At 50.7% G+C, this 57,671-nt stretch carries 56 protein-coding genes (1 of these 56 cut by a window edge); 19 read left to right on the top strand and 37 right to left on the bottom strand.

Annotation, left to right across the window (positions count from 1 at the left end; genetic code table 11):
- Positions 1-413 carry the beginning of an autotransporter outer membrane beta-barrel domain-containing protein gene (locus IV433_RS04905; protein WP_195813262.1) on the bottom strand. It extends 2,245 nt beyond the left edge of the window, so the window shows 413 of its 2,658 coding nt (coding positions 1-413); its start codon is at positions 411-413; its stop codon lies off the left edge, out of view.
- Positions 414-1,045: 632 nt separating this feature from the next.
- Between IV433_RS04905 and hutW the strand changes: the two genes are divergently transcribed.
- The 3 genes from hutW to IV433_RS04890 are packed head-to-tail and all read left to right on the top strand — an operon-like array spanning position 1,046 to position 3,490.
- Positions 1,046-2,371 carry a heme anaerobic degradation radical SAM methyltransferase ChuW/HutW gene (gene hutW, locus IV433_RS04900; protein WP_195813261.1) on the top strand — a complete coding sequence of 442 codons (1,326 nt, stop codon included), beginning with the start codon at positions 1,046-1,048 and terminating at the stop codon, positions 2,369-2,371.
- Positions 2,349-2,870 (top strand): heme utilization cystosolic carrier protein HutX, encoded by a 522-nt coding sequence (gene hutX, locus IV433_RS04895; RefSeq protein WP_370530240.1) that lies wholly within the window; start codon positions 2,349-2,351, stop codon positions 2,868-2,870. Before hutW ends, hutX begins: the two co-directional genes overlap by 23 nt.
- Positions 2,867-3,490 carry an NAD(P)-binding oxidoreductase gene (locus IV433_RS04890; RefSeq protein ID WP_195813259.1) on the top strand — a complete coding sequence of 208 codons (624 nt, stop codon included), beginning with the start codon at positions 2,867-2,869 and terminating at the stop codon, positions 3,488-3,490. The genes hutX and IV433_RS04890 overlap by 4 nt, the downstream gene beginning before the upstream one ends.
- A 32-nt stretch (positions 3,491-3,522) precedes the next feature.
- Here the strand turns inward: IV433_RS04890 and IV433_RS04885 are convergent, their stop codons facing one another.
- Positions 3,523-4,734: a HEAT repeat domain-containing protein gene (locus IV433_RS04885; RefSeq protein ID WP_195813258.1), complete on the bottom strand. Its 1,212-nt coding sequence runs from the start codon at positions 4,732-4,734 to the stop codon at positions 3,523-3,525.
- 279 nt (positions 4,735-5,013) lie between these two features.
- Between IV433_RS04885 and IV433_RS04880 the strand changes: the two genes are divergently transcribed.
- Positions 5,014-5,235, top strand: coding sequence for a YdgH/BhsA/McbA-like domain containing protein (locus IV433_RS04880; RefSeq protein ID WP_195813257.1), 222 nt, complete (start codon positions 5,014-5,016; stop codon positions 5,233-5,235).
- 78 nt (positions 5,236-5,313) lie between these two features.
- On the opposite strand, the gene IV433_RS04875 is transcribed toward IV433_RS04880, so the two are convergent.
- From IV433_RS04875 to IV433_RS04845, 7 genes are all read right to left on the bottom strand, one after another.
- Positions 5,314-5,634 (bottom strand): DMT family transporter, encoded by a 321-nt coding sequence (locus IV433_RS04875; RefSeq protein WP_195813256.1) that lies wholly within the window; start codon positions 5,632-5,634, stop codon positions 5,314-5,316.
- A 117-nt stretch (positions 5,635-5,751) separates the two neighbouring features.
- Complete coding sequence (locus IV433_RS04870) at positions 5,752-6,609, bottom strand: LysR family transcriptional regulator (protein WP_229893215.1); 858 nt, start codon at positions 6,607-6,609, stop codon at positions 5,752-5,754.
- Positions 6,610-6,689: 80 nt separating this feature from the next.
- Positions 6,690-7,403 (bottom strand): DUF554 domain-containing protein, encoded by a 714-nt coding sequence (locus IV433_RS04865; protein ID WP_195813254.1) that lies wholly within the window; start codon positions 7,401-7,403, stop codon positions 6,690-6,692.
- Between the two features lie 56 nt (positions 7,404-7,459).
- Positions 7,460-8,026 (bottom strand): UbiX family flavin prenyltransferase, encoded by a 567-nt coding sequence (locus IV433_RS04860; protein WP_152326589.1) that lies wholly within the window; start codon positions 8,024-8,026, stop codon positions 7,460-7,462.
- A 32-nt stretch (positions 8,027-8,058) separates the two neighbouring features.
- Positions 8,059-9,555: a UbiD family decarboxylase gene (locus IV433_RS04855; RefSeq protein WP_195813253.1), complete on the bottom strand. Its 1,497-nt coding sequence runs from the start codon at positions 9,553-9,555 to the stop codon at positions 8,059-8,061.
- A gap of 232 nt (positions 9,556-9,787) precedes the next feature.
- Positions 9,788-11,254 (bottom strand): sensor histidine kinase, encoded by a 1,467-nt coding sequence (locus IV433_RS04850; RefSeq protein ID WP_195813252.1) that lies wholly within the window; start codon positions 11,252-11,254, stop codon positions 9,788-9,790.
- A gap of 3 nt (positions 11,255-11,257) precedes the next feature.
- Positions 11,258-11,980, bottom strand: coding sequence for a response regulator transcription factor (locus IV433_RS04845; protein WP_195813251.1), 723 nt, complete (start codon positions 11,978-11,980; stop codon positions 11,258-11,260).
- 154 nt (positions 11,981-12,134) lie between these two features.
- On the opposite strand from IV433_RS04845, the gene IV433_RS04840 reads away from it, so the two are divergent.
- The 4 genes from IV433_RS04840 (at position 12,135) to IV433_RS04825 (ending at position 14,738) form a co-directional block, all read left to right on the top strand.
- The gene (locus IV433_RS04840) at positions 12,135-12,761 is read left to right on the top strand and encodes a cytochrome b/b6 domain-containing protein (RefSeq protein ID WP_195813250.1); all 627 of its coding nucleotides are present in this window, start codon (positions 12,135-12,137) and stop codon (positions 12,759-12,761) included.
- Positions 12,762-12,770: 9 nt separating this feature from the next.
- Positions 12,771-13,574: a molybdopterin-dependent oxidoreductase gene (locus IV433_RS04835; RefSeq protein ID WP_195813249.1), complete on the top strand. Its 804-nt coding sequence runs from the start codon at positions 12,771-12,773 to the stop codon at positions 13,572-13,574.
- A 49-nt stretch (positions 13,575-13,623) separates the two neighbouring features.
- Positions 13,624-13,905 (top strand): pentapeptide MXKDX repeat protein, encoded by a 282-nt coding sequence (locus IV433_RS04830; protein WP_195813248.1) that lies wholly within the window; start codon positions 13,624-13,626, stop codon positions 13,903-13,905.
- 242 nt (positions 13,906-14,147) lie between these two features.
- Positions 14,148-14,738, top strand: a complete 591-nt coding sequence (locus tag IV433_RS04825) for a LuxR family transcriptional regulator (RefSeq protein ID WP_195813247.1) — start codon at positions 14,148-14,150, stop codon at positions 14,736-14,738.
- A 44-nt stretch (positions 14,739-14,782) separates the two neighbouring features.
- Here IV433_RS04825 and IV433_RS04820 read toward each other — a convergent pair whose 3' ends face one another.
- The 4 genes from IV433_RS04820 to IV433_RS04805 all read right to left on the bottom strand — a co-directional run bounded on the left by IV433_RS04820 (position 14,783) and on the right by IV433_RS04805 (position 20,171).
- The gene (locus IV433_RS04820) at positions 14,783-15,946 is read right to left on the bottom strand and encodes a CfaE/CblD family pilus tip adhesin (protein ID WP_195813246.1); all 1,164 of its coding nucleotides are present in this window, start codon (positions 15,944-15,946) and stop codon (positions 14,783-14,785) included.
- A gap of 15 nt (positions 15,947-15,961) precedes the next feature.
- Positions 15,962-18,694: a TcfC E-set like domain-containing protein gene (locus IV433_RS04815; RefSeq protein ID WP_195813245.1), complete on the bottom strand. Its 2,733-nt coding sequence runs from the start codon at positions 18,692-18,694 to the stop codon at positions 15,962-15,964.
- A gap of 75 nt (positions 18,695-18,769) precedes the next feature.
- A complete protein-coding gene (locus IV433_RS04810) occupies positions 18,770-19,270 on the bottom strand; it encodes a CS1 type fimbrial major subunit (protein WP_195813244.1) in 501 nt (166 codons plus the stop codon).
- Between the two features lie 88 nt (positions 19,271-19,358).
- Complete coding sequence (locus IV433_RS04805; RefSeq protein WP_195813243.1) at positions 19,359-20,171, bottom strand: fimbrial protein; 813 nt, start codon at positions 20,169-20,171, stop codon at positions 19,359-19,361.
- 499 nt (positions 20,172-20,670) lie between these two features.
- Here IV433_RS04805 and IV433_RS04800 point away from each other — a divergent pair, with 499 nt between their 5' ends.
- The 3 genes from IV433_RS04800 (at position 20,671) to IV433_RS04790 (ending at position 24,434) form a co-directional block, all read left to right on the top strand.
- Positions 20,671-21,531: a hypothetical protein gene (locus IV433_RS04800; protein ID WP_195813242.1), complete on the top strand. Its 861-nt coding sequence runs from the start codon at positions 20,671-20,673 to the stop codon at positions 21,529-21,531.
- 216 nt (positions 21,532-21,747) lie between these two features.
- Positions 21,748-22,998 (top strand): MFS transporter, encoded by a 1,251-nt coding sequence (locus tag IV433_RS04795; protein WP_195813241.1) that lies wholly within the window; start codon positions 21,748-21,750, stop codon positions 22,996-22,998.
- Positions 22,995-24,434, top strand: a complete 1,440-nt coding sequence (locus tag IV433_RS04790) for a glycoside hydrolase family 32 protein (protein ID WP_195813240.1) — start codon at positions 22,995-22,997, stop codon at positions 24,432-24,434. The genes IV433_RS04795 and IV433_RS04790 overlap by 4 nt, the downstream gene beginning before the upstream one ends.
- A gap of 29 nt (positions 24,435-24,463) precedes the next feature.
- Here IV433_RS04790 and IV433_RS04785 read toward each other — a convergent pair whose 3' ends face one another.
- Positions 24,464-25,459, bottom strand: a complete 996-nt coding sequence (locus tag IV433_RS04785; RefSeq protein WP_195813519.1) for a LacI family DNA-binding transcriptional regulator — start codon at positions 25,457-25,459, stop codon at positions 24,464-24,466.
- 210 nt (positions 25,460-25,669) lie between these two features.
- Between IV433_RS04785 and IV433_RS04780 the strand changes: the two genes are divergently transcribed.
- Both IV433_RS04780 and IV433_RS04775 read left to right on the top strand, forming a co-directional pair.
- Positions 25,670-26,323: a DUF421 domain-containing protein gene (locus IV433_RS04780; RefSeq protein WP_195813239.1), complete on the top strand. Its 654-nt coding sequence runs from the start codon at positions 25,670-25,672 to the stop codon at positions 26,321-26,323.
- A gap of 282 nt (positions 26,324-26,605) precedes the next feature.
- Positions 26,606-27,463 carry a DUF2971 domain-containing protein gene (locus IV433_RS04775; RefSeq protein WP_195813238.1) on the top strand — a complete coding sequence of 286 codons (858 nt, stop codon included), beginning with the start codon at positions 26,606-26,608 and terminating at the stop codon, positions 27,461-27,463.
- Between the two features lie 299 nt (positions 27,464-27,762).
- Here the strand turns inward: IV433_RS04775 and IV433_RS04770 are convergent, their stop codons facing one another.
- Positions 27,763-28,869 carry an ABC transporter substrate-binding protein gene (locus tag IV433_RS04770; RefSeq protein ID WP_195813237.1) on the bottom strand — a complete coding sequence of 369 codons (1,107 nt, stop codon included), beginning with the start codon at positions 28,867-28,869 and terminating at the stop codon, positions 27,763-27,765.
- A 230-nt stretch (positions 28,870-29,099) separates the two neighbouring features.
- Between IV433_RS04770 and IV433_RS04765 the strand changes: the two genes are divergently transcribed.
- Both IV433_RS04765 and IV433_RS04760 read left to right on the top strand, forming a co-directional pair.
- Positions 29,100-29,594 (top strand): DUF523 domain-containing protein, encoded by a 495-nt coding sequence (locus tag IV433_RS04765; RefSeq protein WP_195813236.1) that lies wholly within the window; start codon positions 29,100-29,102, stop codon positions 29,592-29,594.
- Positions 29,595-29,797: 203 nt separating this feature from the next.
- Complete coding sequence (locus IV433_RS04760) at positions 29,798-30,280, top strand: glutathione peroxidase (RefSeq protein ID WP_195813235.1); 483 nt, start codon at positions 29,798-29,800, stop codon at positions 30,278-30,280.
- 140 nt (positions 30,281-30,420) lie between these two features.
- Here IV433_RS04760 and IV433_RS04755 read toward each other — a convergent pair whose 3' ends face one another.
- The gene (locus IV433_RS04755; protein WP_195813234.1) at positions 30,421-30,798 is read right to left on the bottom strand and encodes a hypothetical protein; all 378 of its coding nucleotides are present in this window, start codon (positions 30,796-30,798) and stop codon (positions 30,421-30,423) included.
- A 38-nt stretch (positions 30,799-30,836) separates the two neighbouring features.
- Complete coding sequence (gene ampR, locus IV433_RS04750) at positions 30,837-31,730, bottom strand: LysR family transcriptional regulator AmpR (RefSeq protein ID WP_195813233.1); 894 nt, start codon at positions 31,728-31,730, stop codon at positions 30,837-30,839.
- A 164-nt stretch (positions 31,731-31,894) separates the two neighbouring features.
- Between ampR and ampC the strand changes: the two genes are divergently transcribed.
- A complete protein-coding gene (gene ampC / locus IV433_RS04745; protein ID WP_195813232.1) occupies positions 31,895-32,980 on the top strand; it encodes a class C beta-lactamase in 1,086 nt (361 codons plus the stop codon).
- 103 nt (positions 32,981-33,083) lie between these two features.
- Here ampC and IV433_RS04740 read toward each other — a convergent pair whose 3' ends face one another.
- The 19 genes from IV433_RS04740 to IV433_RS04650 form a co-directional block, all read right to left on the bottom strand.
- On the bottom strand, positions 33,084-34,088 hold the full coding sequence (locus IV433_RS04740; protein WP_195813231.1) for a hypothetical protein: 1,005 nt from the start codon (positions 34,086-34,088) through the stop codon (positions 33,084-33,086).
- Positions 34,085-35,026, bottom strand: a complete 942-nt coding sequence (locus tag IV433_RS04735; RefSeq protein ID WP_195813230.1) for an ACP S-malonyltransferase — start codon at positions 35,024-35,026, stop codon at positions 34,085-34,087. The genes IV433_RS04740 and IV433_RS04735 overlap by 4 nt, the downstream gene beginning before the upstream one ends.
- A 21-nt stretch (positions 35,027-35,047) precedes the next feature.
- The gene (locus IV433_RS04730; protein WP_229893214.1) at positions 35,048-36,409 is read right to left on the bottom strand and encodes a hypothetical protein; all 1,362 of its coding nucleotides are present in this window, start codon (positions 36,407-36,409) and stop codon (positions 35,048-35,050) included.
- Complete coding sequence (locus IV433_RS04725) at positions 36,406-37,185, bottom strand: outer membrane lipoprotein-sorting protein (RefSeq protein ID WP_195813229.1); 780 nt, start codon at positions 37,183-37,185, stop codon at positions 36,406-36,408. The genes IV433_RS04730 and IV433_RS04725 overlap by 4 nt, the downstream gene beginning before the upstream one ends.
- A 10-nt stretch (positions 37,186-37,195) precedes the next feature.
- Complete coding sequence (locus IV433_RS04720; RefSeq protein WP_195813228.1) at positions 37,196-38,509, bottom strand: ABC transporter permease; 1,314 nt, start codon at positions 38,507-38,509, stop codon at positions 37,196-37,198.
- A complete protein-coding gene (locus tag IV433_RS04715; RefSeq protein WP_229893213.1) occupies positions 38,510-39,163 on the bottom strand; it encodes a hypothetical protein in 654 nt (217 codons plus the stop codon).
- Positions 39,147-39,854, bottom strand: coding sequence for an ABC transporter ATP-binding protein (locus IV433_RS04710; protein WP_195813227.1), 708 nt, complete (start codon positions 39,852-39,854; stop codon positions 39,147-39,149). The genes IV433_RS04715 and IV433_RS04710 overlap by 17 nt, the downstream gene beginning before the upstream one ends.
- Positions 39,855-39,866: 12 nt before the next feature.
- Positions 39,867-40,853: an ATP-binding protein gene (locus IV433_RS04705; protein ID WP_195813226.1), complete on the bottom strand. Its 987-nt coding sequence runs from the start codon at positions 40,851-40,853 to the stop codon at positions 39,867-39,869.
- A gap of 18 nt (positions 40,854-40,871) precedes the next feature.
- The gene (locus IV433_RS04700; RefSeq protein ID WP_195813516.1) at positions 40,872-42,089 is read right to left on the bottom strand and encodes a beta-ketoacyl synthase N-terminal-like domain-containing protein; all 1,218 of its coding nucleotides are present in this window, start codon (positions 42,087-42,089) and stop codon (positions 40,872-40,874) included.
- Positions 42,090-42,093: 4 nt separating this feature from the next.
- The gene (locus IV433_RS04695; protein ID WP_195813225.1) at positions 42,094-44,643 is read right to left on the bottom strand and encodes a beta-ketoacyl-[acyl-carrier-protein] synthase family protein; all 2,550 of its coding nucleotides are present in this window, start codon (positions 44,641-44,643) and stop codon (positions 42,094-42,096) included.
- Positions 44,644-44,714: 71 nt separating this feature from the next.
- Entirely contained in the window at positions 44,715-45,875 is a 1,161-nt protein-coding gene (locus IV433_RS04690) for an aminomethyltransferase family protein (protein ID WP_195813224.1), read from the bottom strand.
- Between the two features lie 27 nt (positions 45,876-45,902).
- Entirely contained in the window at positions 45,903-46,187 is a 285-nt protein-coding gene (locus tag IV433_RS04685) for a phosphopantetheine-binding protein (RefSeq protein ID WP_195813223.1), read from the bottom strand.
- 15 nt (positions 46,188-46,202) lie between these two features.
- Complete coding sequence (locus tag IV433_RS04680; protein WP_195813515.1) at positions 46,203-46,757, bottom strand: hotdog family protein; 555 nt, start codon at positions 46,755-46,757, stop codon at positions 46,203-46,205.
- Positions 46,758-46,760: 3 nt separating this feature from the next.
- The gene (locus IV433_RS04675; RefSeq protein WP_195813222.1) at positions 46,761-47,516 is read right to left on the bottom strand and encodes an SDR family oxidoreductase; all 756 of its coding nucleotides are present in this window, start codon (positions 47,514-47,516) and stop codon (positions 46,761-46,763) included.
- A gap of 9 nt (positions 47,517-47,525) precedes the next feature.
- Entirely contained in the window at positions 47,526-47,906 is a 381-nt protein-coding gene (gene acpS, locus IV433_RS04670; RefSeq protein WP_195813221.1) for a holo-ACP synthase, read from the bottom strand.
- Positions 47,907-47,920: 14 nt separating this feature from the next.
- Complete coding sequence (locus IV433_RS04665) at positions 47,921-49,579, bottom strand: ShlB/FhaC/HecB family hemolysin secretion/activation protein (RefSeq protein ID WP_195813220.1); 1,659 nt, start codon at positions 49,577-49,579, stop codon at positions 47,921-47,923.
- A gap of 55 nt (positions 49,580-49,634) precedes the next feature.
- Positions 49,635-52,079, bottom strand: coding sequence for a two-partner secretion domain-containing protein (locus tag IV433_RS04660; RefSeq protein WP_229893211.1), 2,445 nt, complete (start codon positions 52,077-52,079; stop codon positions 49,635-49,637).
- Between the two features lie 774 nt (positions 52,080-52,853).
- The gene (locus IV433_RS04655) at positions 52,854-53,405 is read right to left on the bottom strand and encodes a tyrosine-type DNA invertase (RefSeq protein ID WP_195813219.1); all 552 of its coding nucleotides are present in this window, start codon (positions 53,403-53,405) and stop codon (positions 52,854-52,856) included.
- Between the two features lie 501 nt (positions 53,406-53,906).
- Complete coding sequence (locus IV433_RS04650) at positions 53,907-54,296, bottom strand: hypothetical protein (RefSeq protein ID WP_195813218.1); 390 nt, start codon at positions 54,294-54,296, stop codon at positions 53,907-53,909.
- 159 nt (positions 54,297-54,455) lie between these two features.
- Between IV433_RS04650 and IV433_RS04645 the strand changes: the two genes are divergently transcribed.
- From IV433_RS04645 to IV433_RS04635, 3 genes are all read left to right on the top strand, one after another.
- Positions 54,456-54,710 carry a ParD-like family protein gene (locus tag IV433_RS04645; RefSeq protein ID WP_104925134.1) on the top strand — a complete coding sequence of 85 codons (255 nt, stop codon included), beginning with the start codon at positions 54,456-54,458 and terminating at the stop codon, positions 54,708-54,710.
- Positions 54,703-55,503, top strand: coding sequence for a type I methionyl aminopeptidase (gene map, locus IV433_RS04640; RefSeq protein ID WP_195813217.1), 801 nt, complete (start codon positions 54,703-54,705; stop codon positions 55,501-55,503). Before IV433_RS04645 ends, map begins: the two co-directional genes overlap by 8 nt.
- Before the next feature lie 104 nt (positions 55,504-55,607).
- Positions 55,608-56,960 (top strand): glycoside hydrolase family 10 protein, encoded by a 1,353-nt coding sequence (locus IV433_RS04635; RefSeq protein ID WP_195813216.1) that lies wholly within the window; start codon positions 55,608-55,610, stop codon positions 56,958-56,960.
- A 63-nt stretch (positions 56,961-57,023) separates the two neighbouring features.
- Here IV433_RS04635 and IV433_RS04630 read toward each other — a convergent pair whose 3' ends face one another.
- Complete coding sequence (locus IV433_RS04630) at positions 57,024-57,569, bottom strand: PadR family transcriptional regulator (protein ID WP_195813215.1); 546 nt, start codon at positions 57,567-57,569, stop codon at positions 57,024-57,026.
- Positions 57,570-57,671: the final 102 nt, after the last annotated feature.

Genomic DNA, 57,671 nt, shown 5'->3' with positions numbered 1-57,671 from the left:
TAGGTGTCATCAATCGTCGAATTATCAACGGTTAATGACAGTACACCCGCGTTTGTCAGGGTATCTGCGGCGCAGTTTGTGGTCATGCACTGAGAAGTGATCATGCCGCGAACGGTGCTGTTGGTGATGTTCAGTACATTTTCGCTGGCATTGGCGTTCAGATAATAAGTCGAGAGCACACCACGAACGATAGCATTGTTAATCCCCGGCGAGATATTCCCCTGCGTCGTGAGGTCTTGCCCGTTATTGAACCCAACGTAGCCCTGATAATACGGCGTGTTATCGGTCGTATTAAAATAGAATGTTTCATAGCTTGTGTTAGAAATATCCGAAGCGGATGCCTGAGCCATTAATGCCAATGAGCATGCGGCGGCTAACTTTGAAACAGACAAACCCTTTTTATGATGATTCATTTGTAATCCTTTAATTTGAATAATTGAGTAGAAACCTTAGCGACATGAAAAACCCGCTAACGGCTTATTCCCCACCACGACTTCAAAATCAATTATTCACAATAAAATACAAAGGTTCAATCTTGACTGGCAAAGTATACGGATACGGACTTTATTTATTTTAAATAATAAAACTCATTAAAATCAACACGATAAATTCAAATAAAAGGAATAAGCCATCTATTTTTAGGGTTATTTTATTCGCCATAAAAAATAATCCCATAACATTAATCACACATCATACATTTCATCACGCGAAATAAAAACCACTGGCAATTTAATTTAAGATTATTTTTTAATACGTTTTGAAAACTCTGATCATCCGGATGATAGATACAGTGTGAAAATAGCTATTTCCATAACTGGTCATTATTAAATTATCTGAAAAATACACGGCTCAGGCTCGCCTGGTCACGTTGGCGTCACCCGCAGGACAGGGACAATCTCAGGCGGCCACCTGATTTTCTTAGCAAAATCCTCACAATTCTTAATTTGATACAGATCATCAAAGGCGCGGGTTGGGTTTGATCGAATGATAATCATTATCGTTTAATGGGCGATAATGACTGTTTCTTCAGGAGAAGAAGACCCTTATGAGCTTAGACCTCACGCGCTTTTATGCCGCCGATCAGGGCCTGCCGTTCCCGGATCGCTGGGCGGTTATGCCCTGGCGGCCGCAGCAACCCGTTCCTCCGCAGGAGGTTCCCGCACAATGGCAGGCGCTTTGTCAGAAAACGCTGCCTGCGAATAAACGTCTGGTCTATTTGCATATCCCTTTTTGCGCGACGCACTGCAAATTTTGCGGGTTCTACCAGAACAAGCTGGAAGCGGAGGCCACCGAACAATACTGCGATTACCTGATCCGCGAAATCGAGCAGGAAGCCAGCTCACCGCTGCATCAGTCTGCGCCAATCCACGCCGTCTATTTTGGTGGCGGTACACCGACCGCGCTCAGCGCCCGGCAGTTACACCGGATTATTGTGACCCTGCGCCGCAGTTTGCCGCTGGCACCGGATTGCGAAATCACGGTGGAAGGCCGCATCCTGAATTTTGATGACGAACGCATTGATACCTGTCTGGACGCGGGCGCTAACCGTTTTTCTGTCGGCATTCAGACGTTCGACACGCGTATCCGTCAGCGTATGGGTCGCCGCGCCAGCCGCGACGAAGCCATTAATTTTCTGCGCAAGCTGGGCGAACGTGACCGCGCGGCGGTGGTTTGTGACCTGATGTTTGGCCTGCCGGAACAGACCCGCGCGTCGTGGCTGGAAGATTTACAGATTGTCCGCGATCTGCCGCTGGACGGTGTCGATCTCTACGCGCTGAATCTGTTGCCAACCACGCCCTTGGGCAAAGCCGTTGAGAACAACCGGGTGACCCTGCCGGATGTCAGCATGCGTCGCGATTTCTATCTGGAAGGCGAAGCGTTTCTGGCGCGTGACGGCTGGCACCAGATCAGCAACAGTCACTGGGCGCGCACCACACGCGAGCGCAACCTCTATAACCTGCTGATCAAAAAAGGCGCGGACTGTCTGGCCTTCGGCAGCGGCGCGGGCGGCAACCTTGACGGCCAGTCATACATGACGATGCGCAGCCTGGACGCTTATTATCAGCTGCTCGACGCCGGACAAAAACCGATCATGATGATGACCGCCGCGACCACCGGTGAACATCGCTGGCGGCTGGATTTACAGGGCGGCATCGAAGCCGGACGTTATGATCTGAGCCGCATCGTCGAAGATCCGTTCCCGATAGAACCGTTGCTGCAACAGTGGCAACAGTGCGGCCTGATGCACAGCGACGGCCCGCGTTTTAACCTCACTCCCGCCGGACGTTTCTGGGCCAGCAATATGCTGCAGGCCCTGCAAATTCTGGTTCCTCAACTGACCTTACGGAATGACAGCCATGCACACGGATAACCTGCAAAAACTGACCGACTTTCTCTCCACTCAGCCTGACGGCACTGTTGAAGATATTGCCTGCGAATATGGCGTGACGCCGCTGACGGTGATCCGGCATTTACCCGAAAGCCACCTGTTTTCCGGCAGCCAGTTCGACGCGGTGTGGGACAACATCACGGAATGGGGCGACGTCACGACGCTGGTGAATAATGAAGATCTGATCCTCGAATTCCATGGCGCATTGCCCACCGGCACGCATCGCCACGGATATTTCAACCTGCGCGGTAAACAGGGAATGAGCGGGCATATCCGCGCAACAAATTGCCAGCAAATCGCGCTGGTAGAACGGCTATTTATGGGAATGAGCACAGCAAGTGTCTGGTTTTTAAACGCTTCCGGTTATGCGATGCTCAAGGTTTTCGTCGGGCGTGACAGCCATCGCCAGCTTCTGAGTGATCAGCTGAATGCATTTCGCGCCCTTCCTGCCCTTCTGGCCGAGAGAGAGAAACACCCTTGAATACTTTGCTGATTTTTGGCGCTGGCAGCGGCGTCGGGGCTGAACTAGTCGCCCTTTCCGCACAGGAGCGCCCGGTTGTGGCGCTTATCCGTAACCCTGAACAGGCAGAAACGTTGCGCGCGGCGGGCGTCACCGTAATTACCGGCGACGCGCTGAACCCGGAAGATGTCTTGCATGCCTGCCAGATGGCCGGGGCGGAGGCGCAGATCGTGTCCACGCTGGGCGGAAAACTCTCCGATTACACCGCTAACCGGCTGATTGTGGATACCGCTGAAAAAACCGGGATCCGCCAGATGTTGCTGGTGACGTCGATTGGCTGCGGCAACAGCTGGCCGACCTTATCCGACCGCGCAAAACAGGCGTTCGGGCAGGCGGTCCGTGAGAAATCACTGGCGGAAAGCTGGCTGCAAACCAGCACGCTGGCGTGGTGCATTCTGCGTCCGGGTGGCCTGATGAACGGCGAAGCCACCGGCAAAGCGCACCTTATCGAAACCGAAGCGCATGGCCGCGTCCGCCGCGCCGACGTTGCCCTGCACATCCGCCAGCTACTGGCCACCGGCGCAGGCTGGGGCGAGGTGTACGCGCTGTGTGATGCCTCGCTGGAAGGCGAAAGGTTTTAAAAAAAATGCCCCGGAAACGGGGCATCTGTTATTTATTGCGCCAGCATCTGACGCAGTAATGCCGCATCCGCGTTATCCGCATTCATCAGCAAAAATTGCAATCTGTCCGACCGGTTAAGCCGGGCAGCCAACGAAAAATACAGACGCTGATGTTTTACTGAGGGCGCAACCAGCTGATTTTGCTGAATATCGCTCAACCGGATATACAGTTTCAGTTTTACAAAGTTGCGGAAGGCAAATATCGCCACCGGATATGCCGGATGCGCCATCGCCTCAAGCAACACTTCGCGGGCATTTTCCTGCAAACGGTGGACCGTGATTTGCAACGCCGTTTTACAGAGCGCCTTATTGCTGCTTTTAAGGCAATCCGCCGCCAGCGCCAGGACATTTTCGTATTTCTGCTCGTCCAGCCCTGAGAGAGCGATGCGCCGCCGGGGTAATTTCTGGTTTTCATCGCTGAAGATTGAAAGATAGTGCGCAAGTACCGGTTGCCCGCGCGCAATCAGTAATTTCGCAGCACGTTTGCGTACCACTTCATTTCTGTCGCACAGCAACTCAAGCAACAACGAAACCGGCACGTCTCTCGCCTTATCAGTAACGTGAGTCAGCGCCGCCTGTTTGACCGGCGCGTAGCGATCCTTTAACAACGTAAGCAGCCTTTCCTGTGTGACCAGTTCAGGCTGTGCCAGTAATGCACGCGCCGCGGCCAGCCTGACGGCGGCATTTTTATGTCTGCGCGTACTTTCAAAAATAACATCCACCGCCAGCAGATGATGTTCCAGTAAAAGCGCCAGCGCGTGCCGTGCCACGTCTTTTTGCGGTGAGGCTAATCCGGTCATCAACGCCGCACAATGTTCCGGGCGGGCGAGAAAACTGACAATCTCATCAACCAGCAGAGCATGGTTATCGCGCCGGGTGTTGAGCAAGGCGTAGAAATCCGGCAAACATTCCACAAGCCAACCGGCACTTTCGGGAGTCATAAATTGCCGGATGCTTTGGCGGGCGGCATCGCGCACCTGACTGACCCAGTCATTCACCCGCTTAATGATTGAAGGCAGCGCTTCGCCCTCTTTCATCAGCCCCAGAGACAAGACCGCACGCTGGCGGATATGGCCGTTGTAATGACGCGTCAGGCACTCCAGCCTTTTTCGCGGATCCGTTTCGTTTGAATAGCTGTAATCCCAGTTCTCAGGATCAGCCATCATCATTTCGAGCTGCCTGAGCAGATAATATTCCGTCGCCATCAATTACCTCCCCTGGGGAACTGCGTTTCCCGGCTCATTTACATACGTCCGTGGTTTTTACAAAAGTATGCCAGAACACGGCATGTGATAACGGCTAATGGCGGACGGACTGAAAGAGAATCCTCCGAAAAGAGAAAATTGCATACGAGGTGAATTATTCAAATATTTTGACCATTATCAGCAAATCACTCCGCTATTCTTCCGGAGCCCGCGGCGCTATTCTTCTTCTCATCGAAGGCAGCCGCCTTCACCCAACAAACACTGAGAAGGAATGACATCATGAAAACCATCAAAACTTTCGTTATCGCAGCAGCACTCGCCACCGTTTCTTTTGGCAGTTTCGCCGCACAAATAGGTACTGTTACCGCCTCCGACAACACACTGGATGGTCTGGAATCCACCTTCGCCGCTAAAGCCGCTGCCGCCGGTGCAACCTCTTATAAAATTATCGAAGCCGGTGGTCAGAACCGCATTCACGGCACTGCTGTATTGTACAAATGATTTGCTGAAGTCTGCGTTTTAAGAACAAAAGCCGCTCCTGTTACAGAGCGGCTTTGTTGTATCTGGAGTTTTACCCCGTCACTCTTTCGTAGCCACCTTCAGCAGAATGACCCCTGCGAAAATCAGCAAAACAGCTATCACACGTAGCGGATTAAGGCTTTCGCCGAACATCGTGACACCCAGAATGAATGCGCCGATAGCGCCGATGCCGACCCAGACGGTGTACGACGTGCCGAGCGGCAGGGTTTTCATGGCGATCGCCAGTAATACGACGCTGAGCAGCATGAAAAATGCCGTGATCAGGCTGGGAACGAGGCGGGTGAATCCGTGGGATTCTTTCATTGCGGTCGACCAGACAACTTCGAAAATTCCGGCTAAAAACAGATAAAGCCAGGCCATAAAACATCCTCAGGAATAACAGTCAGGGTCGTCCCCGAAAAATTAAGCTGAGTCTCTGGTCGTCCAGTCAGCATGAGAAGGCTGATTATAGTTCACCTCGCCTGCTCATGACAAAGATCACTCTCCCGGCAAAAACGAGTCTTTTTCAGTATGCAGCGTGATGATCGCCGGGCGGAAAAGCTTCTCTTTTTGTTCGATTTTAAACGCGCGGAAATGTTTGCTCTCGCCGACTTCCGATTCCGGCATCAGCGCGGCACCCGCAAGGCCGTCGCGGAACATTTCGATCACCAGCCGCGGCTCGGACACTTTCATAATCACGTTCACATCTTTCACTTCTTCATACAAACGGTTGAGCAGCACTTCATAGGTGCCCTCGCCGCCCATGCGGTGCAGCATAATCAGCGGGAAGCCGGACAAATCAGCGAAAGTCAGCATGCGGTCGGGCAGGTTTTCGGCCAGTTCGGTTGAGACAACCGCGACCAGTTTGATCGGCTCAAATTCACGGACATAGAAAGAACGGATATCGGCGGGCGTCTGAATCATCGCCATATCCAGCGCCTTGTTCATCACCAACTCTTCCAGATAGGTGGATTCAGACACCAGAAGGTTCGGATCCCAGTCCGGGTTTTTGCGGTAAAGCTCGAGAAATACCGTATTGAAATAGCGCAGATAAAGATAGGAAACGCCGATACGCACGGTGCGTTTTTTTTGCGACGCAATATCCACCGCCTGCCGCGTGACGCTGTTGACCTGGCTGAGGATTTCACTGGATTTTCGGTAAAGAAAACGTCCGGCTTCGGTGAGAACCATCTGTTTGGTGGTGCGGATAAACAGGGGCGAACCGATTTCTTCTTCGAGTTCGTGCAGACGTTTTCCGAGCGGAGGCTGTGCGATATTCAGCACTTTCGCAGCTTTGCTGATTGAACCCTGTTCAGCGATGGTGCAGAAGTAACGCATTCTTTTCAGATCCATCATTCCCTTCTTTTCATGGCGGCGGTGGCACGCTCAGTATACAAAAAGCCACTTCGCAATGAAGTGGCTTTGGCTGATATTCATCAGTGAATAAAGAGGCTCCAGTAATGCGAGATGGGCATCACCAGAATTAACGCCGGTAATAAATTTCCTACTGCGATGGATTTGATTCCGCTGATGCGGAAACCGGCGGCGAGCATAATAAAGCCCCCTGCTGCCGTGAAATCCCCCATCATTTGCGCATTGGTCAGCGGAAGAATAAACACCGCCGCCGACGCGATAAGAAATTGCACAATCCACTGCGGAATGAAAATCAGCGCCACCGCATAGCCCAGCACCGTGGCGAAAATAGCCGCCGTGAACAGATCCATAATCGCTTTAACGAACAGGATATTCGGATCATGCGTCATGCCTTCGGTCATTGCGCCGATAATACCGGTGCCGCTGGCGCAGAACAGCACAATTATCGCGACAAATTTTTCGGTAAAGACGCTCTGTTCCATGCCGGTATCAGGGGCAAAACGCGAGGCGATCCCGCGCGCCATATTACCCAGACGCGCAATGTAACGTTCCAGATAAAACAGTTCCCCGATGGCCGCGCCGAGGATCACCGACAGGATCACCACCGGCATGCTGTGCATTTTCACCAGCAGCACGACGCCGAGCGCCATCGAGCATAAACCAAAGGTCTGGGGCAGCGAGGTTCTTAACCGCTCTGGCATTTTTACGCCAAGAAAGCCCCCTAACAGGCCGCCGAGGATAATGGCGCCGCTGTTAACAATAGGTCCAATTAACATTTCTACTCCACAAATTTAGAGGCTGTTTTTTATCGTTTTCACAAAGAATTTATCACTCAGTTTTCGCCCCAGCGTTTGATATTCGCGACGTCCAGATCAAATAAATCCAGGGCGCGAGCCACGCTGTGGTGAATAATGTCATCCACGCTTTCAGGTTTGTGATAAAGAGCCGGAACCGGCGGAAAGATAATTCCGCCCATTTCTGTCACCGATTGCATATTCTTCAGATGCGAAAGATTCAGCGGTGTTTCCCTGACCATCAGCACCAGCCTGCGGCGCTCTTTTAACACGACATCCGCCGCGCGGGTGAGTAAATTACTGGTTAAACCGTGAGCGATAGATCCCAGAGTATTCATTGAGCACGGCGCAATAATCATTCCGATGGTTTTATATGAACCACTGGAAACAGAAGCCCCCAGATTATTAATGGAGTGAACTTCGTCGGCCAGACAGGTGACATCTTCTCTTTCAATATCTGTTTCCATGCTCCGCGTCATTTCGGCACCTTTACTGATAATAAGATGCACATCGATATCCATATCACGCAATATTTCCAGCGCTTTCATGCCATATTGAAATCCTGAAGCACCGCTGATCCCCACAATTATGCGCCGTTTACTCATATCAAATCCTTAATTAATGCTTAACGTTCGTATTATTTAAAGTCAGGTAAGAATTTCTTCACATCGACTTCTTTAAATTTAGAACGTTCGAAATGCGCTTTCAGATGGAAAGGAACAGTGCAGTCGAAGATCGTTTTGCATGACATCCCTTCCTGCAAAATGCTCGGGCTGTATGCCGGGTTCTGCGACGGGTCAAGCGGATGGCAGCGCACGCCGGGAATAGTGGCGATATCCACGTCGCCCTGGAAGCGGGTTTGCATCGCCCACAGGACGTCGTCGGTGTCGAAAATATCCACATCTTCATCGACCAGAATGACGTGTTTCAGCTCGGAGAAAGCGGCGAACGCCAGCAGCGCGGCTTGTCTCTGACGGCCTTCGTCGACCGGAGAAGCTTTCTTAAATTGCAGTACCGCCAGCAACTTACCGCCGCCGGAGGTGTGTGCATTCACATTCAGCACGCGGCCCGGCATGGCACGGTCAATCATGTCCAGAATACTGGCTTCGGTCGGAATACCGGCCATGCTGACGTGTTCGCCGCTTGGGCCTAATGTGGTTTGCAGGATTGGGTTCCTACGGTGAGTGACCGCTTTCACCTTAATCACCGGCAGCGCCGCTTTCGCTTCGCCGGTGTAACCCGGGAATTCGGGCATCGCCTTGCCGGTATTGGTGTTCTGATCTTCACGGACGCGCACGTTTGGCAGCAGTTCGCCTTCGATCACGATTTCAGCGTGGGCAATGGCTTTTTCGTCGATGGAGACGCAGTGTGTCAGTTCAACCGCTTTACCGCGCAAGGCACCGGCAATGCTCAGTTCGTTGAAGCCGAGCGGCGTGGTCGGTGGCTCGAAGCAGGCCGCAATTTCAATCGCCGGATCCACGCCGATGCTGATAGAAATTGGCAGCGGTTTGCCCGCACGTTCCGCTTTTTCACGGAACGCGTCGATATGACGGCCCGGTGTCAGCCACATCGACAGTTCGTCACGGCTCTGAATGCACAGGCGGTGAATGGTGACATCGGACTCTTTGGTTTCCGGGTCAGACGCGTAGCACATGCCCATGGTGAAATACGGACCGGCATCTTCTTCGGTGTTGGTCGGCGCGGGCAGCAAGGTGCGCAGGTCAAAGTTCGGGTCATCGGCCAGATACGTGACTTCCTGACATTGCGCGGTGCCGCGGTCGATAACGACGGGTGCGATGGCATTTTTCACGGAGTCTTTCAGCAAAAAACCGAGTTTTTCCGGCGCGCAGTCCAGCAGATGGCCGACGCGTTCGCGGGTCGACATCAGGCCGGTCACCACACGGACGCCCGGAAAACCTTTGATGTTGTTAAACATCATCGCCGGGCCTTTGCGGGTCGGACGTTCGCAGGTTCCACCGGCACCGACATAACGGTAAACGCCGGACAATTCCGCATGCGGATCGACTTCCACATCGGTGCTGACCATTTCGCCTGGCAGGCTTTCAAGGAATTCAATAGCGGAGCGCAGATCGTGCACTTTATTATTTTGAGGGTGGGTTTCTTTCTTAGACATAATATATTCCACGTAATAATGAGAAAGTATTTATTCGTCGCGGTCAATATATCGGCCTGAATATAAATCAAAAAGTACCGTTTAAATATACAGGCTAAACCTTTTTGGTTTACGTTATAAAATTAAATTATTATTTAACACTTAGGAATACATAATAATAACTTTGTGACAATAAAACAGGATATTTGCGTTACGCCGGTCACAGCGTAACGCAAATTAAAAAGAAGGGAGTTCAGAGCGGAACGGAGAATTGAAAACACGCGCCCTGCTTTTGTTGCTCAACCAGCCGGATATCCCCGCCGTGAAGCTGCAAAATACGGCGCACAATCATCAGCCCCAGCCCGCCCGCGCGGTGTTTATTGGTGCTGAGAATTGACGGCCGCACAAACAGGCTGTCTTTCAGCTCCGGCGCAATACCCGGCCCGGTGTCTTTGAGCTGTACCATGACCTGTTCGCCGTTTTTCCACAGTTTAATCTCAATGACGCCGCCTTCCGGCGTGTGGCGGATGGCGTTATCCAGCAGGTTCGTCAGCACGCGTTCAATCATGCCCAGATCGGCATTCACCAGCGGAATACCCGGCGTGATATCAGCCAGCAATTTCTGCCCGCGCGTTTCGGTCGCCAGCTCAAATTTCTGGAAGACGTCCTGCACCAGTTCGCTCAGGGAAAACGGCTCTTTCTGCGGTTTCACCACGCCATATTCCAGGCGCGCCAGTTCAAATAATTCCTGCGCCAGACGCCCGACTTTTTTACTTTGCGTCAGGGCAATATTCAGATACCGCTGCCGGTCTTCGTTGCTCAGATGATCGGACTTCACCGACAGCGTTTCGAGATAGCCGTGCAGTGAGGTCAGCGGTGTGCGCAAATCGTGGGAAATATTGGCGATAAATTCACGGCGCTGCTGATCCTGCACCATCAGGCTTTGCCACTGCTGGTCGATGCGTTTTGCCAGCGCGACAAATGCCTGTTGCAGTTGCGACACTTCATCGCGCGGCGCACCGGCAGGCGTCGGAGTTTTTGCCAGCGCCTGAATGGCGTCCATTCCGCCGCTGTCGAGCTGCGCAATCTGCTGCGTCAGCTTACGCACCGGACGCGTCACCCAGTGAAACGCCAGCGCCCCCGCCAGTAAACCGAACAGCGCCACCAGCCCCATGGAACGCAGCGCCAGCGCAATGGAAGACTGGTATTGCGCATCGCTGGTCAGCGCGGTGTATTCATCGCCGAGCAGCACGATATACACGTAACCTTTGGTCACACCGTTCTCTTTGAGCGGTGCCGCCGAGAACACCTGACGGGTTTGCGGATCACGCGGATTGTCGCCGTAAACCGGCATATTCGCGCCCTCGAGCAGCGCGTTAACCGGCGTCAGATCGACTTTATCGGTTTTCAGACGCCCTGCCGGTGCCGCGTTGCCCACAATCTTGCCGTCTTTATCCAGCAGATACACTTCCACACTCGGGTTCACCGCCATCAGCTGATCAAACAGCGAATGCACGGCTTTCGGATCCCAGTCGCCCTGACTGAGCAGCGGATTATTGGCCGCAATCTGCGTCGCCAGATTCGCGGACAGCCGCTGGATCACCGACTGGCTGTACTGATTGCTCGAGCGCACCTGCATATAGCCGGAAAGCGCGCAGCAGGCGATCAGCAGCACCGTAAATACCAGAGTCAGTCTTTGCGCCAGCGTGAGATTTTTCATGATTTACCCTTGCGTATCTTCAGCCGAAGACACGAATTTATAGCCTTTTCCCCAGACGGTCAGAATGCGTTCCGGCTCGGCCGGATTGGCTTCTATCTTGATGCGCAGCCGGTTGATATGGGTGTTCACCGTATGTTCATACCCTTCGTGCTCGTAGCCCCAGACCTGATTTAACAGGCTCAGGCGTGAGAACACTTTGCCAGGGTTTTTGGCAAAGAAGTACAGCAAATCAAACTCACGCGGCGTCAGTTCTACCGGCTGATGATTGAGCATCACTTCGCGCGCAATCGGGTCGATAACCAGCCCGGCAAAACTCAGCGTCCCGGCATCCATTTTCAGATTACGGCTCATCGCTTCCTGACGGCGGAACAACGCTTTCACCCGCGCCACCAGTTCCAGCATGGAGAACGGTTTTGCCAGATAATCATCGGCTCCCAGTTCCAGCCCGAGCACGCGATGCACTTCGCTGGAACGGGCGCTGATAATGATGATGGGCGTGTAGCGCGTCATGTTGCGGGCGCGGCGGCAGATTTCCAGCCCGTCCACGCCGGGCAACATCAGATCCAGGATCAGCGCATCCCAGCCACCTTTTTCCAGATGAGCGACGCCCAGATTGCCGTCCGCCGCATGCGTAATTTCATAACCTTCGTCACGCAGATGCAGGCTCAGCAGTTCCGCAATATCCCCGTCGTCTTCAACGATCAGGATTTTTTTCGTTTTATCCATTTTGTTATCCCACCGCGTGGCGTCCTCATATCGTTTGAGTCTACACAAGCAATGACCCTTGAGTTATCACATTTTATTTAACTTTGCGTGAGGTCTCGGGGAACAAATCCGCTCAATACTCGTTACATCACAGGGCAGATGGCGGAAACGCATCATGACAGTTCACACAGAAATCCCTCAGGTCGCGGGGCAAAAACCGGCCACGGTCCATCCTTTATGGCTGCGTCTTGCGCACTGGCTGAATGCGCTGGCGGTGCTGATTATGGTGACCAGCGGCTGGCAGATTTATAACGCGTCGCCGCTGTTTGATTTTGATTTCCCTTCCACCGTCACCCTTGGTGGCTGGCTGGGCGGCGCAATCCAGTGGCATTTCGCCGGAATGTGGTTGTTCGGTTTTAACGGTCTGTTTTATCTGCTGATGAACATTCTGACCGGCCGGATGAAACGAAAATTCTGGCCGCTGACCCCGCGCGGCATTTTCAACGATTTGCGTGCGGCCCTGCGCGGCAAGCTGCAACACAACGATTTACGCCACTACAACATGGTGCAGCGCGCGGCGTATGTGTTCGTGATGTTCGACGGCATCGTGCTGGTGCTTTCCGGGCTGGTGGTGTGGAAATCGGTACAGTTTCCGTTACTGCGCGAACTGATGGGCGGTTATGACACCGCGCGCTACGTCCACTTTTTAGCGATGGCGTCGTTAGTCGGGTTTGTCGTGCTGCATTTGATCATGGTGGCGCTGGTGCCAAAAACGCTGATCGCCATGATCCGCGGACGTTAAGGGCTGAATATGAAGAACATTATCAAAAAAAGCATCGTTCAGATTTTCAGCACGTCGGACAGTGAAGCGATTGTGCAGGAAGCTAAAAAACAGATTATCCGCGAACTGGATGCGCCCTCACGCCGCCTGTTCTTGCAACGCGGGCTGACGCTCGGCGGCATTGCCATGCTGACCGGCTGTGACATCAGCGATAACGCCAGTGTGGAAACCGCGCTGGGAAAAATTTCAGGCTTCAACGACCGCGTTCAGGGCTGGCTGTTTGGCTCAACGCGCCTTGCGCCGGTGTATGCCGAATCCATGATCACCCGCCCGTTTCCGTTTAATGCGTTTTACGCCGAAGACGATGCCCCGGACGTTGACGGGCTGGCCTATCGCCTGAAAATCGCCGGTCTGGCGCTGGATAAACGCGAATGGTCACTTCCGACGCTTTACAAAATGGCGCAGGTCAGCCAGGTGACGCGGCATATCTGCGTGGAAGGCTGGAGCGCAATTGGCAAATGGGGCGGCGTGCCGTTTGGTGATTTTTTGCGGCTGATTGGTGCCGACCTCACGGCGGAATACGTCAGTTTCAAATGTGCCGACGAGTATTACACCAGCATTGATATGGCGACAGCGCTGCATCCGCAGACGTTGCTGGCGCTGACCTATGACGGACAGATTTTACCGCGCAAATACGGTTTCCCGATGAAACTCAGGATGCCGACCAAGCTCGGTTACAAGAACCCCAAACACATCGAAGTGATTGAAATTACCAATAAATTCACCGGTGGCTACTGGGAAGATCAGGGCTACAACTGGTTTGGTGGAAGTTAGAACACACGACGATGACTTAATAAAACCCAACAGAGAAAAGGAATACCCCATGAAAAAGTTAACCGTAATGATGATGTCTGCCTGTCTGATGATGGGCGCAGTGAGCACCACCTACGCCGCAGACGCGATGATGAAAAAAGACACCATGGGCCATATATCCAAAGACTGCATGAAAAAGGACAGCATGAGCAAAGACTCGATGGCGAAAGACAGCATGGGCAAGGACTGTATGTCGAAAGACAAAATGTCTAAAGATCACATGTCCAAAGACGCAATGAAGAAAGACAGCATGTCGAAAGATGCCATGAAAAAAGATGCGATGAGCCAGTAATCCGAATGCATTTTTAAATTCAAAGGGTCATGCATTCTTTGTAAAAGCCGTCTGAGGGCGGCTTTTGTTTTCAACTCAACGTTGAATCTCCATTTCAAATACAATTACCTCCAAATACAATCATCTTCAAATAAATAGCAAACATCAAAAAGGCATGCACAAATAACACCAAAAATGGACATTCAACTTCATCCGTTCCAGAGATATTATGGAACATGAAATCATAAAAGGAATTAAAAAAGATGAATGTTATTTATATAGACCAGTCTGCTTTTCATCAGCAGGGATTAGCATCACTGATAGACGAATTAAACATTCATTGTTGCAGTGATATGCGGGACATTGAGAACATTTTCTCTCAAACTGAAATGATCTTGCAGCCCCCGTTATTTGTGATTTTCGATTTACCCGCGCACTTTCTTAACGCATTAGCCTGCGCAGAACGCCTGGCGGAGCTGAAGAGAAAGTTCGGTGTAAAGCTAATTCTCTTTTCTGACAAAAACAAAAAACCCTTTAACTTCAATAACAATCGCATTCACATCGACTTTTATATAGATAAGAAACTGCCTCCCACAATCATCCTGAGCTTAATAAACAGAATCATTAAAAATGAAACAAAGACCCCCAGGCCTTTTGCCATTCATGCCCAAAATGAGTTGAATGAGAATGAGATAATCTTCTTACGTTGTTTATTTACAAAAGGTTCAATAGAAGGTGTGGCAAGAGTAACCCGTAAAAAACCTAAATCGCTCTACAGCTATCAGGCAAATCTGGTGAAGAAGCTCAATTTAAAAAATACACTTCATTTGTATAAATCTTTTATTCTCAACTGATAAGCCGCCCATTTTACTGAGTGGCTCATCTTGTCTGAAATGGTTTATTGCGTCGTCGGGGTATAAATAATTCTGAGCGTTCCGCTATAGCGCCCCGCTGTTTTCGACGATAAGGTGAAAGACGGGGTGACTAATTCCATGGGAGCGGGAACACATAACACAGAATTTCTCTGGCCCGGTAAAACGACGCGTCGCAATATGCCTTTATTCGTTCCGCTCCAGACGATCTCACTGCCGTTTTGTACCACCTGCCGCCCTTTGGTCAGCGGGTTAACCACTTCAACGGAATAATCCAGACGATCTTGCGCCAGATTTTTATCCCCGCCCTTGCGATATACCGAGAACAACCCGGTGGCGCGGGAGGGCGCGGCGGAGCCTTCATCCTGAAAAATTAAACTCACCCGGTTGCTGTCCGAATTATTGCCATCGTACAAACACATATCCAGTGAGCGGCTGCCCGTTACATTCGTTGTGCCGCGCCCGCCGGGGAATATTTTCAGACCCAAATCCACATTGGCGGCCGCATTACCAAACTCAGGCAGGTAGATCTGCTGGTTGCCGTAATCCGTAACTTTAAACGCCAGGGTAGCAATCCAGTCGGCTAACTTTGTCGCATTGGTACAACCGACGCTGACATTCTGTGAGTTACCGGTGCAGGTTGTTGGCCACTGCATCAGCGACATTTTCAGGGTCGCACTCCAGGTTCCGGCCGACGGAAATTTACTTAATTCAGCCGACGGCAGATAAGCAGAATAGTCCGTCCCGTCACCACGCGGTGTCACTGCCCCACCGAACGCATTCAGCGGCACCAGGTTGGAGGCCACCACCACGTTATTGAGCGATCTGCGTTTAGTGAGGTAAACATTGAGCACAAGCGTTTGTTTCGTGGTGCTTTCCGTGAAAGTTACCGGCACAGGATAGGGAGCAGGCGTCGCTTCGAGCCAGACGGGGAATGTCGGGCAGGCACCATACTGGTTGCTGGTGCGTGACTGACAAACCAGCGTATTTCGTCCCCATTTCGGCGCGTCATTCGTGTCATACCCCCCGTTTTCGTTCGTCCAGATCGGCAACTGCGCTGGCACGGACATCCGGTCGAACGTGACCGCCACGCTGGTGTTACGTCCCGATGGCGTAAGCGTTGCCGCCTGCACCTGAACGCCTGTCATCCACCCGACCAGCGCCAGCCCCGCAATAAATCTGAGTTGCATACAAAATCCTTATTGTTATTCCTGCCGGAAAGACTGCTCACGTGCCAGAGGGACATCGTCAGCACGCCGCGTGGCGATCAGCATTTTTGCCTGCTGCTGAACGTTCTGCGGTACTGCTGCAAGGCTGATCGTTTCGCAACCGGTATCTCCGACGTAGCGCACGACGTCATGCGTGCTTTTTACCTTCATCTCACAGCGATACATCTGCATCCCGCGCGCCATATATAAATCCTTCATGCGGTGATCGGTTTCAGCAGTAAATCCTCCCTGCCCTAAACCTGACCAGCTGACCACATTGAGCGGAATTGCGCCTTCAAGCGGGGTTTGCTGATTGATCATCAATCTGCCGAGATAGGTGTAACGCGAAACGATATTCACCTTGCCAACCAGCATCCGGCCCGGCGGGATAAACAGCGCGCGGCGTCCGGCACCCTGAGTAATTTCACTGCGCATACCGGCGGTAGATTCGATGGAATCATTGATGCTGATATGGCTTTGCGTGTAAGCCGGAACGCTAAATAACGTGCGGCCGGTGCCGTGCAGGCTGGCGCTGCCTGCGCCATCAACCGAGACATCCACGCGGGTATCACGGCTGTCATCCGTGCTCTCGACGTTCAGCCCCACCGCAGCCCCCGGTAAACCGTTGCCCCATTTTCCCCAGTACAGGCCCGATCGTGCCACGGCCAGTGAGGAGTTATAGCTGCCACTGCTGCTGAAACGCTGACCGGACGAACCGGAGGACGCCGAACTTACCGCCAGGCTGCCGTTGCCATATTCGCCGCCGGTTTTACCGTAGACCGATGCATTCAGGGTGTTCTCCTGATTGCCGTTGAGATTCACACCGATTTCCTGCTGGTTCTGCGCATCGAAATACCAGTTCTGTGCCACGTTGTAGCCGAGCTGATTTTTATTGCTGCGATCTGACTGATACGTCATGCCCAGCGAGCTGTAGTTCGAGCGCGCATCAATCGTCGGCGTGCTGACGCGCGAAAGCGAAACGGACAAGAATCCCCCGTTATCACGCTTCATACCGGTGCTGTTGGTTCGCGTAAAAAGGTTGCCGCTGGTGTTGATATTGATTCCGTTGAAACTGAATCCGCGCCCGAGCCCGGCCTGCCATGTCGTGGTTTTTGTTTTGCTGTAAATATTGCGGCGGGTCCACACCGGCACAATGTCGCTTTCATCGCGAAACGCCGGGATCACATTGCGGCCTTCATTCTCACTGGCACTGTAACCGGCGTTCACATACCAGCTTTTAACAGGCACGCTGAACATCAGGCTGCTGCTCTGGTAGCAACCGCTGAAACCGTATTGCCCTCCATTGTTGCTGTAGCAATCCTGCGCAAACAGCGCACTGCGGTAGAAACTGAGAGAGAAGCCGTCGTTATACGAAATTTGCTGAATATTGCCGCGCGAGCCTTCACTGCCTTTGAGGTAGCTGAAGCGGGTGGCGAGAATGCCGTCGAGAAGTGCGTTGTCGAATCCATGGCTCCAGTCGAGGGCGCTTTCGACAAAATGGTTGCGGTTCGTCATCGCGACACCGCCGGTCAGCGCGGTCTCCAGGTTCAGCGGGACTTTGATCCCCGCCTGAACTACGCGGCGATCCGCACCATTTTGTGATTCCGCGCCGTTACTTTGACCGTCCCGTGCGGGAATAGCGCCACCCTGCACAAACCACTCAACGTTTTGACTGGTGGAACTGCCTGTCCGGCTGAAAGGCACCTGTTCAGTGCGCGACAACTGATTGTCTTCATACACACGCATCGTCACGGTGTAGCTGCCATTAGGGAAAGCCGTGGTGTCGAGGTTTTGCGTGCCCGCATTCAGGTAAAAAGTGCCCAGCAATTGCTGATCGCGATAGGCATCAATGCGCGACGGGCGGGTAATGAATACTGTCACCGGCGTACCCTGTGCGGCCTGAGTACTGTTAACCCAGGCCAGTGTGGAACCTGCGCGCACGCCTTCGATGGTGCTGAGCGGTAACTGGCTTAGTGTGATGTTTCCGCCAGCGTTGCTGAAAATGTCCCGCGAATCCATGCGTCCGGCCTGAACGTAGTAGCGTTTGCCCAGGTCACGACGCAGAAAGGCGTTATTGAAGCGAACTTCCTGATGATTTTGCTGACGGTATTTCTGCGCGAGGTAATCCCAGTCGATACCGGCATAGCTGCTTTGCGTCAAACCCAGTGCGCCCGCGCCTTGCAGGGATAACGTCTGGTCGCCGCTGTTGGTCACGAAATTGATATTTTGCTGATGAATAAATGCCGCTTCGGTTTCGGCGGTCTGTTCGTAATAGGGTGAGGCATTGCCTGCGGAAAGCGGAATAAATTCCGGGCCGAGGAACAGTGCAACTTTGGCATTATTTTCGTCATAGATAACGGCGACAGAATCTGTATCCAGATAGTCACATCCGGCCACCCCGCCGTTACTGCTGCAAGCCAGATTGCCGTTGCGCGCCAGAGGCTGACGGATCAGGCCGTCTAAGTGCTTTTCCTGCTGCGGGTTCTTCTGATAATGCTGCATAACCGCACGGGCGACATCATCGGGTTTCAGGAAAGTCACGGTGTCCAGAGAAACGGTGGCTTCAAAAAGCCCGAGCGATTGTCCGTAGACAGAAAGATTGACCCACAGAGTCTGCCCGGTCACCAGCGATTCAAAACCCGGCGGGACCTGTGTCGCTGCGCGGACAGAAAGAGAGGGGATCAGGGTAATGAAAGAGGCTATTAATACAACGCGAATATTGACCTTCATTACAGCGTCCTGCTGAAAAGAATAATAAGGGGGCAGACTGCCCCCCGAAATAATCGATCAGTCAACTCAGGCAAATCAGCTTGATGTCGCCTGGGTGATCAGCAGGCTGACCACGCCGGTATAAGTGCCGGTCGCCAGAGGTGCAACGGTTGCCGGAGAGATTTTCAAAGGCAGAACTGAAGAACCGTTCGTTGTACCCGCCGGGAATAATGAGGCATAAGTCAGGGTCGTTGAGCTCGTGGTGATCGGTTTAAGATCTGCACCCAGCGTCACTTTCAACGGTACCGCAGTGCCGCTGACCGCTTCGTTTAACTGCGCAGCACTGACCAGCGCAACGTTAATGCTTGCGGTAGAAGAGTTAGACCAGATCTTGGTGTCCAGTGAATAGGTAGACAGACCACGGCCCGGGATATATTGCATATCAATTGTGCCAGGTAATGCGGTACCGTCCGCCTGCGTCAAATCCACTGTCGCATCGACGTTGGCATTTACAGTAATATCTTTCTGCACAGCCTGTGCATTAAATGCAGCCGTTAATACTGTTGCGATGAAAAGTGGTTTAATTAATTTTTGCATTTGTAGCTCCATGAAAATCCATGTAATGGTCTTTAATGACCGTCTCGTCGGTAATGAACCGTCTCATAACAAACAGGTTGTTATTCCCTTAGAACATGCTGACTGTGTTTTCGATAGCGTACTCATTCAGGCTTTTCGAATTCTGATCAACATATTTAATTCTTATTTCATGTGCTGAATTTAATTGCGCAGGCGTCCACGATTTAAATGTCAGAGTCTCATCCGGATATACTGTGGCATGTTCTTTTTTCCACTGACAACTGCCGCTCATTTTTCCCTGCGGACAAATCCCCACCTCACGGATAACAATTCGCACTGTGCCATCATTTTTTACTTCGCTGCCCGTTAACTGACGCAAAGATAACACCGGGTTTTTTGGCGGAATATGGACAAGCACACCCCAGACTAAATTAATGCCGACCTGATTGGTTATTTTATTATCCTGCCCCGGTTTATCTTTCAGCTCATCAGGCGCACCGACAGCCTCGAAATAAACACGCCACGCGGTTTCCTTCTCCGGCGGTTGTAACGAGATCAGCCGGATAATTCGCTGTGAACCCGAAGCCAGTGCGAATTTGTCCGGCGTGGCAATCAGCGACGGTGAAACCGCGTCATTAACCGCTATTTCTTTTTCAAAAGGTGTCGCCGGACGCTCAATTTTCTTAATGCTGACTTTAATAAACTGCGCCTCACCGCTTTGAGATAAGGTCTGAATCTGCGCTGCGCCCTGATTATTTAGCGCCACTTCCATCGGATAGACGCTCATATTTGCGCAGGCAGAATGGATGCTTAAAAAAGTCATGGGTATCAGTGAGAAACGCAGTATCCCGGCAATCTTTTTTTTACAAAATTGCCCAAGAGAAATGTTGTGGCGCAGGGCCTGATGACGTGACTCATCCATGATAAATCCTTATAAATTCCATTAAAAAACGTGCCGGCAATTCCCTCTCCAGAGGGTTCTGCCTGTTTACCCGGACTTCTGAGCCCACGGGAATAACCTGGCGATAAGAAAATTCTCACATGGCGTTTGTTAAGTCACTGTCCATTTTTGTGGTTAATTTTTTTAGAGGGAATAACCCCAAAAAAACTCCCGTTAGAAAACCGACATAACCCGATGAAACCATTAATTAAAATCTTAAAAATAATAAAAATGCCATTACTTAAAAAAGTAATATCACCGGACAAAATAAGATCAACTCTTATGCAAATTCGTTAATGCGGTGTTAGGATTATACTTAGCGAGGCAAATCAGACCTTTCAGCGCTTTAAAAAAAACACGCAACACTCCCGTCGCCATATAGCATTCTAAACTGTTTTTCAACACGATTTAAATTAACGCTAAGTAATAATTGCGTTATTTTTTAATTTGTAATATGACCCCAGGCAAAGTAAGAAACGAAATGAAGAGCAAACAAGAACTCAGGGATTTAATTTCTCATCGTGCAGAGGAGATTAAATCGCATAAGGATATAGAGTTAGTCATGCAGAAACATTACAAACTTATGTTTAAACTTTATCTGACTAAACCTCTCTATTTTAAGGTTATTTTCAAAGCCAATCGATTTATTATTGGAACCGCTGTCATGACCTATTTTTTCACGACAGATAACCCCACACTACGTCATGTTAAAGACTTCTGTAAGACAACGGGGTTAATCAGTGAAAATACCGTTGACTCATTCCTGCTCTTTATTCGTGTGGGCGGGCGAATGGAAGTTAAAAAGGATCCGCTGGATAAACGAAAGCTGAACTATACGGTGACATCAAGAGCGCAGGATGAAACCCGCGCGCTCATTAATACCATGATGATCCCCTATGGCATGTTGTACCCGGATTTCGATGTTTCACGCTGTCTGAAAATGGAGAATTTCAATGCAGAATATTTTCGGAAGTATTCGGAAATCATCCTCAATCAGATCTATTTATTCGATATGGTGCCAGATTGTAAGGAGTTCATTTTCAGGGACGCCGGGCACATGATGCTGATGGATTTGTACATCGAAAGCATCCGCCAGCAGAATGCGGTGATCGAGTATAACTATCTGAAAGCTTCACTAAAATGCGGGGTTTCCCGCTCACACATCAAGCGATGCCTGAAAGCCGCAGAGGCCGGTGGCCTGCTGAGGCTCGACTCCGCCAATAACACGATCGTGTTGCATCTGACCTTCATGCAAATGGTGCTCAACTATTTTTCCGTTTACATGGCGATGGTCGAGTATGGGCTTAGCGGTTTGCCAGATATGACACAACGCCCCTGCTGACTGCGTTGCTTTAAGCGGCCTCTCCGGGCCTATCTTCGGGATAAGACCGGGGGCTTGAACTCACTTCCCTAAAATTGTGGTTCAGATCACACTTCAATTATGTTAACGTTAACACTTGTGATTAACATCATAAACTCGCCTTACAACATCTGTGAAAAACTAAAAGTTAACGTTAACAATGTGGTCTACACATTCTAATAATGAACGGACACACACATGAAGAACAGCAACCGAAGTCCATACACATTGCTTAGCGGATTACTTTTTTGTTTTTTCTACACCTGGTCATCAGCCTTCTCGCTTATCTCACTCTGGTTAAGCCAGAAGATTGGCCTGCGGGGGGCTGACACCGGATTATTATTTTCTGCCATCGCCCTGACGGCGCTGTGCGCTCAGCCGTTGTACGGTTTTATTCAGGATAAGCTGGGGTTACGCAAAAACCTGCTCTGGGCGATTGGTTTTTTGTTGCTGCTCAGTGGCCCCTTTTTCATCTTTATTTTTGCCCCGATGTTACAGGCCAATATTTTAGCGGGTGCGGTGGCCGGCGGGCTTTATGTCGGCGCCACTTTTTTTGCCGGAATTGGGGCGCTGGAGTCGTACACAGAACGCGTCAGCCGCATTTTAGGCTTCGAATTTGGCAAAGCCAGAATGTGGGGATCGCTGGGCTGGGCGGCTGCAACGTTCTTTTCCGGAATGCTCTTTAACATCAATCCAAATCTTAATTTCTGGATGGGCTCCTGCTCAGCGCTGATTTTCCTGTTGTTATTGTGGGGATTACGCGAAGTCAAAACCGATGCCCTGAACCAGCTTGAGTACGGCAAACCCGGAAATCTGCATCTGTCCGACGCCATCGACCTGTTTCGCCTGCCCCGCTTTTGGGCGCTGATCGTGTTTGTCACCGGCGTCAGCGTTTATAACGTGTATGACCAGCAGTTCCCGGTGTACTTCTCGTCACTTTTCCCGGACGTCAGAAACGGCAACGAGATGTACGGTTTCCTGAATTCCTTCCAGGTATTTCTGGAAGCGGGCGGGATGTTCCTTGCCCCGTTTGTGGTCAATAAGATTGGCGCTAAAAACGGCCTGTTGCTGAGCGGTCTGATTATGGCTTTGCGCGTCTTTGGTTCCGGGCTGGCAGCGGATGCGGTCACGATTTCGTGCATGAAACTCCTGCACGCCGTGGAATTACCGATTCTGCTGATCGCCATGTTTAAGTACATCACCACGCGCTTTGACCCGCGCCTTTCTGCCACGCTTTATCTTGTGGGTTTTCAGTTCATTACGCAGGTCTGCGCCAGCGTATTTTCACCGCTGGCGGGTAAAGGCTATGACGTGATCGGCTTTGCCGACACCTACATGATTATGGGCGCGCTGGTACTTTCCCTCACTCTGATTTCCGCTTTCCTTCTCACCGGTGATAAAAGCCGGACACCCTGTTCAATGGACTTTAATAAGGGCGAAAACGTATGAAACAGCGACTTGAACGTGCTGAGCACGCTTTGCAGGATGCGGCAGAAAAACGCGGCGATGCATTCTACCCACTCTTCCACCTTGCCCCACCGGCTGGCTGGATGAACGACCCGAACGGTCTGATTTTTCATCAGGGCATGTACCACGCTTTTTATCAGCACCACCCGTTCAGCGAAAACTGGGGGCCAATGCACTGGGGGCACGCCGTCAGCAAGGACATGGTGAACTGGCAACATCTCCCGGTTGCGCTGGCGCCGGGCGACGATGATGACCGCGATGGTTGCTTCTCCGGCAGCGCCGTGGATGACAACGGCATACTCAGCCTGATTTATACCGGCCATGTCTGGCTGAACGGTGAAGGCAATGACAGTGCCATCCGCGAAGTGCAATGTCTGGCCACAAGCGAGGACGGCATTCATTTCACCAAACAGGGTGTGGTGCTCACCCCGCCGGACAACATCATGCATTTTCGTGACCCGAAAGTCTGGTGTGAGAACGGCTGCTGGTGGATGGTGATCGGCGCGCGCGATGACAGCGACTGCGGGCAGGTGCTGCTCTATAAAGGCAAGAGCCTGCAACAGTGGGAACTGGATCGCGTACTGGCCAAAGCGGACAGCCATACCGGCTATATGTGGGAATGCCCGGATTTCTTCCCGCTTGGCGATGAACATATTCTGATGTGTTCTCCGCAAGGGATCAAAGCGCAAGGCTATGATTACCAGAATTTATTCCAGAGCGGATGCCTGCGCGGATCGTGGAAACCAGGCCAGGACTTCACGATTACGGAAGGCTTTACCGAGCTGGATCACGGCCATGATTTCTACGCGCCGCAGTCATTTACGGCGGCTGACGGACGGCGGATTGTTATCGCATGGATGGACATGTGGGAATCCGTGATGCCGTCAAAAGCAGAAGGTTGGGCGGGTTGTATGACATTGCCCCGTGAACTGACGCTGCGTGATGGCAAAGTGCGCATGATGCCGGTGGAAGAAGTACGGACGCTGCGCCGTGAACATTATCCGGTTACTCCGTGCGTGCTCAGAAACGACATACGACCTCTGATGGAAGACGCACAGGCCGCGGAGATCATCATGCAATGGGATCTGGCCGCGTCAGATGCGGAAAGCTTCGGGATAAAACCCGGCGGCGGCGTATCCCTTTTTGTGGATACCCAGGCGCAAAGAATCTGTCTGGAAAGGGACTTCCCGATGCACGGGATCAAAGACGCCCGCAGCATCGCACTGCCACCGGGTAAGCTTCTGGATTTACGCATTTTCATCGACCGTTCGTCGGTGGAAGTTTTCGTCAATCAGGGAGACGCGACGTTCAGCAGCAGAATTTATCCGCAACCCGGCCAGCGCGCCCTGTCCGTTTTTGCCACCAACGGAAAAGCAACCTTAGTTCAGGGTGATATCTGGACGCTGAGCGCAGGCTGATCGTGCGGGAAGTGTATATAGAAAAGACGTTATAAAGACTCGCGCTCCAGTACAGGGGAATCGATTTTTATCAATCCCTGATTGGGGCGCTGTTCGATCAGATGCAACACCGCCTCGCGGCCAATTTCGCGGTGAGGCAGCTGAACGGTAGTCAGCGGCGGGATAAATAAATCGCCGATACCGACCATGTTGTCGTACCCCAGCACCGCAACCTGCTGCGGGATCTGAATCCCTTTCGCCAGCAAGACCTGATAAGCCAGAAACGCAATGCGATCATTGCCGCAAATCAGCACGTCAAAATCAGGTTTGCCGTCGGGCGTAAATCTTTCCAGAATCTGCACAATGTCACGGTAATGCTCATCACCGAATTCCATATGAAACTGGCGAAGTTGTTCCGCCGGCATTCCGGCTTCGCGCCAGGCCTGCTCTGCGCCAGCGCGGCGGCGGATACCGGCGGGAATGGATCCCGGTAAATAAAAGCACAAAGGATGCCGGTATCCCTTCTGCAAAAGCAGTTTCATGGCCTGATACTGCCCGCCAAAATCGTCAGGAATGTAACCCGGAAGTTCATGATCGGGGCTGATGCAGTTGGCCAGTACAAGATTTTTACCGACAAGGCGCGGCGGAATTTTCACTTCACGCAGCCCCATGGTGGTGTAAATGATGCCGTCCGGGCGTTGAGAAAGGAGCTGACTCACCGCCCGCTCGCTGTCGGCCTGCGAGGTAATGCTGACAAGAAAACTGCTCCAGCCGAATTCGCGCGCAGTGAGTTCAACAGACAGAAGCAGTTCGACGGAGAATGGCGTGGTTGCCGTGTCCAGGGCCAGCACGCCAAGCGTGGACACTTTGCTGCTTTTCCCGCGCATTTTTCGCGCTGAGAAATCGGGCACGTAATTAAGTGCGTCAATAGCTTCCCGCACCCGTGCCAGCGTCTCCGGCTTGAGTCGTTGCGGCTCGTTAATGGCGCGTGACACTGTCATCAGCGAAACTGAGGCCCGTTGGGCCACATCTTTCAGCGAAGCCATAATTCTCCAGCTCATAATATTTCTATGTGCTGATCCTACACAAAAACAGGGCCGCTGCGCACTTAAAAAACCCGTCTATTGAGAGGTAAGAACATATTTAACTGAAAGCATGTCCGGATATTGTTCGACTAACAGCCAGAACAGTTGAACCACTGAATACCTGAATGGGTTGTGATATATTACCGAATTACAAGTGGAGGGGTTAACCTAATGGAATATTATCTTTTAGTCCTGGCAAAATTCGTCATTGGTTTTTTGATCGTCATTTCGCACCTGAATTTCTCAGGGAAAACACAGCTCTCTCAGATGACACCCGTCGATTTTATCGGCAACTTTGTTCTGGGTGGAATTATCGGCGGCGTCATTTACAACGATGTTATCCCGCTGTACCAGTATATTATCGTGCTTATTATCGGCGTTATGTTGATATCTTTGCTAAATGCCGTCAGCAAGAGATTTTTTATCTTTCGTTCATTTGCGATTGGTAATCCCATCCCTATTATCAAGGATGGGAAGTTTATTATGGAAAACATTCTCAAACGAAAAAACAAGATTGATATCCTGAACGTCGCGTCGCAGTTGCATGCGCAGGGCATCCACTCTTTTCAGAACCTGAAATATGCCCAAATCGAACCGGGCGGCCAGATCACTGCGGTCTGCGAAGGTGCAGACATGCCGTCGGTGATACTGATTAAAGATGGCAGGATCCGTTACTCTGAGCTGGATGCTATTCAGAAAGATGAAGAATGGCTGCATGAAAAAATCACTTCACTGGGCGTGACTCAGATCAGCGAAATCTTCCTCGCCGAGTTCTGGCAGGGAGAAATGACGCTGGTGATGTCCGACGGAAAAGTGTGCCGGTAGTGGCTGATCAGGATAATTTTAAGGGATGCTGCTTAGGGCGGCATTTTTTACGTTGGCAGATAGAGCTAATGTCGGCTCTTAGCTCAGAGTGGACCTCCTCCTCAAGTACAGGTCCGTTAAGTGCCAGAAGCGGACATTATTACTGTATTTAAAAAATGATTTTTTCCGTCGTTGATAAAATTTAAATCACTTAAAAAATGACCAGGTATTGTGTACTTTCCCTTCGGGGGAATATAATGATGCTTCTTAAAACAGTCAGATTACAAAGTTACCCATCCAAAAATGAAACCAAAAAATAAGATATTAATTGACCCTAAACTTTTAGATGAAGTTATTTTATGGCGTTACATGAGTCTTGATAAGTTTATTCACTTGATTGATTCCAAGACAATATTTCTATCTCCTATATCATACTTCAAAAATAGCGACCCTCTAGAAGGTTACCTCCCAAAAAAATTCCATATGGACATGGAAAATACCTTGCGATCCATGCGTGAGAGTTTAGAACCAGATTATAAAGATATGCCTGGTGAAATGAAAGATTGGTTAAAAGAATGGAATGCCACTTCTGATTTAAGGATGGAGCTAATGAAAGAAAAGACTCGTGGTCGTCAAAGTATCTGCTGTTGGTATGAAAGTCAATTTGAATCAGAAGCAATGTGGAAATTATATGGTGATAACGGGAAGTCCATAGCAATTAAAACTACTGTTGGCGCACTAAAAAAATCAATAGAATCAGAAAATAATGATAATCTGGTCTACTTAAACAGAATCAAATATTTAAATTTTGACGATGTCTTTTTAAAAGAGGAGGTGCTTTTGGAGAATAACAGAGCCATTGCTAGCATTCTTTTTAAAAGAAAAGAATATGAACATGAAAAAGAAGTCAGGCTTTATTACAAACCGGACGAATATGATTTATTTAACCCTCAGCATACAATGTTTACTGATTACTGGGAAAAATACACCATAAAGCCATATTTTGTTAATGTTAATATTAATGAAATGATTCATGATGTGATTATATCTCCTTTTGTATCTGAACCTTATGAAAGTAGTGTGAAAGCCATATGCTCAAAGTATGAATTAAATAATTGTAAGGTTTATAAATCAGCCCTTTTAGATAAATATGATTTTTAGATTCTGTAAGGCTTCATTCCTCCATCAAAAATTCAATTACGCTAACCCCCGCTTCTCGCTCATAGCAGATCAAGCAGCGATCCAGACGATCCGCCCTGTGCCTTCAGCGGACATTGCTAACATTGCTCCGTGTAAATTATCAGGGAGCAGATCAGAGATAGCAGAGGGTACATCGAGATAAACTGCCCAAGTACTGTAAAAAAGAAGCCGCAACGCCCGGCGTTACGGCTTCCGTCAAAAGCTTAACTGATAAGCGATAGAACATAATCCGGGCTTATTTTAACGACAAAAATCAACAATCAATGTTGATCGCCGCTGGCCGATAACGCAAATGTGCCCACCGGCATAACTGGCAGGTATTTTTGGTAATAATCGTGATAGTTTTTCACCGGATCAATATCCTTGAATAAATCCGGATAAAGAGATTTAGCGATGAACTGTACCATTGTGAAATCGACCAGCGTACGAGATGCGCCCTGATAAACACCGTAGAGTTTGCCATTCTGAATCGCCGGTAATGAACCCCAGCCGTCACGGTGGGCGAACCCGTTGAGTTTAGCTCTTGCTGTGGCTTCATTGACGCCGATGCCCATTTCCAGTGCTGTATCGACTTTATTGTTTTCCCTGCCGGAAATAAAAATGACATCTGGTCTGGCGACCAGTAACTGCTCAGGATTAATTTCGCCCCACTGTTTAACAAAAGGTGCAGCTATATTTTCGCCGCCTGCAAGACGCAGCATGACGCCCCACATATTTTCGCCGTAGGTAAAGGAATACTCCGCCGGACCTTTATTACCAAACTCAATGTAGACTTTTGGCTTCGGCAGATTTGCCTCTTTTATCCTGTCTTCAATCAGTGTGATGTTATTTTTATAAAGCCGGGCCAGCTCATTGGCGCGGTCAGTCTGACCGGTTAATACCCCGATGATTTCCGTGGATTTCACATGGTTTTCTACCGTCTGATCATTGTAATCGAGCACGACAACCGGAATATGTAAGCTCTGAAGCTGCGTGACTTCATACTTCAACGCCGCGTACTGCCAGCTGGCTAAAATGACCACATCCGGCTTCAGGCTGATTAACTTTTCCAGCGACACATTGTGCAGGTCGATTTCGCCAATATCCGGAATGTCGGCAATGGAAGGACGGTTTTTAATATACATATCCCAGTTCGCCGGTACCTTGCCATGCCAGGCTTCACGCGAAATGCCGACAATATGATCAAACGCCTGTTCTCCCCCCACCGCCATATAATCTTCGAAATAGAAACCCAATACCGCCCTTTTCACCGGCGTATCTAAGGTTATTTTATTTCCCAGCACATCAGTCAGCGTGGTGGTGGCGGCACTGGCCTGACCGGTTATTGCAACGGACAGTATAAAAAGCAAGCCTTGAAGTAACTTCATTTAATTCCCTTAGGTATTGTGTGATTATTATCTGAGGCCAAAATTTATTTTTATAAAACAGATTTACTACACTTTAATTTAACTTAAGTTGCCGCAAAAGATAGAAAATCCCGCTCTGTTACTATCTCGGTATTATTCCCATAATATTTCCTGAAATTCAATAAATTGAAAAGCGTAAAAAGAGAAGGTGTTATAATCCAGGCATTCATTTGCCCTCACAGACGATAACGATGATGAATAAAATACTGGTAAGTGCTTGCCTGATGGGGTTCAAAGTGCGCTATGACGGAAGCGAGAAAGCACAAATGACCGAACAGTTGCAGCGCTGGCATGAAGAGCAGCGTCTTGTGATCCATTGTCCTGAGCTGGCCGCCGGATTGCCAACACCACGTCCTCCTGCGGAGATTGTTTCTGCTGATGTTCAGGACGTCATGCAGACGCAGATCAGAATACATGAAATTACGGGGCAGGATGTCACTGAGCATTATCAGCTTGCCGCCTGGCTGGCATTGCGTACAGCTCAGGAGTCAGGTTGTACCGCTGCGCTGTTAACCGACGGCAGTCCGACATGCGGCAGCCAGTTCACCTATGACGGTTCATTTAGCGGCCAGCGTAAGTCAGGTATGGGTGTCGCAGCTTCACTGCTCACGGAACACGGGATAGCCGTGTTTTCTGAGAAGAGGCTCGCCGATCTCATTGCCTGGATTGATGAGAAAGAACGCTAAACCTATTTTTCATTGAGGTATGAAAAGAAATCAGTTTTTTTGTTTATTAATGGCGTCACACCTTCTCACGCCAATTTGTGCCACAACACAATAAAGGATCGTAAGGTGTTTCCGGCAAATGAACGGCCCCTGAGCAGGTCAAAGGTCGCCTGTTGGTTGTTTGTTTTCGTTCGTTTTTGCAAATCTGCCCTGAGGATACTGATATGACCCCCTTTCATCAACTTACCGCCACCCGCCTGGATGGCCAGCTCATTTCTATGGCCGACTATGCTGGTAAACTGGTTCTGGTGGTGAATACCGCCAGCCATTGCGGCTTCACGCCACAATACGCAGGGCTTGAAAAGCTTTACAAGAAGTTCGCCGCCTCAGGTCTGGTGGTGCTTGGCTTCCCCTGCAACCAGTTCGGTAATCAGGAACCCGGTGGCGTCGACGAAATCGCGCAGACCTGCCACATCAACTATGGTGTGAGCTTCCCGATATTTGAGAAAGTGGAGGTCAACGGTGCTGCTGCACACCCGGTATTTCGTTACCTGAAAGACCAATTACCCGGCGTGCTGGGTGGACGGATCAAGTGGAACTTTACTAAGTTCCTGATCGGTCGCGACGGCAAACCGCTCAAACGTTTTGCACCGTTCACCTCCCCGGAGAAAATGGAACCCTTCATTCATGCTGCACTTGAAATCTAAGTGTTCCCGTCATTCAAACCGTCCATAATTAGAGATATTCCGGCAAACTGATGTCTGCTTAAAAAAGGTTTAACGTGAGATATTTTCCCTTTTGCAAGCAGCCCCGTCTTTTTCCCGCTAAATACACACGGATTTAATCATCAAAAACAGGCCTGGTCAGTTATGCGTTTTCCCACCAATACTACTTTGAAGCTTTGGGGATCGACATTGAGTACTGCATAGCGTATTTGCGGACAAATCAGTTCCAAGCTTCGTTTGCTACAATCAAGTTGTATTAAAGTGCGTGGGCCGGATTTGGTTTGCACCCTGTTGGTCTCAGGATAGTCGCTGCAATCAAATCCTTCTTTACTTAACTTTCCTTTCGCCGCATCCAGGCTCATTCCGATAACATTCAGGCTATCGACTTCTCTGGCATGCGATTTTTCAGAAACCCGGGTCAGTACGCACCCGCTCAGTAATTGAGTGGAGAGTAAGAAGAATATAAGGATAAAAATCTTTTTATGGTTTGTTCTGTGCATCAGGCGACCCTTTAGGTTTATACGTTTGAGCGATATTGTCAGATATTGCAATCAACAGACTGAGGAGTAAAACTCAATAACCAGCTGGAGAACGCCTTCATCGCGGGACTTTCGGCGCGCGTTTGTAGCCGTGTCAGCCAGTAACCCCCGAGGTTGATTTCAGCGGCAAAGGGGCGAATGAGTTTCTCCGTTTGCAGCAGGTGATTGAAAATCTTACAGGGAGCGAGCGCAATGCCTGTCCCCATCAGCGCGGCTTCGATCATGGTCAGTGATGAGTCAAATATCATCACCGGTTGGGCGGGAGAAGGTGGATGTTCATTAATGCTTTGCAACCAGTGGCTCCATTCATCACGGCGAAAAGAGCGCAGCAAAGTAAATTTATGCACGTCGGCAGGATGCTGCAACTGACGGGCAATCGCGGGAATACACAGCGGCGACAGGGGTGCATCGCAAATAAACTGTGCCTCTGTGCCGTGCCAGGCACCGTTACCAAAGCGGATGGTGTAATCGTGCCCTTCCGCAGCAGGATCTACGCGATTATTGTGGGTGGAAAGTTGCAGTTCAATGTGCGGGTGATGGTGGTTGAAATCGTCGATACGCGGTAACAACAAGCCGATGGCAAAGCTTCCTACCACACCCACTTTAAGTTTTTCCCGTACCTGCCCTGCCCAGAAACGATCCAACGTATCAGCAATACGATCGAAAGAATCATTTAATACCGGCAACAGACTTTCGCCTTCCGGGGTCAGCATCAGTCCGCGCGAAACACGCACAAACAACTGGCAGCCCAGCTGCTGTTCCAGTGATTTCACCTGCTGGCTGACCGCCGCATGCGTGACATGCAGCTCTGAGGCCGCATTAGTAAAGCTTAGATGGCGGGCGGCGGCTTCGAATGATCTCAGGGCATTTAAGGGGATGTAAGGGCGAACCACGATTTCACCTGTAAGTTTTTCTTTTACCAGCCCCTAAAATTAACAGTTTGTTGCAATCTGTCAAACTGGGCAGAATTCAGGTGGGACAACAAACCATAAGGTTAAAAACAGTGAAGTTAATTTCTAAAACGTTAATAGCGACGGTATTGGCCTCGGTGTGCTCTATGAGTAACGCAGCCGCCCCGGATGTGGAAACTACCGTGAGTCAGGCAATAAAGCCTCTGATGCAGCAGCAAGGCATCCCCGGAATGGCGGTCGCGGTGGTGGTTAAAGGAAAGCCCTACTACTTTACCTGGGGCATGGCTGATGAAGCACAAAAGCGTCCGGTCACAGAAGACACCCTCTTTGAACTGGGTTCAGTGAGTAAAACTTTCACGGGTGTTTTGGGTGGCGTCGCCGTGACGAAAGGCGAGATTGCGCTTAAGGATCCGGCCAGCAAATACTGGCACGCACTTAACACGCCGCAGTGGCACGACATTACGCTGCTTCAGCTGGCGACTTACACCGCAGGTGGCCTGCCGTTGCAGGTTCCGGATGCAGTCACCGATGAGAAGGCGTTGGTACACTTCTATCAGCAGTGGCAACCCCAATGGTCACCCGGAACCGCGCGTCAGTATGCGAACAGCAGTATCGGTCTTTTCGGGTTTTTAGCGGTCAAACCCACCGGACTTTCCTTTGAGCAGGCCATGCAACAACGCGTGTTTACGCCGCTTAAGCTCAGCCACACCTTTATTACTGTGCCGGATTCCGCCAAAAGCGCTTACGCCTGGGGTTACCGTGAGGGTAAGCCCGTTCGTGTATCACCGGGTATGCTGGATGCAGAAGCCTATGGGGTGAAATCTTCGATAAAAGATATGTCGCGCTGGATGCAGGCGAATATGGATCCGCAGGACGTGGCAGATAAGACGTTACGCCAAGCTTTGGATCTGGCACAAACGCGTTTTTATCGCACCGACGCACTCTATCAGGGGCTGGGCTGGGAAATGCTTGACTGGCCAGCGCAGGCTGAGCTGGCAGTAAACGGCGCAGATAACCAGATCGCGCTGGGCCCGCAACAGGTACGGAGTGCGCAGTCGCATCCGCGCGTGAATGCATCATGGGTTCACAAAACCGGAGCAACCGGCGGATTTGGTGCCTACGTGGCTTTTATTCCTGAAAAACAGGTAGGCATCGTTATGCTGGCGAATAAAAATTATCCCAACACTGAGCGGGTAAAAGCTGCGATGCAAATTTTAAAGGCATTGGAGTAATCAGTAATAAGACGATGCGGCACTCCCGTATGAAACCCCGTAACAAACGGGCATCCGTCTGATATAAAAAAAACCTCCGGCGCTCAACGGAGGTTTTTTATTTCTACATATTCAGGCTTTTACGCTGCATAAAACTCTCGTAGCGAAAATACATATCGCAGGACAAGTGAAACTCTTTAAGCCAGTACGCGTAAACATGCAGGAAGTGATACATCAGACAAGGCAGATAGCACAGCAGGAAATACACCACGAACGGCATGCTGACAGTAAGGCCACCTGCAATGAAACTCAGAATGAATATCCACCCCGCCTGTACCGTCGCTAACAGTATTATCCGGACGAAAAAGGGCTTGCTGATAAACCGACCGAAGGGCACCGGCGGAGCAGAATAGATGGTGATCTCTTTCAGAAAGATACGTCCCAGAAACAGGTAGCGTTTAGAAAGACGCGAAAACGCCAGGTTTATCGCCAGCACGACGCCGCAGAGGATCAGCATAGCAATCATCAGTCTGGCGGAAAAATACCCCTCGCTGAAGGAAAACGCCGGGTTCGCCTGCAACGGGCTGACCGAAAGCAGATTGAGCGCGGTATTCACTGCAACGTAATAACCGGTGTACTGATAGATATTCCTGAAACTCACCGTGCTGCTCATGCCGGTCAGCACCTGGCGGATATAAACCCGCCGCACCGTTCTGAAAACCAGGTACATGAAAACCGGTGATATCAGGTACAGATAAACCATGCTGAACCGGCTCGCGGGCAACCGTAAACACGCCTGCGCCATCAGCCAGAAAAAGAGAACAGAACAAACGCTGACGACCGCAGGTCTGGCGAAAAACGCCGTGATTGTTGAGCAGCTTCTGCCTTTCAGGGCATCCAGATTAATGCGGTTAATCACATAGCTGTAGGCCCAGTACGCTTTCAGTTCGTGCAGCAGCGTAAAGAGCGTGATCGCCAGAATCACGCTGATCACCCCCGCATCACGGGAAGTAAAGGAAAAGGCGTTATTTTTCCAGTAAAACCCCAGCACAACGAACAGGATAACGTAGATAAACGGGATGAACCTTTTATCCTGAAAGCGGACAAATTTTGCATAATCGGGGGTCATTTCACGCCACTCACTGTGCCATCAGTTTTGCAATGTACCGCCATTTCAGAGGTGAATTTTGCGAAATCATGGAGTAAATGAATCAGATAGGCTTTGTTGCTGATCTCGGCAAATTGCACCGGCGCAGGCTTATCCAGAAAGTGATCCATTGACGCGGTCCATTGCACGGAGTGCGTCAGATGCAGGGACAGATTTTCCCTGATGATTTCAGGATTTGTTTCGGGCAAACCGGTAACGTTCATCAGCACGTCAAACTGTGGCGGCCTGATATCCACGCCAGCCAGAAAATCGCGCATAGGCTGAACGCCGCTGTTCATCAGACGGGTATGCCACGCCCCGCTCACGCCGGGTTTGGTGCACTCAAGCCCGGCGCCGGCAACCGCCTGACCGGCGTCGCGCAGCGCGGTCAGCGTACCGCCGATCACCTGTTGCTTACGGCTGTTATCGCAGCTTATTTCTGCCTCAATGCCTTTTTGCGCGAGCAATGCAGTCAGACCCGCCCGGTCACAGCCCTTCACCACCAGCATGCTCCCTTTACTGGCGAGGCTCAGGTCGTGCATCAGCGTGGAACGGAAATGAATGACCCGGAATAAATCCTCCAGCGTGAGGGCTCCGGCGGCGTAAAACGCGGAATATTCCCCCACGCTGTGACCGCAGGCACCGGAGAAGATCACATCGCCGTGACTTTCGCGATAAAGGGTAAAAAGCATGGTGTTAATGGCCGTCACGGCAATTTGCTGCACGGGGGTCTGAACCAGCCGCGTCATCGGCCCTCTGGCACACAGGCGGCGAATATCCAGCCCGGAAATATCACTGGCGCAATCCCAGATACGACGGGTTTCGGCACTGGTATCCCATAAATCAGATCCCATCCCGATGACCGGATTCCCCTGCCCGGCAAATAATAAGACAACCGGTTTTGTTGCGTTTATGTCCATCTCTCTGTCCCTGTGAATCACCTAGAGGTGATACTTAAAACCCAGATAAGTGCCGAGAGTTTCGCCGAATAAAGCAAACTCCGAATCACTCTTTCCAAATGCGGTGTAAAGACCGCCATAAAGTTCAAGCCGCGGGTTCAGCGGTTTGTTGATATTCAGGCCGACCGTCGCACTCTTGTCCTGTAAATTCATCACCGCAAAAGGCTGCACCGAGGACTGGTCATCCATCAGGTAGCTGCCGTAAGCGTTGAGATAATGTTTTCCCAGCAGGTTTCCCTGGCTGGACGCGTTGTAGACTTCAGACGCCATCAGATATTTGTAGGCGTCAAATGCCCGGTCCAACGGCGCGTAATTCGTCCTCTGGTTCAGGAATTTAATGAGGTCCGTTTGTTTGTCCCACTGTGCGGAAGAATAGCCTTCACTTTGAAAGTAATATTCGAGGCCAAACTGACAGAAGCGATCGGTGGTGTATTGCATTCCGAGCGCCAGCTCGACGCCATCGTCATCCTTTGCGCTGTAAAGGGAATCCGGAAAACGGTAATGCTCCACGTCGCGCGCACTATTTTCGTCTAAGTGCCGCCATTGCTGTTGAAAATGGTAGGCCAGCTCGGTGTTCAGAATGAACTGCGGCGTCACGTTCAGCGTTTGCGCCACGGCGACCGATTTTTTATCGCCCGTCATCAGGCTCACCGAGGGCGTGCTGTCACCAAACCGGTAATCCGTGTACGTCAGCAGATAGCGGTCGCTGGCATTGGAACGGGCCAGCGCATTCCAGTTTCCCGAAGATTCATAGCGCGGGCCGGGCTGCGTGAGCCGTGGCGCCGCGGTTAACGACAGCGAGTAAGCAAGCGTATCCTGCGCCAGCACCGCGCCCCAAAACGCATCGGTATAGAGCGGTTTCATGTCAGGTGAATGAATGCGCGTGGCCTTGAACCCGGCGCTGTAATTGCTGAGCAGGCTGGCCGGGGATTTCAGGTAGAAAGCGCCGCCTTTAGGCCGGAGCTTACCGACGTCCAGCCGGAGGCTTTCTGTCGGCGTATAAGAAAGACGAAGTTTATCGATCAGCGCCCGCAGGCGGTGGTCGTCTTTCTCAAAGGCTCCGGGGCTTTTATACGGATAATAGGCCAGGCCGAGCAGCGAGAAATCTACGTCCAGCTTGTCTTCAACCAGCGTGCAATCGTTACGGTAATTCACCGCGATATCATTAAACGCATTGTTCGCGGCATACGGGTTTTTCCCGTCAATCTGCCAGACCGGCGGTTGTCTGCTGACGTAGGACGCTTGCGCGAAAATCACCGTGTCGGAATTCGTCAGACAGGCGGCGTAAAGCGGTAACGACGGCCACACGCCGCTGGCCAGTATCAGCAAGGCAGACCGGTTCAATTGCCGCCCCGCTGGATACTCTCTTTTGTAAAGCGGGAAAGCGGCAACGACTCAAACCGGACATCGCTGTATTCCATGACCGAATAACCGCTGCCACGGCGCGGATCCGTGACTTTAATTTTGGACGGTCTTTCCCTGCCCAGCAGCAGTTTGTAATCGAGGTACCACACTTCCTTGAGCAGCTTGTCATCGAGGGAAAAATACGCGGCTTTATAAGGGCGGTAGCTGCCTTTCTCCACCAGATAATTCACTTTCGGATAGGTGACTTCCGCTGACCGGCGGGTGAGCATCAGCGAATAGCAGACGTTCGCGCCGCAAGGGACTTCGCCCAGTAACGTGGAGTCATACGCAAACTCAAAGTTGGTCACAATCACGTCGCCGTTAGAAATCTGCCCGATCAGCCTTTGCTGGCGGGAGATCGGCACAGGGCGGCGCAGTTCCGGCGTGTAAAACCATAAATCGTAGCCGTCGGATAACATGATTTTTCCGCGATCCCGTGGCGGAGAAACAAAGCGCGCTAGTGAACGTGCGTCGGCCTGTTCACCGTCTTTCGGTTTCAGAAATCGCATGGAGATATCCAGAACCTGCTGATTCACCGGCGCATTTTCGCCGGATTTAAATTCATTCACGGTGACCGTATAACGAAAGGGCTGGTCGGGTGACCGGATCTCGTCTGCCTGCCGGATAATGTTCAGAGCCGTGACGGCGTCCGCCGCATGCGTGAATACCGGGAACCACGCGAGACAACCGGCGATAAGAAGAAGACCTGGTTTCATGGGAATGTCCTTATACCGCTTTAAAAGCGTCCGAAATATTCAACCGCGATGCCCGCAGTGCCGGTAAAACCGAGGCCAGCGACGACGTGATCACCGGCAAAATCAGGGTGATCCAGATGAGTTCTGCACTGTCCGTTTTGATAAAGGCGTTGTAGCCGAGCGTCTGCCCCGGAGACGGCGGCATCGCGATACCCTTCAGGTTGATCAGGGATGCAATCATCATCCCCAGAATCAGGCTGCCCGCAGCGCCCAGTGCACCGATATAAATCCCCTCAAGTAAAAACAGCCGGGTTACATGCGCAGGGCGCAGGCCGATCGCCCGCAGCGTAGTGATTTCGCGGGTTCTTTCGACGATATTCATGGTCATCGAGTTGCTGATCATGAAGATCACAATCAGCACGACTATCGCTTTAATGAAGAAGTAAATGCCGGTCAGTAAACCTTCAACCTGCTGATAAAAGATCGAGAGTTCTTGCCAGTTTTTGACTATCAGCGGCAAATGCCGGTCGGCAATAAACTGCGTGAGTCTGGCGCTGAACACCGGTAAATCCGCATCTTTCTTCAGCAGAATGACAAACTTACTGACGCCATTGGTGTTCATGATGTGCTGCGCGGTTTGCAGGGGAATTTTCATCGCCACGTCGTCATAATCTTTAATGCCGGAGGTGAAAATACCGCGGACTTTCAGCGACAAAGCACCCTGCCCGCCCTGTGCGTTTGCCACCAGAACATCGAGCCAGTCGGCATATTGCGCGTTCAGGGTTTTTGCCAGCCCGCTTCCCAGGATCACCTCATCCGTTTTAATGCGCGACAGATCGCTGCCGGACACCAGTTTGTCGAAAGAACCCAGTTTCAGCGCCGGTAAAGGCTCGATCCCCAGTCCGGCAAAATAGCTCGAGGTTTCACTCTCGTAGTGCGAAATCACACCGGTGAATTCGAGCTGGCCTGAAATCGTGGAAATATAATCTTTCAATTCGGGGTCATTCAGGATTTCATTTTTCAGCGCGTCATAATTGCCAATAATGCTTTTGCTTTTATTCGAGGTTTCAAAATAGTTTTTGTCGTAAATCTGAATATGACCGACGTTGGTTCTGACAGTTTGTTCTTTCAATATCCAGAAAGAATACTGAATAAAACCGCCATAAAGGAAAATGGCTAATCCCCCCAAAATAATGGCGATCAGGGTAGAGAAGGAACGTCTCTTGTGTCTGAATAAATTCAGGAAGGCAAATTTTGCATCCTGCGGCCGCCGGATCAGGCAATACAGCACAAAACCGACAATCACCAGCAGGGCGAGGTTGGTTATAATCATTCCAGTTAACATTTATTCACCTTTCATCAAAGGCACAACAATCTGAGTTATTTCACCGATATCCCACGCGGGGCTGGCATCTGACTTCAGGGATAATAATTTTACCGCCACCGGCCCGCGGTTTTTAAGTTGTGTTAAAAGCGTATTTGCGCCGACGGTATCTCCGCAACTGAGCAATGCCCGGTAACGCATAAAAAGGATATTAATCAGGATATCGTTATCGAAATTAGCCCGGTTTTTTAACAGATAATCGGTATCCGCCAGCGCTATGACACAGCGCCCTTGTTTTGCCGGTAAATAAGCATCAATACGGGCGCGTAAATAACGCACCTGCGGCGTATTTTCATGCAAATCAGCCGCTTCATCCAGATAAAAAAAGCCCGTTTTCCCATATTCCGAGGCCAGCACATAATCATTCACTGCGGCATAATGATCCGCCATCCGCAGCGTGCCGTAAGAGTAGAAAATCAGCGATGCGATATCTTTTTGCTGTTCATATTCGTGCAGCAAAGCCTGCGTGGTGGCCGATAAAGCCTCCGGCTGAACTGGAAAACCCTGTTGCAGTACGGCCTCCAGAGCCGGTGTCCCGGAACGGGCGGCGGCGGCTCCGTGAGCGGCTAAGGACAAGCAGAACGCGAGGATAACGGCGCTATTTCGAAACATCATGAACAATTTCTCCATCCTTGATTTCAATCACCCGCCGCGCACGATCCCTGAGCTGCGCAGAATGGGTCGAGACAATAAATGTGGTGCGGGTTTCCTGATTAATTTTCATCATTAACTCCAGAATCGCCTCGCCGGTCGCCTGATCAAGATTGCCGGTAGGTTCGTCCGCAACCACCACCTGCGGGCCATGAGCCAGCGCCCGGGCAATCGCCACACGTTGCTGCTGACCGCCGGACAGTTGCCCCGGCGTGCGGTTGCCCAATGCGCCAATGCCGACGCTATCAAGGGTATGCTGCGTCCGTTCCCGCGCCTCTTTGCGGCCATAACGGCCATTGAGGATCAGCGGATAACACACGTTATCAAACGCCGAAAGCACCGGGATCAGGTTGAAAAACTGAAAGATAAATCCCAGATGTCGCCCACGAAGGGTTGAGAGCTGGCCTTCATCAAGCTCGTTCAGCGATTTATCCAGAAACAGCGTCGAGCCCGACGTGGGCTTATCAATGCCGGACAAAATATTCAGCAGCGTACTTTTGCCGCTGCCGGAAGGCCCGCACAGCGCCAGAAACTCGCCGCGGGCAATTTCCAGATTAATATTTTTCAGCGCATCGACCCTGCCTTCGCCCGTTCCGAAGCTTTTACACACATCCATCAGCAATATTGCCGGCAGTTCCCTGATCGTCATCGCCATCGTTCCGTCCGCTTAATTTCCCTGATACCGGGTGTCAAAGTAGTGATATCCGCCAAAGTTATCCGGCACGACAGTGCGCATTTTTCCGCCCGCAACGAGGTGTTGCTGAAGATATATCCAGCTCAGCGCAGGCATCAGGCACCCGCTGCCGCCATAGAGTTCGGGCAGGCTGATTTTTTGCGTATTACGCTTATTTTCGCTGAACGCTTCGCGCCAGAGACGGTTTCGTCGCAAACCTGAAAAACACATCAGATCAATATCGTTATCCGCGCCGGATAAAATATCCCCCGACTCCCTGTCTTTATTGTGTAAAACATATTGCCCGGTATTAATTTCCAGAGCGCTTTCCCGCTGACTGAAAATAAAACACCCGACGCGCTCAACCGACAGGTTTATTTTTATGTCCTGCTCCTGAGTTTTCTCTTTCTTATTCACAGGCAGATCTTCTTCGGAGAACACCAGCACCGGCACCGCACGGTATGCGGCGCAGATCACTACAAAATCGAAAATATCCCAGTCCAGATAATCCTGCGCCAGACGCATGGCCTGAACCAGTGACTGTTTTTCGCCACGAATTTTGCAGCTAAAGTCTTTGACGGAAAATTTCTTGATCAGGTTTTTCGGTAATGTGTCGATCATGGCCTGATGCAGCGCGCTGCTGATATTTTCAAACGAAGAACTTTCGCCCCAGCTGTCGGCATAAATAAAAGCCGTTCGCGATTTCATCAATAACATCCGCTCTTTCGCGCTGAGGTTATGTAATGCCGCTTCCGAGACCTCTTCCATCGCAACAATATAATTCGTGTAATGGGGCGTTCTGATCATCTCACTGGCGTAAATATCACTGCTCGTTCCAAAGCGTTTAAATCCCCAGCCGTTTGACCGGGTGGATTTCAGCGAGCGGTTATACATGTGAGATTCCCACACATTCAGCCAGCAAGGCGCATACATATACACCCGCCCTTCCGGCTCGGTCATGGAGAAGGAAGATAAATACATAATACTTTCCCTGTAAAATTAAGAGGCGGCAGCGTTCTCAGACATCACAACACCAATGACCGAGCCATCAACGCCCAGCCCGACTTTTAAAAGATGGCGCTTGTTATGTGTTATCTGTCCCTGATTGAGCAACACATACGGCGCGACATTTTCCCGGATCGGGCCGGTTCCCACCGGAGTGAGCAGCGTCTTCTGGCACAAGGCCTGGTGACCGATGATCAAATCCACGATCCCTGAACCGGTTGATGTGTAGCCAATCTGCCCTTTATAGGCCAGAACCGGCACCGTGCTTTCACCGGGGAAAGAGGCCAGCGCCAGTGCCTCGGCCTTATCGCTGGCTTCAGAACCGTTTCCGTGCGGAATAATCGCGGCCAGATCCCCGCAGCAAATGTCCGCCTGCTCCAGCGCTTTGTTCATCACTTTCAGCAGGTTTGCACTCAGTTGCGCCCCGTCGTTGCTCCGCCCCGCGCTGGTTTGCGTATAGACAGACGTGAGCCGGACGCCATCCGCCATCTGCCGGGCATAACGATGCCGGGCGCTTTCCAGCAGCATCACGCAGCCGCCTTCGGCAAATAACACACCCTGACCGTTCGCACCAAAAGGCTGAACGGTGTCGCCGCCGAGCATTCCCTGACTGGTCAGAAAACTGATGTCCTGCGTGGTAATCAGGGAGCAGTTCACCACCATCACCACGTCAACATTCCCGCTTTCGATGGCCTGAATCCCCAGATGCACGGCGGCCAGCGAAGAATTGCTGGTGCAGTGCAGATTGGGCGGCAGGTGTTTCAGGTCAAACGCCGTCGCCACGTGATGCGCCAGTTTGTCCTGAGACATATTGGCGACATGTAAATTCTGCACCGAACGGGTGAGCGTGACGTCTTCAACATCGTTGTGATCATAAAAGGCCAGATAATCCGCCACATCCACGCGCGGACCTAAACCGGTCAGGTAAACCCGGACGTTTTCTCCGGTCAGGTGGTGTTTATCCAGCCCGCCGTGGGCGAGTGCCCCGACCATAAGTTCACTCACCCACGTGCCGGTGTCCTTTACCGGCGCCGGTAAACGGGCAACGAAACCGTTATTACTCAGGCCGCATTGTCTGGCCGCCTCGTCAGAAGAGAACCATCGCGCTTTACTGACACAACGGCCTGCTTTAAGCCCGTCGGATAACCCGTCGCTGCTCTGCGCGAAGGCCAGACGTGCGCTGTAACCCGCGATGATTGCCGCGTTATCCACGCGTTTATCCTCTGATAACGAAGGCATTGTAGTTTCCACCTTCGTTCGCCCCGACCAGCAGGACATGCCTGATGGCCATTTTCAGCGGAGCTTTAACAAAGTTGATGCGATCGTCGCAGAACACCTGAGTATGCGGAATGGCGGGCACCGCCTGTTTCCTGATGCAATCCGCCAGCACCGCCAGATTGAGCAGCCCGGCGCAAGATTCCACAAATCCAAAGCTGGCGTTGTAGTTCACCACCGGCACCTGCGGATTTTGCTCGCCGAAGGCCAGGCAGATCGCGCCAATTTCAATCTCAGAACTCTCTTTTGTGCCGTTACTGCTGCCGCACACCAGATCGATATCCCGCGCCGTAAGCCCCGCATCGGCTAAAGCCCGGTGGATTGCCAGCGCCATGGCGGCCGATTTTTCATCCGCGCAATCGGCATCAAAATAGCTAATGCTGTTGGATTTGCCGTAACCGGCGATTTCCGCGCAAATCTCCACGCCGCGAGCCTGAGCGGCGTCCAGATCTTCCAGCAACACCATGCAGGCACCTTCGCCCGGCACAAAACCTTTCGCCTCCTTGCCGTACACCTGGTATTCGCGGGGGTCAGAGGTCATCTGGATTTTTTCGGTGACGGCATCCATATACAGCGACATGGAAGGGAAACATTCGTCGGCGCCACCGACCAGTACCTGCGGTTGCAGCTGCTGGCGGATGATTTCATAGCCGTAGGTCAGCGCGCCCAGCGACGCGTTTTGCCCGGTCGCCAGCGTGGTGGTGTAGCCTTTGATCCCTTCAGAAATACCGCAGAAAGTGGCAATCGAATTCATCAGCGAGCCGGGGAATTCTGACGTACGCACCTTGCGCGGATCGGGTTTCAGGCTTTGCAGGTATTTATAGGTCGTCTCCTGCGGCCCGCGCGACATTCCCATCACCAGCCCCAGTTCGTGACCATCGCGTTTGATTTTATGCTTCGCGTTGTTCAGCGCTTCCGCCAGGGCAATCAGGGCAAAGGTTCCGCCACGCGTGGCTTTGCGTGAGTCAAAACGCCGCAGATGCCTACGCGGTTCCAGCGCCGTAACCTGAAAGGTTTTAAAATGAACGTTATTTTCCGGCAGAACCGCTCGCTGTAAACGGCGTGTCGCCCCCGGCAAATCATCAAACTGGTGCGTTCGGGTCAGCACATCAAGAAGCTCAACGGCTTCCGTGAGGGTATCTCCATTGAATTTTACGCCCGTCAGTTCAGGGGATTTATCAGCAGACCAGATATGTTCAAGAATTTCGTTCAGGGTATGCCCGATGGCCGAGACGGCACCCATCCCGCTTATCGCCACGCGCTTCGCCTCGTAGGCGGTCACCGGAACCGTGCCGGGACGCGTGCTCACAATCATGCAGCAGTTATTTCCGCCGAAAGCATAATTGTTTTTCATGAAGATATTGATGTCCTTTTCCCTGAATTCATTCGGCACATAATCCAGATCGCAATTCGGACGTGGCACCGTGAAATTCAGCGTAGGAAGAAGTTTCTTTTCCGGCAGTGTCACCAGACAGGCGATGAGTTCGACAATTCCCGCCGCGCCGATGTTGTGACCAAAGAAGGATTTGGTCGAACTGACCGGAAGATCGACCGCATCGGGAAACACTTTCTTCATCGCCAGCGTTTCGATCCGGTCATTGGCTTCGGTGCCTGTGCCATGCACGTTCACGTAATCAATCTGATCGGGCGTGACACCGGCATTTTCCATCGCCTTGAGCATGACCTGCACCGCACCGTTGGCACGCGGATCCGGGCCGGTTTCATGGTAGGCATCGCACGACGTCGCGTAAGAGAGAAGCTCGCCATAAATCGTGGCACCGCGTGCAACGGCGTGCTCGTACTCTTCCAGCACGATGGCGCCCGCACCTTCACCGATGGACATCCCGGACGTGCCGGAGAACGGCGTACAGGATTCGGCATGCATCACGTTGAGCGCGTAGAAACCGGCGAAGGTCGGCAGATAGATCGGCTCGGTTCCGACGGCAAGCATGGTTTTACTTTTGCCATTCTGGATATAGTCAAAAGCCATGCCGATGGCGTTCGGGCTGGCGGTACAGGCCGTCGCCACCAGTTCCGTGCCCCCTTTCAGCCCCAGTAATGTCGATACGCTGGAGCAACAGGACGCAAACCCGCCGGAGTAAATGGCTTTTTTCAGCGAGAAATCCTGAATACGCTGTTCAAACAGCGGCAGGAACGCTTCGGTTCCCGCCGAGGACACGCCGACGATCATCCCGGTTTCTTCAAGATCTCCCGTTAACCCGGCGGCATTCAGCGCATCTTTGCTGACTTTGTAGGCCCACAGCGCGGCGTTATCCATTGCGCTGACTGTTTCAGCATCCAGCGGAGCGTAATCGATATCTTGTAAGATCTCCGCCGCACGCGCGTTTTCAAACCAGTGCGAAAAGCGTGTGCTGTCTTGTACACCGCATTCTTTATTGAGCAGAGCCTGTCTGAACCCGGCAATGTTATCCGCCAGTGAAGACAAAATCCCCATCCCTGTAATGACTACTCTTTTCCTGCTCGTTTTCATAAATAAGTCCCTTAGTTCTGATCAGCCCGGGTGATCAGACAACGTCTCCGGTGCGGTGTGTTTAAAAGAAATTACAGGGCGCTTTTCGGCTTTGAGGCATCGATATAGCTGTGTTCAGTCGGGTTAACCAGCATGCTGAAGTTATAGAAGAAGGGAACGTTACGGGTCATAGCCGCCACGGCTCCGCCCTGCGTCGCAATCTCAAACCCCGGAATGTCGGAATAGGCGTATTCGCTGTCAATCAGTGCCAGTGCGATCAAAGACTGACATGCCGGTGAGTAAACACTTTTGACGATGACACCGACGTCGCGGCCTTCGGCGCGCACTTTGTCATCGGCGGCAATGCCTTCGCACGCGGCGAGCGGAACAATACCGACCAGCTTGCGTTCTGCGCCCGCACAGGACAGGGATTCCGCGGCGAGTTTGCCGACAAAATCGTCTTTGTCATACTGAATCGCCCACTGCATTTGCAGCTCAACCGGGTTGCGGGAATAACCGCTGAACAACGCGGGTTCCCAGCACGGATTTTCAACGCGGAGCGTATTTTGATAATTCAGGCCGCCGGTCTTCAGGTCGAATGGCTCACCGCTTTCCAGCAGTTGTTCCCAGACCTGGCACAGCGCCGCTTGCCCGCCAATCAGCTGGTAAGCAAATTCACCGTGTTTGCCGCAGCGCAACACCATCAGGCCATCGTCAGTGCTCATATATTCGTGATACGGCAGGCCGATAATGTCGAAGCCGTAAATACCGGCGAGCACTTCCCAGGCATAAGGCCCTTCGAGCTGAATGGCGCCCCAGCCGTGCGGTTCCATATCCTGAATCACCGGCGACTCTTCAATATCAAGATCTTCGGCATTCTCCAGAATCTGCTTCAGGCGGTCGATCAGCTCAAAAGCGGACAGGTTTTCTGACAGCAGGTAATACCCTTCATCGGTACACAGCACCGAAATATCCCCGGCAATAGTGCCGTCCTGATTGAGCACCAGCGAGTACATCGCCTGCTCATCACGGATTATCGAGACATCCGCTGAGGCTAAATAGTTGACCAGCGCCCACGCGTCATCGCCCATGACGCTGACGACGGACATGCTGGAATAATCCACCATCAGGATATTTTCCCTTACCGCTTTATATTCCACTTCCGGTGAGTGATAAAAAGCAGGCACGGTTCTGCCGTTAAATGTGCCCATCGTGGCGTTATTTTTTTCATGTAATTCACGAAGCGAAATCATCTGAACCTCATTATTCAAAAAGGAGTTTTACTGTGGCTTTCGGTTTTTAATCACAAAAGACGCCAGGTTATTTACCGTTCTCATAAAAGAGGGGTCATCGCTTTCACTGACCTGAATGCCGTAAAGTTTATCCAGCAACACCAGAATTTCCGTCGCATCGACAGAATCAAGCTTCAGGCCATTACCAAACAGTGCCGTATCATCGTCAATCTGCGATTCTGTTTTCTGAATATGCAGACGCTGAATCAGTTCGGTTTTAATCTGATGTAATACGACTTTACGTGCTTCGATATTCTCTTGAATTAAGCTCATGGGTATTGCTCCATATTATAATTGTTTCACTTCTCTGAAATTGATGATCACGCCCTGGCTGATCATCTTTTTGCCGACCTGCGCCGAAACACTGTAATGCCTGAATCCGCTGGCGTCGGAGAACGTCAGCTTACTGGTCACTTCTATCGTGTCACCCGGATAGGCGACATCTTTGAATTTCAAATTTTGTGAAGCCAGAACGCCCTGCACCTGCGCGCGACGTGTGCGGATAATATTGCGCATGTCTTCATCATGAATTTTCGAATAAATATCACGAAGTGAATGCAGTGCTTCACCGTGGTTTTCCTGATAGATGTCACTCATATCTGTCAGAAAAGAGAAATACTCACTCGCCTGACCAAATATTTCTGAAATAATCGCACCCGGCATAATAGGATTGTCAGGAAAATGCCCGGCCAGATAAGGATCATTATAGGTAACATGTTTAATCACCTTGATGTACCCGTTTTCGCCATATTTAAAATCTTCAATCCGGTCGACCATAATAAGAGGCTGACGCCAGCCGCCCATTTCAAGGAAAACTCTGGAAGGAATCGCATATTTAGACATCATTCACCGCATCACCAGGCCGCCATCAATAACGATGGTTTGCCCTACAATATAGCTCGCCGCTGCGGAGCTTAAATAAACCACGGTATTCGCCACTTCTTCGCATTTCCCCAGACGACGCAGAGGAATGGATGACGTTATTTCCCGCACGACGGTACGCGACACCTTTTTCACCATTTTGGATTCGATCATGCCCGGCGCAATGGCATTAACCCTTACGCCTCTGGGGGCCAGTTCGGCGGCCAGTGTGCGGGTGAACGCGAGCAACGCGCCTTTTGATGCACTGTAATTGCACTGGCCCACGCTTGGGATCAGCGCGGCAATCGAGGCCACATTGACGATCGCCGGGTTTTCTGCGGCTCTGAGCAACAGCAACAGCTCTTTGGTCAGCCTGAACACGCTCAGCAAATTGGTATCAATAACGGTGCTGAAATCTTCGAAACTCATGGCGGCAAATAAACTGTCTTTGACAATGCCCGCGTTATTGACCAGCACATCGATGTGTTTCGCTTCCTGCGCCAGCCTCTGACACAAGCCGCTGACTGCATTTTTATCCGAAAGATCACACTGAATGATGTTCAGTTTGCTCCCGTCCGGATGCTGATTTTTCAGCGCCTCCAGAGAACTGGCATTGCTGTTATACAGCGCGAATACCTGACATTGCTGGTTCAGGTACTCAGCACAAACCGCCAGACCTATATCACCGCTTGCCCCTGTCACCAGGATGTTTTTATCTGCTAAATCATTAAATTTATACACAATGTTCCCTTAATCCCTCCGGGACGAAATAACCGTTACTGCAATCGCATGTGTACGGCAATGAGAAATGCTTAACGAAATCGCATTGATTTTTTTATCTTCCATGACGTCTTTTAAATGCCCGCTGAGAACAAAATGCGGGCACCCGAACTGATCATGTTCGATTTCAGCATCGTGAAACCGGATCCCTTCCCGGAATCCTAATCCCACCGATTTAACAACGGACTCTTTGGCGGCCCAAAATCCTGCTGCCCTTTCATAATCAGGATCGTGGCTGTTTATGCTGATCAGTTCGCGCTGAGTGAAAACTCTTTGCAGGAATTTATCGCCGCCCCGCAATATCGCCGTCTTCACGCGCTCCACTTCAACAATATCGGTTCCAACAAACATGATGTTTCCTGCAATCAGAGCTGATAAGACACGGTGAAATTTACATTCAGCTTATCGGCATTTAATTCATCCGGATAAAGCAGCGGCGTGGACAAGGCAATATCGTAAGACAGCGTATTAATATTGCCCTTGAAGCCGCTGGTTGCGCCGACGAGTTTCTTCCCGGAATAAGCGCCCTGCGGATAGGCTTCTCCCCATATTTCGCCGTAATCAACGCCGGCATACCATTCGATATTCTTAATACCGGTAATCAGATTAAACGTATTTTGGGCGTAAAAGCCTTTATCGCCATACAGCCCCTGCGTGTTTTCAAAACCACGCACATTCCACCGGTCACCGAGCGTGAACTGATCCTGCAATGTCAGCTTGTCAGGCGAATACTGAACACCTGAACTTAACGCGTAATAGGCAACGAAATTTTTCACGTTGAATAGCTTCGTGTAATTCATATTCAGGTTATAGAGATTGCTCTGCGCACTGACATCGCCGGATTTCATATCCGGCGTTTTCTCACCGCCTAAAAACGGAACAAACCGCTGATATGACAATGTGCTGTCGAGTAAGGCCCGGTCAAAATTCTGTTTATAGTTAATACCGAAGCGTGCATTGGTCATATCACGTTTTTGTAATGCCAGCTCAATATCTTCTAACTTGTAATCAACCTTTCTTTTTATTAATTCAGCACTGAGCGCAACTTTTTTATTACTGTCACGATAAACCGTTCTGTTGCCTTTCAGGCTGAGATAATCGCTGTCACCGGTGTATTTATAGTTCCAGGTTCCCAGAGCAATATTCTGTTTCGACCGGCTGCTGCTGTAAAACAGCTCATAATCCCAGTATCCCCAGGGCACGGAATAGTAAGCACTCACGCTTTTGTACCCGCCAGTGCTCCGCTCCGTATTCGTCGTCCCCGAAAGATAAAAGGTATCGTTCATGTGGGCCAGGTTGTAGAGGTAAGCCGCGCCGCCTGCGAGCACTTTGCCGGTGGCTTCATCGCCCCAGTTGTTCATCCAGACTTTACCGTTCCAGTCTTTTGTCCGGCCTGCGTTTATGACGACGTTGCTGTACCCGTTCTGGTGTCCGGGCTCGATGTTGATCTTCACTTTCAAATTAGGGGCTTTTTGCAGGACTTCCAGCCCCTGTTCGATATCCCGAAGATTCAGGATGTCTTCGGCTTTAAAAGGCAATATTCCCGGCCGGATTGCGTCATCGCTGATAATAATATTTTCAATTCTGCCCGGCATGACAACCAGCTTTAACTGGTGCGTCGTTAAATCCTGCCCCGGCACATCGACCCGCGTGGTGACGTAGCCCGAGTTGATATAGTAATCTTGCAGCCCGATGGCCAGTTGTTCAATTCCCCGCGCCCCCAGACATTTTCCCGCCACGCTTTTTTTAATTTTCCGTATCGTGGAGTTGTTCAGGAAATCATTTTCGACGATCAGTGTATTAATCGTCAGGCAGTTTTTCTCTACCGGAAAATCCAGGAAATCAACCTGCTTCTTCACCTGGCTGGAGTAGACATCCTTTTTGATGATTTTATTTTCCTGCCGGTTACTCCGGTCAATATCCTGCTGTGTTTTAACCAGGCTATTTAAATCCACGGTTTCAGCGTAAGACACTGTCTGACTTAAGAGGCTCAGGGTAATAATGAGTGCAATTCTAATTTTCATAATGCCTGTCCGGAAATGAAAGCAGCCATTACGCTGCTTTCATTTTACCGTTTAATTATAAACCAAAGACTTTACCGCTGTAGGTAATAGAATTCACATTCAGATTTAAACCCTGACGCCCGCCTAATACCGTGGAAGATCCCAGGCTGGATACTGTTTTTGCAGCGATGCTGGCTTTCCCGTCGGTATAAAGTGTTCCGGTGTTATTCACAGCACCGGAAGACGTGACATTTAACGTATTGCCTGCAACGATATCGTTGTAGTTGTTAATTCCCACGGTGCCATGAACTGAAACAGCATTATCAGAGTTGATGGTATTACGGTTGTAAAGAATTCCTTCAGTTGACACATTGACGCTGTCCACACCGTTAATCCAGCCATAGTTGGTGAAACTGTTGAATACATTGAGCACCAGCGCACCATCGGCAGAAATAATCCCTGTGGCATTATTGTCGATCATGTTGCCGCTGCTCGACATATTGAGGCTATTAACATCAATGGCCAAATCACCGGCAGAGTAGATGGTTGAATAGTTGGTGTTAAGCGTCCCGGCCTTAATTTTAGAAGCGCCTGCACCGGCAACCAGCATACTGCGGTCATTATCAATCGTTTTCGCTACCGTCAGGTTTAAAGGGCTACCCTGGGCAATGATACGACTGTTATTATTCTTCAGGGCATTAGCCGTAATATCTACGCCTCCCTTGCCCACCATGCCGCCTTCCTGATTTGGCATTCCAAGATACAGACCGTAAAAACTCTTACTGTTCTGGTTATCAACCGTCCCGCCAGCATTAATGGTCAGTTTTTTATCCGCCACCATTAAAGCAGCGCTGTTATTCACATCCCCGCTGGTTGTCAGATTGACATTCTGCCCATGAACAATACCACCGGTATTATTAATTCGGGAAGCCGTCACATTAATATCACCGTCCGATAAGAGCACACCGATATTGTTATCCAGCGCACCGGAGGTCAGTTCAACATTGATTCCCGTCTTGGCGCTCAGACCCGCCTGACTATTGTTCAGAGAAGCCGCCTGAATTGAGATGCTCTTATCTGTCAGGATCTTACCGCTGGCATTATTTACGTTTGCGGTGTTGAGCAATTTAATATCACCGTTAGACGCAATCTGGCCCGAGTTGTTGTTTAATGTCGCAGAGGATATTTCAATACCGCCAGCTCCGGCGATAATGCCCAGAGAATCACCGCTGCTGGTATCTGCCGTCTTTGTTGAACTGTTAGTCACGGTATTTTTAGACGCATCGATTTTGACGTGGCCGTTTGCTGAACGGATCAGGCCGTTGTTGTTATTCACCGCGCCGGTACTTGCTATATCCACATCACCGTATGAGTCAATCGTACCCTGGCTGTTGTTCACGCTGGTAGATTGCGTGCCGACGTAATAACCCGTGATCTGCCCGTTGTTATTATTGAGCGTGCCGGTCTTGAGACTGACGACACCGGCGGTAATACCGACAGTCTTGCCTTTGCCGGAGTTAGTCAGCGTCCCGTTATTGGTATCGATGCCCAGAACGCCCGTCGCGGCTAATTTACCGTTGGTATTATTGATAGCTCCGCTACCGATATACAAATCTGCACCAGACATGATATTACCGGCGCGGCTGTTATCGATCTGATTCTTGTTGGTATCGATAGAGATGCTTTTATCGCTTAAAATCTTACCGGTGACGTTGGTCAGTGCGCCGTTGGTTTTCATGTTGATCGCGCCGGAAGACTTGATCTGCGCGTTACTGTTGATCAGGGCGCCGTTGGTATCAATCTGAATGCCGCCCGAGCCTGCGGAGAGAACCCCGAGGTTACGAACGCCGACACCGCTTTCGGTGCTGACCAGATTAATTTTATCAGCGTACATGCCACCCAGTTTGGCAACGTCAATGCCATAGGTGTTTCTTGAACCTGTTGCTTTCACTGTGCCCGTGACCTGATTATTCACATCCACATAATTATTACCGGCAATCACGGTGATCCCGTTGCCTGCGACATTCATATCGCCATTAACCGTCACGGAGCGGGCCAACAGAGCGGTTGGCGAGTCGCTGGTTAACCCGTCGGTGGTGATCACACCGCCACTCACGCTGTAACCTTTTAATTCACCGTTTTGCATATCCGGCTTACCGGTGGTGACGGTCACTTTTTCAGCATTGATAAAACCGCAGCCTGAACAGGTAATACCGTTCGGGTTCGCGATAATCAGATGCGCCTTATCACCCGCGACTTCCATCATGCCGTTCAGGGCACTTTTGTTAGTGGACGTGACTTCGTTGAGGATCACTTTTGCCGTGCCTGAAGCCAGATTGCTGTTTCCCGCAATCTGTCCGGCCAGAGTGGTGTTGACTGCATTCTGGCTGTTATTGAAAATCAGCCCTTCTTTGCCGACGTTAAGTTTGTCGTAAATATTATGCGAAATGCCGTTCGCATTCGCTTCATTGATATTAATGACAGGCACACCGTTTGCCGATGCGACTGAACCGTTGGACATGCTGATATCTGCTGCATTCACAATGAATGGCATGGAGAGTAGAATTGACGCCGCAATTGGAGTGAATCTCGCTAACCCATTTTTAATCTGTTTGTTTTCCAATTTTCTGTTTTCCTTCATCTTTGAAGTTATAGACATAACAGCGCTGCAAGGATAATTAACAACGCAAAAATAATGGCAAAGTAAAATCAATGGTAAGAAACCATTAGTTATAACCCTGTGCCACGATTATAAATAGGAGCCAACTCGAAACAGGTTCTGTTTAAGCAGGGCAAAAGTAAATTTTGCCCGTGAGATCCACCCGATGGGTATGTTGTTCCCATCGCAATCAGATATTTCGTCTGTGCGTATAGAATCAGGAGCATTATTATAATAGTGGAATTCTATACATCCAGGGTATTACGGAGTGTTATATATTTATATCTGCCTTGTTTGAACAACGTGAATATACGTTTCTGAATTTACAGAATCAAGTAATTTTTCATAATCAGAGATATCCTGAAATCCTATTCAATCCGGAAACACTCTTATTAAATAATTAGAAATATCCTGCATAAGTGTATTTATTCCCCTGCTGCGCCTGATAACTCAAAAATATCATTATCAGTATATTCTCGAATATTACCTGTTCTCCCGAAGAAATAACGATAAAAAAAGCACCCGCAGGTGCCTGAAATTCTGCCGGAGACATCAGCAACAAAGCGATATTATGCCGGTAGTGAGTCTGTGTGCATGCCCGTATCCTCGTCAGCAAGGCCAGACGGGAAAGTCATATTACAATGTAATGGATCTGAAGCGCCCGGCGTTGCTGGCCGTATAAATCACCGTGTTTTGTATACTCCGGTGCCCCAGGTAATCCTGTATCAGCCGGGTATCGCAGCCGTTATCAGCCAGCGCATAGCCGCAGGCATGCCTGAGCATGTGCGGGTGAACAGCCACGTTAATTCCTGCATTTTCTCCGTATTTACGGAACAAACGGTACAATTGCTGTCGGGACAGTTTGCCCCCGTGGCGGGAAAGGAATAACCAGCTGGAATCAGAATCAAGATATTGCGGCCTTATTTCCAGCCACTTCCTGATAAATACCATTTCCCGGTTTTGTATCGGATGCTGAACGGAGAAGCCATTTTTAAGGCGGGAGATGTAGATTGTCTTTGTCGAAAATTCGACGTCCTGAACCCGTAATCCGGCCAGTTCACTCACGCGAAGTCCGTGAATAAAACACATCAGCAACATGCACTTATCACGATGTTCGTTAATCCCTGCCGATACAGCGCCGACGAGTCTCTCCATCTCCGCCCGCGTTAAATACTTTCTCTCACGCATTCAATTTCTTTCCCTGTGGTATGTCAGAATCTTGTGAATTCTTTCGAATCTGTTTGAGTTTTTTTGGCGAGGATACGGTAATGAAACCGTTATTTCCACTTGTAAATTCCCGCTCACGGGAATCACAGACCCAGGCTACAGAACGGCAGGAAATATCATAAAAATACAGCACAAAATATTACAAAACCCGAATACACTACTATTAGGCACTTTATATCTGCTATATAGTGGTGTATTTATCAATGAACTCCAGTGAATTAAACTCACTGCGGATGGAGATCATTCCCGCTCACGCCGGGATTATTACGCCTGAATGCATAAACCTCTTAATTGAGAAGAATATAACTTTTATATTTGAATGTTCATTCAGAATAATCCCCGACAATGCGGGATTTCTCTTAAAAGAAAATCCGCTGGAAAAGAGCAAAAAAACCTCTGTTTCTCAACGGAGGCCTTTTCGCTGACGGTCAGTCATGAATAACGACGTGAACCGGGCACACTTTATTTCGTTGCGCTGGACGCCAGACGGATCTGAATATCGTTATCGAGGTTGTTCACCCAATGGTTGTAGCTGCGGTGAATTTCACCTTTCTCTGCCAGCAGGTTGGTGCTGCCAACATAATTAATGGTGTAACCGGTGGTGTTAAAGGTGATGCGGATATCCGCTTTGTGTTCACGGTTATTCAGGTGGCCGTTAATCACGCCCGGCGCGCCATCCGTCATTATCCAGCCACGTTTCTGCCCGGCGTCAATAATAGCCGTGCGGATCTGATTTTCTGAATTATGCGTCGTCAGCGTGGTGTGTGGCGTTAATACCGGCTCGGTACGCGCGCAGCCGGAAAGTGCCATGACACAGACAAGCCCAATAAGTAACTTACTTGTAGATTTCATGTGAACCTTTTTGATGTGTTTTATACGATAAGAAATTGAAAACTGGACACAATATACGTCAACGTCGGAAAGGTGTCATGAGCGGCACAGGTTGAGCTGCGGCTTTTTTCCGGTTAGTATATAAAACATATATGTTTCGTATACTACTGAGGCACGCTTATGGGCATCATCAAGATTTCAGAACTGATGCATGAAAACTTACGCATCGCCAGCCTGGCTTATACACGTTCGATCAACGCTCAGGCCGAACACTGGATGAAAATTGGCATGTTAATGGAAACCCATCCGGACATGACTCACAGCGAAATCTCCCGCCTGCTGGTGCGTTGCAGCATGGAATCCGATGAGAACACCGACAGTTTCCGTACGCTGTTAAACGTGGGCGGCACACACAGGAAGGCAAGTAATGAATAGTGGTTTAGACAGCGCGTATTTTGTTAACAATAACCGGATGATCAAAACGCCGGAAGGGATCAGCAAAGCCCGCATCGCAGGCAAACTGGCCGCCCGGGTTTTGCATATGATCACGCCTTACGTTGTGCCCGGCGTCACGACCAATGAACTGGACCGCATCTGCCACGATTTTATCGTCAACGAATTGCAGGCGATCCCGGCCAACATCGGCTATCACGGTTATCAGAAAACGACCTGTACCTCCGTCAATCATGTGATTTGCCACGGTATTCCGTCCGACAAAGCGCTGAAAAAAGGCGATATCGTTAATATCGACGTCGCGCTGATCAAAGACGGCTGGTACGGCGACACCAGCCGCATGTATTACGCCGGTGAGCCCAGCATTCTTGCCCGCCGCCTGACGGATACCACGTATGAAGCCATGATGGCCGGCATTGAAGTCGTCCGCCCCGGCGCAACGCTGGGTGACGTCGGTTATGCCATTGCCGCCGTGGCGAAACGCGAAGGGTTTTCCATCGTGGAAGAGTATTGCGGCCACGGCATCGGCATGGGCTATCACGAAGACCCGCAGGTGCTGCATTATGGCGAAAAAAACCGCGGTCTGGTTTTGCAGGAAGGCATGCTGTTCACCATCGAACCGATGCTGAACGCCGGTAAAAAGCAGAATAAAGTACTGCCCGACGGCTGGACGGTGGTCACCAAAGATCACTCGTTGTCCGCGCAGTGGGAACATATGGTAGCCGTGACCAAAGATGGTTTTGAGATTTTGACGCCATGGCCTGAGCACGAATAAGCGGAATTTTTACCGCATCCGGATCATGCCCGATGCGATGATAAGCGCCTGACTGGTTGACTTTAATTCGAATACTACGAAAATGTTTTCATTCGAAAAACGACATGAAAGTCCCGGAGTTTATCATCGCTTCTTCCCCTGTTTTACCCTTCGCAACTCCGGCTAAAAAGTCAGGCGTTCTTATTGCCATGGCGCTGTTACTGGCGAGTTGTTCATCCACACCGCCGAAATCACTGGTCACGCCGCTGCCGCCGGTCGCAAAGCAACCTCTTGCGCCAAAAGGTGAGCGCAATAAAGAACCGGTGCGCGGCGTCTGGCTGGCGACGGTTTCCCGTCTCGACTGGCCGCCGGTGTCTTCGGTAAATGTCAGCAGCCCCGCACAGCGCATCAGTCAGCAGAAAAAGTCCCTCACCGACAAGCTCGATAACCTGCAATCGCTGGGCATCAACACCGTGTTCTTCCAGGTTAAACCGGACGGCACCGCGCTGTGGCAATCCAAAATTTTGCCGTGGTCCGATATGCTGACCGGCACGATTGGCCAGGACCCGGGTTATGACCCGCTGAAATTTATGCTCGATGAAGCGCACAAGCGCGGCATGAAAGTGCATGCGTGGTTCAACCCGTACCGCGTTTCAGTGAATACCAAACCTTCAACGATTGCCGAGCTGAATCGCACCTTGTCTCTTAGTCCGGCGAGCGTTTATGTGCTGCACCGCGACTGGATCCGCACCGCAGGCGATCGTCTGGTGCTGGACCCCGGCATTCCTGAAGCGCGTGACTGGATCACCAGCATCGTGGCCGAAGTCGTGGCGCGTTACCCGGTCGACGGCGTGCAGTTTGATGACTATTTCTATGCCGAAACCCCTGGCTCGGCGCTCGATGACAGCATGACGTTCAGAAAATACGGTCAGGGATTCAGCTCAAAAGCGGACTGGCGTCGCCACAATACACAGATGCTGATCGCACAGGTTTCCCGCACCGTCCGCCAGCTAAAACCGGGCGTTGAATTCGGCGTCAGCCCTGCCGGTGTCTGGCGTAATCTGTCGTTCGATCCTGCCGGTTCCGACACACGCGGCGCGGCGGCGTATGACGAAGCCTATGCCGATACGCGTCTCTGGGTGAAACAGGGTTTGCTCGATTACATTGCGCCGCAGCTTTACTGGCCGTTCTCCCGCAAGGCGGCGCGCTATGACGTGCTGGCGAAATGGTGGGCGGATGTCGTGAAACCGAACAACACGCGTCTGTATATTGGCATTGCGCTGTATAAAGTGGGCGAGCCGTCGAAGAATGAGCCTGAATGGACCACCCGCGGTGGCGTGCCGGAGCTGAAGAAACAGCTCGATATGAATGAATCGTTACCGGGTATAAACGGCACCATTCTGTTTCGGGAAAATTACCTGAACCAGCCGCAAACGCAGGAAGCCGTGCGTTACCTGAGAAGCCGCTGGGGCCATTAAGCCAGAGCGGATAAAACAAAAAAAGCTCCCTGCAATGACGCCGGGGGCTTTTCGTTTTTAACCTTAGCTGCGCTCAATTTCTTTGGTTGCGCGATCTAACGCATCGGTGATTTTATACAGCGTTTCCTGTTCGATGGGCCCTTTCGCAAGCCTTAAATTCAGCGCCGAACGGATATTATTTATCGCCCTTTGCATTTCCGGAATGCTTCGGTTATTCGACAGAATCGCCAGCGAATGCAGCCGCTCAGTCACCGTCGCCAGTAATTCGTCCTGCTGGTTCAGCAATATCACACCTTCTGCGGTGATCGTATATTGCTTCTTCCCGCCTTCTTCCTGATTCGCCAGAACCAGTCCCTGATCTTCCAGAAAAGTCAGGTTCGGATAAATAATACTGGCGCTCGGGGTGTATTCCCCTTTGGATAACTCTTCGATGGCTTTGATCAGTTCATAACCGTGGGCGGAACGTTGTTGCAGAAAATGCAGCATTAATAAGCGGATATCGCCGGTTTCGAACATTCTTTCACGACGGTATTTTTTCGCAGCAATACAGTTTGCTTTGTTGCCGGATCCGGCGGGAGGACGGTCGTTGCCCAAAGGATTATTTTTCATCAGAACCATGGTTAAAATTGCGTAAAGATATCCCCTAAAGATAACGGGTTAAGCCCCCGATCACAATCTCCCCTTCGGGCACGAAGGGGAGCGTTTTTACTA

It is taken from the genome of Rahnella laticis, assembly GCF_015644585.1.
Taxonomy (GTDB): Bacteria; Pseudomonadota; Gammaproteobacteria; order Enterobacterales; family Enterobacteriaceae; genus Rahnella; species Rahnella laticis.
This window is presented reverse-complemented; position numbering and strand designations above follow the sequence as displayed.

Excerpts from the sequence above, each read along its gene's own strand:
- hutW (WP_195813261.1), top strand. The coding sequence starts at position 1,046 with ATGAGCTTAGACCTCACGCGCTTTTATGCCGCCGATCAGGGCCTGCCG.
- hutX (WP_370530240.1), top strand. The coding sequence starts at position 2,349 with ATGACAGCCATGCACACGGATAACCTGCAAAAACTGACCGACTTTCTC.
- IV433_RS04885 (WP_195813258.1), bottom strand. The coding sequence starts at position 4,734 with ATGGCGACGGAATATTATCTGCTCAGGCAGCTCGAAATGATGATGGCT.
- IV433_RS04880 (WP_195813257.1), top strand. The coding sequence starts at position 5,014 with ATGAAAACCATCAAAACTTTCGTTATCGCAGCAGCACTCGCCACCGTT.
- IV433_RS04875 (WP_195813256.1), bottom strand. The coding sequence starts at position 5,634 with ATGGCCTGGCTTTATCTGTTTTTAGCCGGAATTTTCGAAGTTGTCTGG.
- IV433_RS04870 (WP_229893215.1), bottom strand. The coding sequence starts at position 6,609 with ATGATGGATCTGAAAAGAATGCGTTACTTCTGCACCATCGCTGAACAG.
- IV433_RS04865 (WP_195813254.1), bottom strand. The coding sequence starts at position 7,403 with ATGTTAATTGGACCTATTGTTAACAGCGGCGCCATTATCCTCGGCGGC.
- IV433_RS04860 (WP_152326589.1), bottom strand. The coding sequence starts at position 8,026 with ATGAGTAAACGGCGCATAATTGTGGGGATCAGCGGTGCTTCAGGATTT.
- IV433_RS04855 (WP_195813253.1), bottom strand. The coding sequence starts at position 9,555 with ATGTCTAAGAAAGAAACCCACCCTCAAAATAATAAAGTGCACGATCTG.
- IV433_RS04850 (WP_195813252.1), bottom strand. The coding sequence starts at position 11,254 with ATGAAAAATCTCACGCTGGCGCAAAGACTGACTCTGGTATTTACGGTG.
- IV433_RS04845 (WP_195813251.1), bottom strand. The coding sequence starts at position 11,980 with ATGGATAAAACGAAAAAAATCCTGATCGTTGAAGACGACGGGGATATT.
- IV433_RS04840 (WP_195813250.1), top strand. The coding sequence starts at position 12,135 with ATGACAGTTCACACAGAAATCCCTCAGGTCGCGGGGCAAAAACCGGCC.
- IV433_RS04835 (WP_195813249.1), top strand. The coding sequence starts at position 12,771 with ATGAAGAACATTATCAAAAAAAGCATCGTTCAGATTTTCAGCACGTCG.
- IV433_RS04830 (WP_195813248.1), top strand. The coding sequence starts at position 13,624 with ATGAAAAAGTTAACCGTAATGATGATGTCTGCCTGTCTGATGATGGGC.
- IV433_RS04825 (WP_195813247.1), top strand. The coding sequence starts at position 14,148 with ATGAATGTTATTTATATAGACCAGTCTGCTTTTCATCAGCAGGGATTA.
- IV433_RS04820 (WP_195813246.1), bottom strand. The coding sequence starts at position 15,946 with ATGCAACTCAGATTTATTGCGGGGCTGGCGCTGGTCGGGTGGATGACA.
- IV433_RS04815 (WP_195813245.1), bottom strand. The coding sequence starts at position 18,694 with ATGAAGGTCAATATTCGCGTTGTATTAATAGCCTCTTTCATTACCCTG.
- IV433_RS04810 (WP_195813244.1), bottom strand. The coding sequence starts at position 19,270 with ATGCAAAAATTAATTAAACCACTTTTCATCGCAACAGTATTAACGGCT.
- IV433_RS04805 (WP_195813243.1), bottom strand. The coding sequence starts at position 20,171 with ATGGATGAGTCACGTCATCAGGCCCTGCGCCACAACATTTCTCTTGGG.
- IV433_RS04800 (WP_195813242.1), top strand. The coding sequence starts at position 20,671 with ATGAAGAGCAAACAAGAACTCAGGGATTTAATTTCTCATCGTGCAGAG.
- IV433_RS04795 (WP_195813241.1), top strand. The coding sequence starts at position 21,748 with ATGAAGAACAGCAACCGAAGTCCATACACATTGCTTAGCGGATTACTT.
- IV433_RS04790 (WP_195813240.1), top strand. The coding sequence starts at position 22,995 with ATGAAACAGCGACTTGAACGTGCTGAGCACGCTTTGCAGGATGCGGCA.
- IV433_RS04785 (WP_195813519.1), bottom strand. The coding sequence starts at position 25,459 with ATGGCTTCGCTGAAAGATGTGGCCCAACGGGCCTCAGTTTCGCTGATG.
- IV433_RS04780 (WP_195813239.1), top strand. The coding sequence starts at position 25,670 with ATGGAATATTATCTTTTAGTCCTGGCAAAATTCGTCATTGGTTTTTTG.
- IV433_RS04775 (WP_195813238.1), top strand. The coding sequence starts at position 26,606 with ATGAAACCAAAAAATAAGATATTAATTGACCCTAAACTTTTAGATGAA.
- IV433_RS04770 (WP_195813237.1), bottom strand. The coding sequence starts at position 28,869 with ATGAAGTTACTTCAAGGCTTGCTTTTTATACTGTCCGTTGCAATAACC.
- IV433_RS04765 (WP_195813236.1), top strand. The coding sequence starts at position 29,100 with ATGATGAATAAAATACTGGTAAGTGCTTGCCTGATGGGGTTCAAAGTG.
- IV433_RS04760 (WP_195813235.1), top strand. The coding sequence starts at position 29,798 with ATGACCCCCTTTCATCAACTTACCGCCACCCGCCTGGATGGCCAGCTC.
- IV433_RS04755 (WP_195813234.1), bottom strand. The coding sequence starts at position 30,798 with ATGCACAGAACAAACCATAAAAAGATTTTTATCCTTATATTCTTCTTA.
- ampC (WP_195813232.1), top strand. The coding sequence starts at position 31,895 with ATGAGTAACGCAGCCGCCCCGGATGTGGAAACTACCGTGAGTCAGGCA.
- IV433_RS04740 (WP_195813231.1), bottom strand. The coding sequence starts at position 34,088 with ATGACCCCCGATTATGCAAAATTTGTCCGCTTTCAGGATAAAAGGTTC.
- IV433_RS04735 (WP_195813230.1), bottom strand. The coding sequence starts at position 35,026 with ATGGACATAAACGCAACAAAACCGGTTGTCTTATTATTTGCCGGGCAG.
- IV433_RS04725 (WP_195813229.1), bottom strand. The coding sequence starts at position 37,185 with ATGAAACCAGGTCTTCTTCTTATCGCCGGTTGTCTCGCGTGGTTCCCG.
- IV433_RS04720 (WP_195813228.1), bottom strand. The coding sequence starts at position 38,509 with ATGTTAACTGGAATGATTATAACCAACCTCGCCCTGCTGGTGATTGTC.
- IV433_RS04715 (WP_229893213.1), bottom strand. The coding sequence starts at position 39,163 with ATGATGTTTCGAAATAGCGCCGTTATCCTCGCGTTCTGCTTGTCCTTA.
- IV433_RS04710 (WP_195813227.1), bottom strand. The coding sequence starts at position 39,854 with ATGGCGATGACGATCAGGGAACTGCCGGCAATATTGCTGATGGATGTG.
- IV433_RS04705 (WP_195813226.1), bottom strand. The coding sequence starts at position 40,853 with ATGTATTTATCTTCCTTCTCCATGACCGAGCCGGAAGGGCGGGTGTAT.
- IV433_RS04695 (WP_195813225.1), bottom strand. The coding sequence starts at position 44,643 with ATGAAAACGAGCAGGAAAAGAGTAGTCATTACAGGGATGGGGATTTTG.
- IV433_RS04690 (WP_195813224.1), bottom strand. The coding sequence starts at position 45,875 with ATGATTTCGCTTCGTGAATTACATGAAAAAAATAACGCCACGATGGGC.
- IV433_RS04685 (WP_195813223.1), bottom strand. The coding sequence starts at position 46,187 with ATGAGCTTAATTCAAGAGAATATCGAAGCACGTAAAGTCGTATTACAT.
- IV433_RS04680 (WP_195813515.1), bottom strand. The coding sequence starts at position 46,757 with ATGTCTAAATATGCGATTCCTTCCAGAGTTTTCCTTGAAATGGGCGGC.
- acpS (WP_195813221.1), bottom strand. The coding sequence starts at position 47,906 with ATGTTTGTTGGAACCGATATTGTTGAAGTGGAGCGCGTGAAGACGGCG.
- IV433_RS04665 (WP_195813220.1), bottom strand. The coding sequence starts at position 49,579 with ATGAAAATTAGAATTGCACTCATTATTACCCTGAGCCTCTTAAGTCAG.
- IV433_RS04660 (WP_229893211.1), bottom strand. The coding sequence starts at position 52,079 with ATGTCCAACGGTTCAGTCGCATCGGCAAACGGTGTGCCTGTCATTAAT.
- IV433_RS04655 (WP_195813219.1), bottom strand. The coding sequence starts at position 53,405 with ATGCGTGAGAGAAAGTATTTAACGCGGGCGGAGATGGAGAGACTCGTC.
- IV433_RS04650 (WP_195813218.1), bottom strand. The coding sequence starts at position 54,296 with ATGAAATCTACAAGTAAGTTACTTATTGGGCTTGTCTGTGTCATGGCA.
- IV433_RS04645 (WP_104925134.1), top strand. The coding sequence starts at position 54,456 with ATGGGCATCATCAAGATTTCAGAACTGATGCATGAAAACTTACGCATC.
- map (WP_195813217.1), top strand. The coding sequence starts at position 54,703 with ATGAATAGTGGTTTAGACAGCGCGTATTTTGTTAACAATAACCGGATG.
- IV433_RS04635 (WP_195813216.1), top strand. The coding sequence starts at position 55,608 with ATGAAAGTCCCGGAGTTTATCATCGCTTCTTCCCCTGTTTTACCCTTC.
- IV433_RS04630 (WP_195813215.1), bottom strand. The coding sequence starts at position 57,569 with ATGAAAAATAATCCTTTGGGCAACGACCGTCCTCCCGCCGGATCCGGC.